Annotated in this window: 56 protein-coding genes, 1 tRNA gene and 3 pseudogenes (2 of these 60 cut by a window edge); 12 read left to right on the plus strand and 48 right to left on the minus strand. The window is 52.4% G+C overall.

Translation table 11 applies throughout. The annotated features are described in order from the left end of the window. From IAG03_RS06700 to IAG03_RS06730, 7 genes are all read right to left on the minus strand, one after another. Positions 1 to 63, minus strand: partial view of a hypothetical protein gene (locus IAG03_RS06700; protein ID WP_249319316.1) — the 5' end (the start) only. The gene continues 483 nt to the left of window position 1, outside the view; 63 of the gene's 546 nt are visible here — the first part of the coding sequence; the start codon lies at positions 61 to 63; its stop codon lies beyond the left edge, outside the window. After that, entirely contained in the window at positions 60 to 395 is a 336-nt protein-coding gene (locus tag IAG03_RS06705; RefSeq protein WP_249319318.1) for a hypothetical protein, read from the minus strand. The genes IAG03_RS06700 and IAG03_RS06705 overlap by 4 nt, the downstream gene beginning before the upstream one ends. 155 nt (positions 396 to 550) lie before the next feature. Next, positions 551 to 4,798, minus strand: a complete 4,248-nt coding sequence (locus IAG03_RS06710) for a SpaA isopeptide-forming pilin-related protein (RefSeq protein WP_249319320.1) — start codon at positions 4,796 to 4,798, stop codon at positions 551 to 553. 67 nt (positions 4,799 to 4,865) lie between these two features. Continuing rightward, positions 4,866 to 5,498, minus strand: coding sequence for a hypothetical protein (locus tag IAG03_RS06715; RefSeq protein WP_213540401.1), 633 nt, complete (start codon positions 5,496 to 5,498; stop codon positions 4,866 to 4,868). A 201-nt stretch (positions 5,499 to 5,699) separates the two neighbouring features. Then, positions 5,700 to 6,641, minus strand: coding sequence for a ParB/RepB/Spo0J family partition protein (locus tag IAG03_RS06720; protein ID WP_430472445.1), 942 nt, complete (start codon positions 6,639 to 6,641; stop codon positions 5,700 to 5,702). Then, entirely contained in the window at positions 6,598 to 7,422 is an 825-nt protein-coding gene (locus tag IAG03_RS06725) for a ParA family protein (protein WP_213540402.1), read from the minus strand. Before IAG03_RS06725 ends, IAG03_RS06720 begins: the two co-directional genes overlap by 44 nt. A 102-nt stretch (positions 7,423 to 7,524) precedes the next feature. Next, positions 7,525 to 7,767 (minus strand): hypothetical protein, encoded by a 243-nt coding sequence (locus IAG03_RS06730; protein ID WP_015523942.1) that lies wholly within the window; start codon positions 7,765 to 7,767, stop codon positions 7,525 to 7,527. 566 nt (positions 7,768 to 8,333) lie between these two features. Between IAG03_RS06730 and IAG03_RS06735 the strand changes: the two are divergent. Beyond that, positions 8,334 to 9,524, plus strand: a pseudogene (locus tag IAG03_RS06735) (IS256 family transposase). Positions 9,525 to 9,733: 209 nt separating this feature from the next. On the opposite strand, the gene IAG03_RS06740 reads toward IAG03_RS06735, so the two are convergent. The 3 genes from IAG03_RS06740 to IAG03_RS06750 are packed head-to-tail and all read right to left on the minus strand — an operon-like array spanning position 9,734 to position 13,452. Next, entirely contained in the window at positions 9,734 to 11,773 is a 2,040-nt protein-coding gene (locus IAG03_RS06740; RefSeq protein ID WP_346726112.1) for a glycoside hydrolase family 31 protein, read from the minus strand. A 60-nt stretch (positions 11,774 to 11,833) separates the two neighbouring features. Continuing rightward, positions 11,834 to 12,796: a 2-dehydro-3-deoxygalactonokinase gene (locus tag IAG03_RS06745; RefSeq protein ID WP_249319322.1), complete on the minus strand. Its 963-nt coding sequence runs from the start codon at positions 12,794 to 12,796 to the stop codon at positions 11,834 to 11,836. Then, positions 12,787 to 13,452 carry a bifunctional 4-hydroxy-2-oxoglutarate aldolase/2-dehydro-3-deoxy-phosphogluconate aldolase gene (locus IAG03_RS06750; RefSeq protein ID WP_249319324.1) on the minus strand — a complete coding sequence of 222 codons (666 nt, stop codon included), beginning with the start codon at positions 13,450 to 13,452 and terminating at the stop codon, positions 12,787 to 12,789. The genes IAG03_RS06745 and IAG03_RS06750 overlap by 10 nt, the downstream gene beginning before the upstream one ends. Positions 13,453 to 13,647: 195 nt before the next feature. Here IAG03_RS06750 and IAG03_RS06755 point away from each other — a divergent pair, with 195 nt between their 5' ends. After that, entirely contained in the window at positions 13,648 to 14,937 is a 1,290-nt protein-coding gene (locus IAG03_RS06755; RefSeq protein ID WP_249319326.1) for a sedoheptulokinase, read from the plus strand. 146 nt (positions 14,938 to 15,083) lie between these two features. Here IAG03_RS06755 and IAG03_RS06760 read toward each other — a convergent pair whose 3' ends face one another. The 3 genes from IAG03_RS06760 to IAG03_RS06770 form a co-directional block, all read right to left on the minus strand. Next, positions 15,084 to 16,145, minus strand: a complete 1,062-nt coding sequence (locus IAG03_RS06760; RefSeq protein WP_249319328.1) for a M23 family metallopeptidase — start codon at positions 16,143 to 16,145, stop codon at positions 15,084 to 15,086. A gap of 69 nt (positions 16,146 to 16,214) precedes the next feature. Then, on the minus strand, positions 16,215 to 16,397 hold the full coding sequence (locus IAG03_RS06765) for a hypothetical protein (protein ID WP_249319330.1): 183 nt from the start codon (positions 16,395 to 16,397) through the stop codon (positions 16,215 to 16,217). A 143-nt stretch (positions 16,398 to 16,540) separates the two neighbouring features. Beyond that, complete coding sequence (locus tag IAG03_RS06770) at positions 16,541 to 17,254, minus strand: tRNA threonylcarbamoyladenosine dehydratase (RefSeq protein WP_249319332.1); 714 nt, start codon at positions 17,252 to 17,254, stop codon at positions 16,541 to 16,543. A gap of 272 nt (positions 17,255 to 17,526) precedes the next feature. Here IAG03_RS06770 and IAG03_RS06775 point away from each other — a divergent pair, with 272 nt between their 5' ends. Both IAG03_RS06775 and IAG03_RS06780 read left to right on the plus strand, forming a co-directional pair. Next, complete coding sequence (locus tag IAG03_RS06775; protein ID WP_249319334.1) at positions 17,527 to 18,480, plus strand: ROK family protein; 954 nt, start codon at positions 17,527 to 17,529, stop codon at positions 18,478 to 18,480. 13 nt (positions 18,481 to 18,493) lie between these two features. Continuing rightward, a complete protein-coding gene (locus IAG03_RS06780; protein ID WP_249319336.1) occupies positions 18,494 to 19,546 on the plus strand; it encodes an aldose epimerase family protein in 1,053 nt (350 codons plus the stop codon). Between the two features lie 27 nt (positions 19,547 to 19,573). Here IAG03_RS06780 and IAG03_RS06785 read toward each other — a convergent pair whose 3' ends face one another. From IAG03_RS06785 to IAG03_RS06820, 8 genes are all read right to left on the minus strand, one after another. Further along, complete coding sequence (locus IAG03_RS06785; RefSeq protein ID WP_249319338.1) at positions 19,574 to 19,777, minus strand: hypothetical protein; 204 nt, start codon at positions 19,775 to 19,777, stop codon at positions 19,574 to 19,576. A gap of 231 nt (positions 19,778 to 20,008) precedes the next feature. Continuing rightward, positions 20,009 to 20,815 (minus strand): SDR family NAD(P)-dependent oxidoreductase, encoded by an 807-nt coding sequence (locus IAG03_RS06790; RefSeq protein WP_249319340.1) that lies wholly within the window; start codon positions 20,813 to 20,815, stop codon positions 20,009 to 20,011. After that, positions 20,812 to 21,672 (minus strand): SDR family NAD(P)-dependent oxidoreductase, encoded by an 861-nt coding sequence (locus IAG03_RS06795; protein ID WP_249319342.1) that lies wholly within the window; start codon positions 21,670 to 21,672, stop codon positions 20,812 to 20,814. The genes IAG03_RS06790 and IAG03_RS06795 overlap by 4 nt, the downstream gene beginning before the upstream one ends. Before the next feature lie 186 nt (positions 21,673 to 21,858). After that, positions 21,859 to 22,575: a DUF1700 domain-containing protein gene (locus IAG03_RS06800; RefSeq protein ID WP_249319343.1), complete on the minus strand. Its 717-nt coding sequence runs from the start codon at positions 22,573 to 22,575 to the stop codon at positions 21,859 to 21,861. Further along, a complete protein-coding gene (locus IAG03_RS06805) occupies positions 22,562 to 22,888 on the minus strand; it encodes a PadR family transcriptional regulator (RefSeq protein ID WP_249319344.1) in 327 nt (108 codons plus the stop codon). The genes IAG03_RS06800 and IAG03_RS06805 overlap by 14 nt, the downstream gene beginning before the upstream one ends. 389 nt (positions 22,889 to 23,277) lie before the next feature. Next, entirely contained in the window at positions 23,278 to 24,528 is a 1,251-nt protein-coding gene (locus IAG03_RS06810) for a hemolysin family protein (RefSeq protein ID WP_249319346.1), read from the minus strand. Positions 24,529 to 24,907: 379 nt separating this feature from the next. Then, positions 24,908 to 25,825, minus strand: a complete 918-nt coding sequence (gene trxB, locus IAG03_RS06815; protein ID WP_249319431.1) for a thioredoxin-disulfide reductase — start codon at positions 25,823 to 25,825, stop codon at positions 24,908 to 24,910. A 52-nt stretch (positions 25,826 to 25,877) separates the two neighbouring features. Continuing rightward, positions 25,878 to 26,669, minus strand: coding sequence for a DeoR/GlpR family DNA-binding transcription regulator (locus IAG03_RS06820; RefSeq protein ID WP_249319348.1), 792 nt, complete (start codon positions 26,667 to 26,669; stop codon positions 25,878 to 25,880). A 166-nt stretch (positions 26,670 to 26,835) separates the two neighbouring features. Here IAG03_RS06820 and IAG03_RS06825 point away from each other — a divergent pair, with 166 nt between their 5' ends. The 3 genes from IAG03_RS06825 (at position 26,836) to IAG03_RS06835 (ending at position 30,271) form a co-directional block, all read left to right on the plus strand. After that, entirely contained in the window at positions 26,836 to 27,858 is a 1,023-nt protein-coding gene (locus IAG03_RS06825) for a Gfo/Idh/MocA family oxidoreductase (protein WP_249319350.1), read from the plus strand. A 26-nt stretch (positions 27,859 to 27,884) separates the two neighbouring features. After that, complete coding sequence (locus tag IAG03_RS06830; RefSeq protein WP_249319351.1) at positions 27,885 to 28,871, plus strand: phosphotriesterase family protein; 987 nt, start codon at positions 27,885 to 27,887, stop codon at positions 28,869 to 28,871. Positions 28,872 to 29,341: 470 nt separating this feature from the next. Next, a complete protein-coding gene (locus IAG03_RS06835; RefSeq protein WP_249319353.1) occupies positions 29,342 to 30,271 on the plus strand; it encodes a phosphoglycerate dehydrogenase in 930 nt (309 codons plus the stop codon). 191 nt (positions 30,272 to 30,462) lie between these two features. Here the strand turns inward: IAG03_RS06835 and tnpA are convergent. From tnpA to IAG03_RS06875, 8 genes and pseudogenes are all read right to left on the minus strand, one after another. Continuing rightward, a pseudogene (tnpA, locus tag IAG03_RS06840) lies at positions 30,463 to 30,938 on the minus strand (IS200/IS605 family transposase). Positions 30,939 to 31,018: 80 nt separating this feature from the next. Beyond that, a complete protein-coding gene (locus IAG03_RS06845; protein ID WP_249319355.1) occupies positions 31,019 to 31,306 on the minus strand; it encodes a hypothetical protein in 288 nt (95 codons plus the stop codon). A 115-nt stretch (positions 31,307 to 31,421) separates the two neighbouring features. Further along, positions 31,422 to 32,843, minus strand: a complete 1,422-nt coding sequence (locus IAG03_RS06850) for a monomeric [FeFe] hydrogenase (protein WP_249319357.1) — start codon at positions 32,841 to 32,843, stop codon at positions 31,422 to 31,424. 18 nt (positions 32,844 to 32,861) lie between these two features. Further along, complete coding sequence (locus IAG03_RS06855; protein WP_249319359.1) at positions 32,862 to 34,034, minus strand: SpoIIE family protein phosphatase; 1,173 nt, start codon at positions 34,032 to 34,034, stop codon at positions 32,862 to 32,864. Beyond that, positions 34,027 to 35,706, minus strand: coding sequence for a [Fe-Fe] hydrogenase large subunit C-terminal domain-containing protein (locus IAG03_RS06860; protein ID WP_249319360.1), 1,680 nt, complete (start codon positions 35,704 to 35,706; stop codon positions 34,027 to 34,029). The genes IAG03_RS06855 and IAG03_RS06860 overlap by 8 nt, the downstream gene beginning before the upstream one ends. A 93-nt stretch (positions 35,707 to 35,799) precedes the next feature. Then, positions 35,800 to 36,042, minus strand: a complete 243-nt coding sequence (locus IAG03_RS06865; protein ID WP_249319361.1) for an NAD(P)H-dependent oxidoreductase subunit E — start codon at positions 36,040 to 36,042, stop codon at positions 35,800 to 35,802. A 668-nt stretch (positions 36,043 to 36,710) separates the two neighbouring features. Then, positions 36,711 to 37,190 (minus strand): 23S rRNA (pseudouridine(1915)-N(3))-methyltransferase RlmH, encoded by a 480-nt coding sequence (gene rlmH, locus IAG03_RS06870; RefSeq protein ID WP_249319362.1) that lies wholly within the window; start codon positions 37,188 to 37,190, stop codon positions 36,711 to 36,713. 14 nt (positions 37,191 to 37,204) lie between these two features. Next, positions 37,205 to 37,999 carry an MBL fold metallo-hydrolase gene (locus tag IAG03_RS06875; protein WP_249319363.1) on the minus strand — a complete coding sequence of 265 codons (795 nt, stop codon included), beginning with the start codon at positions 37,997 to 37,999 and terminating at the stop codon, positions 37,205 to 37,207. Between the two features lie 294 nt (positions 38,000 to 38,293). Between IAG03_RS06875 and IAG03_RS06880 the strand changes: the two genes are divergently transcribed. Beyond that, positions 38,294 to 38,878 carry a TetR/AcrR family transcriptional regulator gene (locus tag IAG03_RS06880; RefSeq protein ID WP_249319364.1) on the plus strand — a complete coding sequence of 195 codons (585 nt, stop codon included), beginning with the start codon at positions 38,294 to 38,296 and terminating at the stop codon, positions 38,876 to 38,878. 179 nt (positions 38,879 to 39,057) lie between these two features. After that, a pseudogene (locus tag IAG03_RS06885) lies at positions 39,058 to 39,919 on the plus strand (class I SAM-dependent methyltransferase). Between the two features lie 303 nt (positions 39,920 to 40,222). On the opposite strand, the gene murA reads toward IAG03_RS06885, so the two are convergent. From murA to ytaF, 19 genes are all read right to left on the minus strand, one after another. Beyond that, positions 40,223 to 41,506: a UDP-N-acetylglucosamine 1-carboxyvinyltransferase gene (murA, locus tag IAG03_RS06890; RefSeq protein WP_249319365.1), complete on the minus strand. Its 1,284-nt coding sequence runs from the start codon at positions 41,504 to 41,506 to the stop codon at positions 40,223 to 40,225. 238 nt (positions 41,507 to 41,744) lie between these two features. Next, positions 41,745 to 43,343 (minus strand): M23 family metallopeptidase, encoded by a 1,599-nt coding sequence (locus IAG03_RS06895; protein ID WP_249319366.1) that lies wholly within the window; start codon positions 43,341 to 43,343, stop codon positions 41,745 to 41,747. An 85-nt stretch (positions 43,344 to 43,428) separates the two neighbouring features. Further along, positions 43,429 to 44,316 carry a polyprenyl synthetase family protein gene (locus IAG03_RS06900; protein WP_249319368.1) on the minus strand — a complete coding sequence of 296 codons (888 nt, stop codon included), beginning with the start codon at positions 44,314 to 44,316 and terminating at the stop codon, positions 43,429 to 43,431. Continuing rightward, positions 44,294 to 44,512: an exodeoxyribonuclease VII small subunit gene (gene xseB / locus IAG03_RS06905; RefSeq protein ID WP_249319370.1), complete on the minus strand. Its 219-nt coding sequence runs from the start codon at positions 44,510 to 44,512 to the stop codon at positions 44,294 to 44,296. The genes IAG03_RS06900 and xseB overlap by 23 nt, the downstream gene beginning before the upstream one ends. Further along, on the minus strand, positions 44,490 to 45,731 hold the full coding sequence (gene xseA, locus IAG03_RS06910) for an exodeoxyribonuclease VII large subunit (RefSeq protein WP_249319372.1): 1,242 nt from the start codon (positions 45,729 to 45,731) through the stop codon (positions 44,490 to 44,492). Before xseA ends, xseB begins: the two co-directional genes overlap by 23 nt. Next, positions 45,704 to 46,663, minus strand: a complete 960-nt coding sequence (locus IAG03_RS06915; RefSeq protein ID WP_249319374.1) for a tRNA (adenosine(37)-N6)-threonylcarbamoyltransferase complex transferase subunit TsaD — start codon at positions 46,661 to 46,663, stop codon at positions 45,704 to 45,706. The genes xseA and IAG03_RS06915 overlap by 28 nt, the downstream gene beginning before the upstream one ends. Continuing rightward, entirely contained in the window at positions 46,656 to 47,063 is a 408-nt protein-coding gene (gene nusB / locus IAG03_RS06920; protein ID WP_249319376.1) for a transcription antitermination factor NusB, read from the minus strand. The genes IAG03_RS06915 and nusB overlap by 8 nt, the downstream gene beginning before the upstream one ends. Positions 47,064 to 47,437: 374 nt before the next feature. Next, positions 47,438 to 48,049 carry a SpoIIIAH-like family protein gene (locus tag IAG03_RS06925; protein ID WP_249319378.1) on the minus strand — a complete coding sequence of 204 codons (612 nt, stop codon included), beginning with the start codon at positions 48,047 to 48,049 and terminating at the stop codon, positions 47,438 to 47,440. 22 nt (positions 48,050 to 48,071) lie between these two features. Beyond that, positions 48,072 to 48,617, minus strand: coding sequence for a stage III sporulation protein AG (locus IAG03_RS06930; protein WP_249319379.1), 546 nt, complete (start codon positions 48,615 to 48,617; stop codon positions 48,072 to 48,074). Next, positions 48,583 to 49,086 (minus strand): stage III sporulation protein AF, encoded by a 504-nt coding sequence (locus IAG03_RS06935; protein WP_249319381.1) that lies wholly within the window; start codon positions 49,084 to 49,086, stop codon positions 48,583 to 48,585. The genes IAG03_RS06930 and IAG03_RS06935 overlap by 35 nt, the downstream gene beginning before the upstream one ends. Next, on the minus strand, positions 49,083 to 50,252 hold the full coding sequence (locus IAG03_RS06940) for a stage III sporulation protein AE (RefSeq protein ID WP_249319382.1): 1,170 nt from the start codon (positions 50,250 to 50,252) through the stop codon (positions 49,083 to 49,085). The genes IAG03_RS06935 and IAG03_RS06940 overlap by 4 nt, the downstream gene beginning before the upstream one ends. Beyond that, on the minus strand, positions 50,249 to 50,638 hold the full coding sequence (locus IAG03_RS06945; RefSeq protein WP_249319384.1) for a stage III sporulation AC/AD family protein: 390 nt from the start codon (positions 50,636 to 50,638) through the stop codon (positions 50,249 to 50,251). Before IAG03_RS06945 ends, IAG03_RS06940 begins: the two co-directional genes overlap by 4 nt. Continuing rightward, entirely contained in the window at positions 50,635 to 50,829 is a 195-nt protein-coding gene (spoIIIAC, locus tag IAG03_RS06950) for a stage III sporulation protein AC (RefSeq protein ID WP_249319386.1), read from the minus strand. The genes IAG03_RS06945 and spoIIIAC overlap by 4 nt, the downstream gene beginning before the upstream one ends. 20 nt (positions 50,830 to 50,849) lie before the next feature. Then, the gene (locus IAG03_RS06955) at positions 50,850 to 51,332 is read right to left on the minus strand and encodes a stage III sporulation protein AB (RefSeq protein WP_249319387.1); all 483 of its coding nucleotides are present in this window, start codon (positions 51,330 to 51,332) and stop codon (positions 50,850 to 50,852) included. After that, positions 51,247 to 52,251, minus strand: coding sequence for a stage III sporulation protein AA (locus tag IAG03_RS06960; protein ID WP_249319388.1), 1,005 nt, complete (start codon positions 52,249 to 52,251; stop codon positions 51,247 to 51,249). Before IAG03_RS06960 ends, IAG03_RS06955 begins: the two co-directional genes overlap by 86 nt. Before the next feature lie 2 nt (positions 52,252 to 52,253). Beyond that, complete coding sequence (locus tag IAG03_RS06965) at positions 52,254 to 52,520, minus strand: hypothetical protein (protein WP_249319389.1); 267 nt, start codon at positions 52,518 to 52,520, stop codon at positions 52,254 to 52,256. Positions 52,521 to 52,834: 314 nt separating this feature from the next. Beyond that, positions 52,835 to 52,911, minus strand: a tRNA-Ile gene (locus IAG03_RS06970). A 57-nt stretch (positions 52,912 to 52,968) separates the two neighbouring features. Beyond that, positions 52,969 to 53,472 carry an HD domain-containing protein gene (locus IAG03_RS06975; RefSeq protein WP_249319390.1) on the minus strand — a complete coding sequence of 168 codons (504 nt, stop codon included), beginning with the start codon at positions 53,470 to 53,472 and terminating at the stop codon, positions 52,969 to 52,971. Positions 53,473 to 53,539: 67 nt separating this feature from the next. Next, entirely contained in the window at positions 53,540 to 54,184 is a 645-nt protein-coding gene (ytaF, locus tag IAG03_RS06980) for a sporulation membrane protein YtaF (RefSeq protein WP_249319391.1), read from the minus strand. Positions 54,185 to 54,441: 257 nt separating this feature from the next. On the opposite strand from ytaF, the gene IAG03_RS06985 reads away from it, so the two are divergent. The 3 genes in view from IAG03_RS06985 to IAG03_RS06995 are tightly spaced (at most 2 nt apart) and all read left to right on the plus strand, a layout consistent with a single transcriptional unit that may run on beyond the window. Next, positions 54,442 to 55,962: an amino acid adenylation domain-containing protein gene (locus tag IAG03_RS06985; protein ID WP_249319392.1), complete on the plus strand. Its 1,521-nt coding sequence runs from the start codon at positions 54,442 to 54,444 to the stop codon at positions 55,960 to 55,962. After that, positions 55,959 to 57,152: a diaminopimelate decarboxylase family protein gene (locus IAG03_RS06990; protein ID WP_249319394.1), complete on the plus strand. Its 1,194-nt coding sequence runs from the start codon at positions 55,959 to 55,961 to the stop codon at positions 57,150 to 57,152. The genes IAG03_RS06985 and IAG03_RS06990 overlap by 4 nt, the downstream gene beginning before the upstream one ends. Before the next feature lie 2 nt (positions 57,153 to 57,154). Next, positions 57,155 to 57,362: the 5' portion of a phosphopantetheine-binding protein gene (locus tag IAG03_RS06995; protein WP_249319396.1), read on the plus strand. Its footprint extends 23 nt past the window's final position; the window shows 208 of its 231 coding nt (coding positions 1-208); its start codon is at positions 57,155 to 57,157; its stop codon lies off the right edge, out of view.

Genomic DNA, 57,362 nt, shown 5'->3' on the forward strand with positions numbered 1-57,362 from the left:
GTCCTCCCGCCAGTCGTCGTAGTCAATGTCGTTGCTCCAAATGATGTGTCTGCCGTCCTTCATTGCGTCCGTCCCTCGCTTTCTGCCATCAGAAATTGTCCGAACTCGGTAAAGGCGTACCAGTTCGTGCGGTCAAAACGGCTCTCGTTGAACCGACCCTTGGTGAGCACCCGCCCCTTGACCAGCCGTTTCAGGGCGTAGCGGATCTCATCATAGGACAGAAACGGGAAAAAGCCGGTCATCATCTGCACCGAACAGCGCACCCAGACCTTGCCCTCGTGAAACTGCGGCGACTCAGTGCTTTTCTGCTCGATACAGTCCCAAAGAAAGCAGGCCAGCACCGCCGCATTGACTCCGTATTTTTTCGCTATGTCCGAATCAAAGAAATGAACCATATTTTTTGCCTCCTTTTTGTTTTTCGGGATATGTAAAAGGGGCAGCGGATTTCGCTGCCCCAAGGCTTACTTTTTCTTGGCTTTGATCTTCAGGAAGATCAAAGCGCCCACAATGAACACAACCAGTCCGATTGCAACAATAGTTTTCAGTTCCATTATTCAGCGTCCTCCTTTTCAGTTTTCTTTTTCTTCCAACCAATCACGCCGAGAGAGGCAACGCCCACCGCAGAAATGCCGAGCAGGGAGAGCCAAAGAACAGGATTGCTGTCGTCGCCTGTTTTCGGGGTGTCCCTTAATTCGTTGTGCATTTCTACTTTGGTAACAGCGCCCTCAAAAACGCTCGCCGTCTTGTCTGCGGGGAGAATATAGGCGGCAGAAGCGCCGTCCGACACCTCGGACACCACATATTCACCGATGCGGAGATCATCAATGATGATCTCGCCGTTTTTGTCCGTGGTGAATACGCCGACATATCCGTTCGGACCGGTGACACGGAACGAGAAGCCCTCGACCTTGCCATCCGAGGAAGTCTTGATGATTTTCAGAGAGCCGATCTGCGGCGCATTGACAAAGCCTTTTCCGGCTTCATTCTCCACGGTCACGGCCTTGCCGTCCTCGGTGATCTCGAAATAGTAGGCGTTGCCGTCCAGATAGAATCCTTCCGGTGCTTTTGTTTCTTTGACAAAATAGCCGCCGTAGAGCAAGTCGGCCATTTCATAAACGCCGATGCCGGTTTCGGTGAGTGTGCCGAGCCGTGCATCGTCGGCATCCAGCTCCTTGTTGCCGTTGCTGTCACGGTAAACGGTGAACTCCGCACCCGTCAGCTTGTTGTCGGGATAGTCCCGGTCGGTCTTGGTGAGCTGTACCGTACCACGGATGCGTGTGTTTTCGATCTCTACCTCGATCACCGCACCGTCTGCATCGACGGTCACGGGGGAGGTTTTCTCCGACAGCACAAAGCCGGTCGGGGCTTCGATCTCCCGCACGATCCAGTTGCCATAAGGCACACGGGCAAAAGAAAAGCTGCCGTCCTCGGCAGAGGTGGCAGTCAGGATGGCGTTTTCGGTCGTAAACTCGGTGCAGTCCGCACGAAACAGTCCGATCAGCGCACCGGCAAGGCCGCTGCCGTCCTCGTCCTTTTTCAGTCCGTGGATCTCACCGTAGAGCAGCTTGTTTTCGATGGGTGCGCCGCCGTTTGCCTTGATTTCCACCAGCGCCGTGTTCTGCCCGGCGTATTCAAATACGATGGGGTACTCTTCGTCGGAGAGGATATAGTGTCCGTCCGTGGAAAGTTCTTTGAGATAGTAGCTGCCAAACGGCAGATCGGTTTTGCAGACAGCGTGACCGTTTTCATCCACCGACACGATCTCCAGCAAACCGTCGGCGGGAATGATGCTGCCGTCAGCGGCGGTCAGCTCCTCGGTAACGAACAGCCCAAAGGTCACAGCGGAAAGCTCACCGCTCGTGCCGATGCCGAAGCGTTCGTCCTGCTCCAAGACCTTATCCAGAGAAACGGCGGCTTTCTGCCGCTTGTTGCAGAAGTCGGCGGCGGTTTCGGTGATCTCGACTTCCTGCCCGGCGTAGACAAGCTCTGCCGTGTGGATTTCGGTGTTCAGCACATAGCCGGTGGGTGCAGAGATCTCCCTGACCTCGTATTTGCCGAGATACAGCGGCTTGCTTTCGGCAAGTCCCGTTTCATCGGCGGTCACGGTATCGACGACCTCTCCGGCCGCATAGCGGAGCGTGCCGTCCGGCGTGATGATGTCCTCGGCGGCAGTGATCTCATAGACTGCGCCAGCAAGCCCCTTGACCGCAAACACCGGCTGATAGGTGCCGTCCGCCTCGGTGACGGAAGAAAATACCTCGCCGCTCTTGCTGATTCGGATCACGCCCTTTTGCGCCATGTTCGGCTTTGTGACCTCGACCACTGTAACGGCGTTTTCCTCCGTGGCGTTGTCGGCGGTCACATCGAAATAGACCGGCTCGCTGTTCAGCGTGTAGCCGTAGGGAGCGGAAACCTCCACCAGCGAATAGCCCGTGCCATATTCCAGCTTTTCAGGCGTAATGAGATAGCCGTCGCTGTTCGTATAAAAGGTGTCGATGGTGGTGACTTCGGGATAGGTGAAGGTCTGCGTAATGAGTGACCCGTCCGGGCGGTAGAGCCGGAAGCCTGCGCCCGCCAGCGGAATGACCTTGCCTGTTTCGGCGTCCACCTTGACGATCTTGATATAGCTCTCAAAATTGCGGTTGTTGGCAAGATAGCGATAGGTCTGCCCGTCCTTGGCGATATACACATCGAAATCGGCAAGCAGCTCACGGCCGTCCCAGCCCTTGGTCTGATGCACCGTATAGATGCCGTAGGGCAGATCTTTTGTGACCGCATAGCCGTTTTCATCGCAGCTCAGATAGTCACGCTCGGATGCCTTAGCGCTGTCATAAGAGCCTGCGGTTTTCAGGAAAACCGCAAACTCCGCTCCGGCCTCCGGCGTTTCAAGCTGGGTTTCGCCGTCGTCGGTGTGCTTGATGATGGCGATTCTGCCCTTGATGATCTGCTCGGTCACATCGTTTGCCGTGGTGTTGTATTCCATGGTGTAGTTCTTTGCCTCTGCGCCGATGGGATAAACGGTACTGTCCAGCAGATAGCCCTCGGAGGGCGTGATCTCACGGATGGTCCAGTCGTCGCCGCAGACATAGTATTTCGTGGTGAACTGCCCGTTGGCATCCGTAGTGTAGGCGTCCACAAGCTGGTCGCCCTTATAGATGCCGTAGACGGCACCGGCAAGGGTGGCATCGCCCTGCGGCAGACCCGTTTCGGCGTCGCTCTTGGTGACGGTCACATTCCACTTTTTCAGAATGTTCGTAAAGCTCTTGTTTGTGACGGTGTTCCATTCCACCGCCGCCGTCTGATTTGCGGGGACGACATAGCGGATCGCCGTATCGACTTCCTCCAGCGTATAGCCCGTGCCGATCAGCACATCGGAAAATACGGCTTTGCCCGTACTGTCGGTCACGGCGTATTCATCTACCGCAAGCCCCGAAAGTGAAGTGCCGTAGAGGTGGAATTTCACGCCCTCGTTCAAGCCGTCCTCGGAGGTCTTGGTCACAATGAGGGTTCCGCGCTTCAAGGTATTATTGAAATTGACCGTTGCCACCTGACCGCTGACGACAGTGACACGGCGCACCTCCTGCGGCTCGTATTTGTCGTAGCTCTGCTCGGTGACGGTGTAAACGCCGGGGGCAAGGTTGTCGATCTGAATGACACCGCCCGCACCCGTCGTAACGGTCTTGTTCACGCCATTGCCGGTGATTGTAAAGGAAATGCCCTCGACCTTGCCGTCCTCACTTGTCTTGATGATCTTGGTGCTGCCGTAGGACACTTTCAGGTTAAGATAGGCTTTGACGGGATCGCTGATCGTGGCGCTGTAAGTGACCACATCCTGCATTGTTCCGTCGGGGCCGTAATGGCCGTCACTCCACACCACAACGCCTTTGCGAATATTGGTTTTGGTAGCCGAGATTATCAAGGGCTTTGTAGGTGCCGCTTCGGCGGTGATCGTCAGTGTATTACCACGGGTCGTAAAATCGATTCCGGTCTGCTCTGAGGAAAAGGTATAATCACTCAGCACACCGTTGGTTTCGGTCAGAGTGGTCGTATAACGGCTACCGTCCCAATTCATCTCAACGGTCTGAGCCTTGCCTGTGCTTCGGGCCATAAAGCTTGGAAGGATGGTGTGTTTTTTCACACTGGCTTCCATACTGTCATAATAAGCAGAAAAACGGCTGTACAGCGGATGGCTTGTCCGATAAACGGATTTCACGGCATCAGCTCTGCCGGGGTCAACATGGTTAAAGTTTGCATCACGCTCACCGACAACGGTTTCCCATACCAAAACCTGTGTTGCCATCATGTGCGCCAACTTGTCGGCATCTGCATTATTCTGTGAACGCCAGCCGAGAGACAGATTGCCCTGATAACCGTACTGCATGATCCGTCCCAGCAGCGTCTTGATCGTATCGGCATCAATGGTACTGTTGCACTCGGATGGGTAGTCCTTCCAATAATCTTCGCCATAGCGGGTGTAAGTTCTTTCCAGCAGACGGGGTACGCCCGGTTCAATGCAATAACAGGCCGGGCCGTTAAAGTCCCCAATAGTGTGCAGTGTTGTCATCCATGTTTTTTCGCCGGATGTCCAGCCGTTCATATAATGAAGTTCATCATGTCCCCATGTGCCGCTGGTATCCAGATTTGCATCTCCGTTTCTGGGAAATGCCACAGAATAGGACTTTGCTGTTTCCGCCGGAACCGATGTGGCAAGGGCAGTCACACTGCTTCCCAGAATAGTAGTGAAGCAGATCAATAGAGCCAAAAGCCCCGAAATGCTCCTGCGATAAAACTTTTTCATTTGTTTACCTCCTTGTTGACATGAAAAAAGCACCGCATTACTGCGATGCTTCCTTCTGTGTGTGAAATTACGCGTACCCGATATAGAGCAGATGGCTGTTGGTGCTGACTGCTTCGCACCATACCCAAATATCCGTGATGGTTTCATCTGCGGCATAGCGATTCAGACGGGAACAAATATCCCGTTCAAGATAGATACAGTCCGCATCTGCATCAATAGGTGTATCCCAGCAATCGACCGCCGTGCTTTCCGGCCGCAGTCCCACGCTTTCGGCATAGGCTTTGGTGTAGTCGATCCAAGTCTGAATATCAAACTTCGGCTCGGCAGGTTCTTCTGCGGCAGGCGGTTCGGTTTCCTGCATCGGCGGATCGGTGGGTGCTGCCGGTGGCGGCTCGGATGCTTTCGGCGGCGCAGGCTCTATGGTGCTGCTCTCTATCGGCAGCGGTGTTCTGTCTGCGGCAGATGTTGAAGCCACCGACGGCATTTCCGCCGTTTCGGGTTCTGCGGTGCTCTCTGCGGAAATTTCTGTACTTTCCGAAACAGAAACGGTTGTGCGCGCCTGCGGCACAATGCTTTGCACAGGCTCGGTCATGACCGTTTTCTCCGAAGATGGCGTCCCCTCGGAATGCTCTGCATTTGCACAGCCCGAAACAGAAAGAGCCAGCATCGCGAAAGCGGCAATCATCCACGTTTTTCTCATGTTCGCAAACCTCCTTTGCCGTTTCATTGTACGGTCTGCCGCCGAAAATGGCAAAGCTGCAAGAACTGCCGCCTCTTGTAATTTCTCTTTTTCGGGAAGTACAGGTAGTTTTTGAGGGGGAGAGGTGTGGAGAGGGGGAACAAGCAAACACCGCCGTACACTCATCGGAAATGGGTATGGCTGTCCCTTGGTAGTGAAATTCTACCTTTCGGCTTCACGATCACGCTGCCGTTTGCGGTATAGCTCCAAAGCCTTAATAATGGTATCTTCGATTTTCTGTGCGGGCGTCCCCGGCGCAAAATATTTGCTGATACGCTCTTTCGACATTTTGAACTGCTCTTTCTGATTCGGCTTTTCCTCCTGCATGATGGAGAGGATGACTTCCTCGGTCAGCTTGCCGTCCTTGCTAAACTCCTTCATTTTGATGGCCTGCGCCAAAGACGGCGTGCAGTCCTCACATTCCATGGTGCTGTACAGGGCTTCCTGCTGCTTTGAAGAAAGGTAGGAAAGCTCCACGGCAGGGCGGAAAGCGATTTTCCCGTCGTCCACCATTTGCAGGATGGAGGGGATCAGCTCGGTCAGACGGATATAGCGTTGGATTTGGGTATTGCTATCCGGCGATTTAGCCGCCAGCAGCTCCCTTGATGTTTTACCATCGAAATTCTGTCCCACTGGGACAGAATTTTCCTTGCTTGGTCTGCCTACTTGCCGTTTCATCGCATCCAGCTTCATTTTATAGGCAAATGCCTTTTCGGACGGCAGGATCGTTTCCCGTTGCAGGTTGCTGTCCACCATGATAATGGTCGCTTCATCATCGGTGAGATCACGGACGATACAGGGAATCTCCGGCAGCTCTGCCAAGGTTGCCGCAAACTTGCGCCTGTGACCTGCCACCATTTCATAGCCGCCGTCCGCTTTCGGGCGGACAAGAGCCGGAACTAACACACCGTATTTTCGGACGCTCTCGACCATCTCTGCCATTGCCTCGTCCTGTTTGACCTTGAACGGGTGATTCGGGAAGTCGGAGATCTCGGCAGGATTCAGCGTCACGACCTTTTCAAGCTGCGATTCCGCACGGCTTTCATCGGTGGAGAACAGGTCATCGAGCGGCGTCATCCCTAAATCTCTCGTTTTTACGCTCAATCTCCAACACCTCCTTTGTCAGCGCACGGTATGCGGCGGCGACCTTGCCGTTCTTGTCGTGGGCAAAGATGCTCTTGCCCCGGCCGCTGGTTTCTGCGGCTCGGACGGAAAAGGGTATTTCCGTTCCAAACACACGGATCTTCTCGCCGTAGTGGGCGCGCAAAGAAGCGATGATCTCCTTTGCCTCGTTGGTACGGCTGTCCACCATCGTAAAAAGGATGCCGTCAATTTTCAGCTTGGGATTGATCTGCCGTTTGACCTTTGCGATGGACTGCATCAGCAGATCCAGCCCCTTTGCCGACAGAAACGACGGCTGCGACGGAATGATCACGCTGTCCGCTGCGGCCAGTGAGTTGATCGGCATCATACCGAGCGAGGGCATACAGTCAATGAGGATATAGTCGTAATGGGGTTTGACCGAATTGATATATGTCCGCAGTACGCTCTCTCGGCTCATAGCGTTGATGAGCCGAATTTCCATGCCCGACAAGTCGATGTTCGCAGGGAGCAGGTCTACGCCTTCGCCATGGTGCAAAATACCGTAGCTGTCCGGCATGGGCGTGTCGTCGATCACATTCTGCATCACATCCGCCAGCGTCACGGGCAGCTCATCCGGCTTCGGGTAGCCGAGGGAAAGCGTCAGGGAGCCTTGCGCATCGGCGTCGATCAGCAAGACCCGCTTGTTCTCCTGTGCCAGTCCGATGCCGAGATTGGCGGTGGTCGTGGTTTTACCCACGCCTCCCTTTTGGTTCGTCACCGCGATCACTTTGCAATTCGCCATATGGGGTTCCTCCTTTGCATAAATTTAGCCGCCTGCGGCGAAGCAGGCGGCTATGTACGGGTATGAAAAAAGCCACCTGCATTTCTGCAAATGGCTTAATGGTTAAACCCTCGCTTTGAGTGTTTTACTGTATTTGGCATAATCTTCGCTCAATACATAATCTATCACACAGGCTTTGGGTATAAGATAGGTACATCTTATGTAAAAGTGTTTGACCTTATTTGCTCGCATGATTTTTCGGGCTGTACTGTCACCGATACCACCCAGCATTGTTTGAAATTCGGGCAGAGTGACAACATCGGGATATGAAGCGAAAAGTTTTTCATAATGTGCGCGTGTTTTCATAGCAGTACCTCTTTTTCGGAAAATGTGTTGTCAATGGCAGAGGAATACGCTATAATATCGTTTGTGATTTATGAATCTATTGCGTGTGTTGTTGTGCTCCGTTTTGGGGTTACATCCCTCCGATGTCCCTCCAAAATCCAAAATTCCCGTCAAAATTGAGAAAAGCGGAAATGGCAGACGAAACGGAGCTTTTTAACACATCAGTTTCAAAATAATTAGTAATTGCGGGCTTTTTGGTGTCCGTTGACGACCTCCATAGGGGTCTGAGTTCGTTTGTATTCCGTATGAAGCAAATAACTCAAAATCCACCGGTAGCGATACCGTGCCGGTTCGAGTCCGGCCACCGGCACCAGACTGAGTCTGAACGCAAATTGCGTTCAGACTCTTTTTTATGGTTATGGAAGATTTCCGCTCGCATTTGCGGCAGAAAAAAGCACCTCCTGTTGTAGAATAGAGATAAGGTAAGATAAGTTTCGCAAATTGAAACGAGCAAAAAAGAAGACATAGTTTGCAGGCTCTGGTAGAATGAAGTCACAACGCAAACATTCGAAAGGAGACAGCAAACGATGTCCGAGAAAATTGTACAGCTAAACGAGGAACCAATCAAGGGGCAGATCAAAGAATTGGTCCGAAGCAGCGCGGAAGAAACCCTGAACGAGCTGCTGGAAAAAGAGGCAGAGTCCCTGACGCAGGCGGCCCGCTGCGAGCGCAGCGAGGCCCGTCAAGGCTATCGCAGCGGCCGCTATGACCGGAACCTCACCACAACCTCCGGCGATGTCACGCTCCATATGCCGCGGCGCAAGGGCGTATCCTTCGAGACGGCCATCATCGAGCGGTATCGCCGCCGGGAAAGCAGCGTGGAGGAGGCCCTCATTGAAATGGACCCGGCAGGCGTTTCCGTGCGCCGTGTGGAGAACATCACCGAGGCTCTGTGGGACAGCAAGGTCTCGCCTGCCACCGTCAGCGAACTGAACAAGAAAGCCTACGTCCACATTGAAGACTGGCGGAACCGTCCTTTGCAGGGCGGACGCTATCCGTATGTCTACGTAGATGGTATTTACCTGCGTCGCAACTGGGGCGGAGAATACGAAAATGTCGCCATTCTGGCGGCAATTGCCGTGAATGAGGACGGGTTTCGTGAGGTTCTGGGCGCTGCCGAGGGGATGAAAGAGGACAAGGCCAGCTGGGTCAGCTTCTTCCAGCGGCTGCGCGGGCGGGGACTGAACGGCGTGAAACTCATCGTCGGCGACAAGTGCATGGGGATGCTGGAGGCCGTGGGCGAAGTATTCCCAGATGCCAAATACCAGCGCTGCATCGTGCATTTCTGCCGCAATGTTTTCTCTGTTGTGCCAAAATCAAAGGTCAAAATTGCAGCGAAAATGCTCAAGGCGATCCGCGCGCAGGAGAGCAAGAAAGCCTCCCGCGAGAAGGCAAGAGCTGTCGTTGCCGAGCTGAGAGCGATGAAGCTGAAGGAAGCTGCCAAGAAGGTCTAGGACGGCATCGAGGAGACGCTGACCTGCTGTGATTTTCCCGGCGAGCACTGGACGCGTATCCGCACCAACAATGTGATCGAACGGCTGAACCGTGAGATCCGCCGCAGGACGCGTGTGGCAGGAACGTTCCCCGATGGGAACTCTGCGCTGATGCTGGTCTGTGCAAGGCTGCGTCATGTGGCGGGAACGCAGCGGGGCAACAAGAAGTACATGAATATGAAGCAACTGGAGGCGGCTTTGAACGACGTCCCTATTGCCGACTGACTTCATTCAGCCGGAGTCTGCAAACCTTTTTGCGCATAAATCTTGACAGTACCATATCCCAAACAACAAAGCCTTTTCGCCAGTCATAGTTTTGGATAATTTCAAACAAAACACCTCTCGTTGTAGGGTTTCTTCTACAACGAGAGGTGTTTTTTCGATTCATTTTTACCGATTTCGTTTAAAAATAGGTATTTTTTTCTTGGAACCGTTCACCACAACGCGGGAAATTCCGCACCGTCGCGCACAAAGAGCGGAATCTGGTCCAGCGGCGCCGCCGCCGCGACAGTCTGGCCGCCGGAAAACACCTCGCCGGTCCAGGCATTCTTCCAGTGTGCGCCCGCAGGCAGATAAACCGCCCGTTCGCGCTGGCCCTCGTACAAAACCGGCGCAACCAGAACATCGGGGCCAAACAGGTACTGATCTTCTACCTTCCAGGCGCTGGCGTCCTCCGGAAAATCATAGAACAGCGGGCGCATCACCGGCGTTCCCTTTTCGTGCGCCGCCTGCATCAGCCTTGTCAGATACGGCCGCATGCGTTCCCGTAAAAACAAATACTTCTTCAAAATCTCATACGCCGTTTCTCCATAGCTCCAAACCTCATTCGGCGCGCCGGAGCGGCAGTTGGCGCCGCCTGTTGTACCGACCTGCGGCTGTTCCGGCATCCGGCATCCGTGCAGACGCATCACCGGACAAAATGCCCCGAATTCAAACCAGCGGATCAGCAATTCCCGAAATGCCGAAGATTCCGGGTCGCCGCCATGGAATCCGCCGATATCGGTTGTCCACCAGGGAATTCCGGCAAGCCCCATATTGAGCCCCGCAGGAAGTTGATTGCGCAAACTCCAGAACGCGGAAGCGATATCCCCGCTCCAAACCAGCGCACCATATTTTTGGCTTCCCGCCCACGCGCAGCGCAGCAGATTCAGAATATTTTCCTGTCCTTCCGCCTTCATGCCGTCAAAAAAGGTTTTGGCATACATCACCGGATACACATTCCCGATTTGAAGATCGGAGCCTAAAAAATAGCGGTAATTATCAAAATGGTAGACATCGTATTCGGGTTCGGCCTCATCGAGCCAAAAAACCCGCACACCCTTGTCATAATAGTTTTTCTTCGCCTTTTCCCAGACATACTTGCGGGCGTCCGGGTTGGTGGCGTCATAATGAATGGTATTCCCCTGATACGTCATGGAGACGCGCACGCCGCGTTCTGTGCGGATCAGGTAGCCTTTTTCCAGCATTTCCGCAAAATTTTCGCTGCGGTAATCCACAGTCGGCCAAATGGAAACCATCAGCTCGATTCCCATCTCCTGCAGCTGTGCAATCATGGCATCCGGATCCGGCCAATAGGTCGGGTCAAATTTCCATTCTCCCTGCAACGGCCAATGGAAAAAGTCAATGACGATTACGGAAATCGGCAATCCTCTCCGTTTGTATTCACGCGCAACCTCAAGGAGCTCTTCCTGCGTCTGATAACGCAGCTTGCACTGCCAGAATCCCATCGCATACGCCGGCATCATGGGCACCGTGCCCGTCACCGCCGCATAATGCTCCTCAATTTCCGCGGGCGTCTCTCCGGCTGTTATCCAGTAATCCAGCTTTTTGGTACTGCGCGCCTGCCAGGTCATTACATTTTCTCCGAACGTCACCCGGCCAATGGCAGGGTTGTTCCACAACAAGCCGTATCCGAGGCTGGAAAGGCAGAACGGCACACTAGCCTGCGAATTCCGGTGTGCAAGTTCGAGTTCCATTCCCTTTAAATTCAGATAAGGCTGCTGATACTGTCCCATTCCATAAATTCGTTCCTCACGGTCGATGGACTCAAAGCGCTGTGTGAGCTCGTAATCTCCGCCGACCAGCGGCAAAAATTCGCGTGCATCAATTTCCAGCGCAGAACAGTAATCTGCCTGGACATCCACACGGTTGCGCAGGTATTCCTTCAGGAGCAGTTTTCCGGAAACATGATACACTTCCAGCTTGCCGGCCGCGTCAACAACTGCGCGGATTTTTCCATTTTCAATGACTGCGTTGTCCTCTAAAATTGCAATCCGGGAATCACAATCTGCCGGCTGCTCCGACAGCGCCCAATCTTCCTGCGGCATTTCGCTGCATTTGGTCGCGCGAACGCGCAAACTGTCTGTTCCCCAGGGCTCGATCCAAAGCTGTTCGCTGTCAAACCGGCGGATAAGTCGCTGTCCGGAAACCGAAAACATCTGATTGCCCAGTGTATTGATTGAAAACAAGCCCATTTTGATTCCTCCTAAAAAATTTTTGCCGCACTGTCGCCGTCTTCTGTGCGGCCCGGTTTTCTATTCATTCCGGCATCGCCAAACGGCAAGCGCACCATACACCGTACAGTGCGCGGCGTCTGTTTCGCGAACCTCAACAATCTGACCGGGGAGAAGCGGCTCCAGCAAAGCAAGAAACATCCTGTGCAGTGGACCGGTTCCGCCGATCAGCACCCGCTTCCCCGTTTCGGCCTTTGCCGAAATGGCGCCGATATCCCCGGCAAGCACGGCGCCCGCCAGAAAGCTGAACGTACGCACCTTGGCTTCTTTTAACAAGACATCCATCAGTCGCACCCGGAAGCACGCCTTATTCAGGCCATGTTCCCGGCTATACGCAAATCCGCTGCACAAAGCATCCGCATCAAAATCGTCGCAGGCCTGTACAGAATCTTTTAAAATCGTATTTTGAGAAAGCGCTGCCAGCATCTCACCGCTGAGCGTGGTCTCGCAGGAAAGAATCTGCCCGCCCGCTCCGATTTCCACCAGCTTCGTATGCGATCCGGGCAATACCGCAAGCAGCGGACCGGTTTCTCCGGACAGCGTGAGCATCCCCAGCGCTTCTGTTTCTTCCCCGCGCATCACGTCCATCTGATCGAGAAATTCGATTGACGCCGGCGTCTGATTCCGGACGCCCGGAATAAAGAAAAACGGAATTTCACAAACCTCCGGAATCCGGACAATCACCGCCTGTTTGGCAAGCTGCCGCAATGAAACCGGCGCCGAAACATGCGGCAATTCATAGAGTCCCAAATTTGACGTAATCATACCGGACGCCAGCACAGCGGAAACTTCCCGTTCCGATACAGCGGCTTCCTTTAAAAGATCCGTGATTGCATCGCGCAGCGCCTGCCGCAAAAAATCTGCATTTCCGGAAATGGCCGTATTGCGAACGCCTGCCGAAACCTTCTTCTGCGCAAGGATCACCTCCCCCTGCAAAAGGTGTACCCGGGTATTGGTCGTCCCGGTATCCACCGTCAGCAGCATGCTTCCACCGCCTGCACAAATTCCTGCGCCAGTGCGCTGATCGCGGCATAATCTTTCTTTGCGACCAGCTCTTTTTTGATGATATTGGAGTTTATCGCGATGCCGCAGGCGCCCGCATGCAGGTATTCCCCCAGGTTTTCCTTGTGAATGCCGCCTACCGCCAACAGCCGAATATGGGAAAGCGGAGACCGAACCGCACGGATATAGTCGGATCCCAAATTTCCAGCCGGAAAGACCTTTACAAAATCCGCGCCGCACCGATGTGCAAGCTGCATCTCACTCGGCGTGAGGGCCCCCGGAATAGAAACCATTCCGGCAGCCGCCGTTGCACGGATAACCTCCGGATTGACGTCCGGAGAAATCACATACTCCGCACCTCCAGCCTTGGCACATTGCACCTGTTCCGGCGTCAGAACCGTTCCGGCGCCAACAAAAAATTCCGCGCCAAAGCGTTCCCGGACCCGGCGGATCATCGAAGCGGTAATGATATCCGGCGTATTTCCGGCCGCATCAAACGCAACTTCCGCGAGACGGATCCCGCCCTGATAGAGGGCCTGCGCAATGCCCAAAATCTCATCCTCCGAAATTCCTCTGATGACGGCAATCAGCTTATATCGCGCAATTGCCTCTATGACTCTTTTTTTCATTGCATCCATGTATCGCTCCCCTTCCTACCGAACCCGTGTGATATCAGTTTTGGAGTCCGGTTTTTTATAAAACAACTTTTGCCAAACGGCAAATTCTTTAGCTTTATTATAACAGATTCCGAGTGGCAATTCAACTACTTTTCTTCTTGACAGCGCCCAAAATCTGTTATATATTTTAAATAGCAAAAAGGAGGCGTGCTGCACATGTATGCGATTGGAATCGATATCGGCACCACAACCATCTGCGGAATCCGGCTCAATCTGGATTCCGGCGCTGTTGAGGAAACCAAAACACGGGACAATTCTTCTTTCCTGTCCGCAACGCACACCTGGGAGCGCTTGCAGGATCCGAACATCATCCTGCACACCGCAAAAGCGCTTCTGTCCGAACTGGTTTGCCCCGGCACTGCCGCCATCGGAATCAGCAGCCAGATGCACGGCATTCTTTATCTCGATAAAAACGGCGATCCAGTCAGTCCCCTTTACACCTGGCAGGACGGACGCGGAGACCTTCCCTATCAGGGCACCACGTATGCCAAAGCACTTCGGTCTGCGACCGGGTTTGGCAATGTCACGGATTTTGTCCTCGCGCAGACCCACGCACTTCCAGAAAACGCCGCTGTATTCTGTTCGATCGGCGACTTTCTCGCAATGCAGCTTACCGGCCGAAAAATGCCGCTGACGCATCTGAGCTTTGCCGCCAGTTTTGGACTTTTTGATTTAAACCGGAGCTGCTTTTTGTACCCAAATTCACGCCAGCCAGCGCTCACAGACGAGCCGGCTGTTTTGGGAACCTGGAATGGAATCCCGGTCTGTGCAGCACTCGGGGACAATCAGGCAAGCTTTCTCGGATCTGTTTCCGATCCGGACGGCGCACTCATCAACATCGGCACCGGCAGTCAGATTTCTTTTTTGTCCGACTCTACCGAATGCCCTGACACCATGGAAGCGCGCCCTTATGCCGGCGGGAAATTTTTATGGGCCGCATCGGCGCTTTGCGGCGGTCGTGCCTACGCCTTGCTGAAGCAGTTTTTTGAACAATGTATCGAAATGGCCGGGCTCAAACCGCCTGCACTATATCCCATCATGGAACGTGCTTTGCAAACATTGCCAATCCGCAGGACGCTCCGGTTTCACAACCAGTTCTGCGGCACCCGACAGGACCCGGCGCTCCGGGGAAAAATTGAAAATCTCTCTCCGGAAACCTTTACCCCCCAGAACTTTCTGATCGGGATTCTCTACGGAATTGCAGATGAACTTTTTGCGCTTTCCGGCGGTCTTCCCGACCGCTGCAGAACACTGGTCGCTTCCGGGAACGGCATCCGGCTGAACCCGGCGCTTCAAAAAATCATGGAGCAAGTTTTTGGGATGTTTCCGATTTTTCCAGTGCACCGGGAAGAAGCCGCCTATGGCGCCGCGCTGTTTGCAAGCGTCGGCAGTGGAGTGTTCCCTAATCTCGCACAGGCGCAGTCTCTGATCGCTTACGAATCATAAGCTTACACAAGCGAAGCGCCGCCTCTGCAGGCAGCGCTTCGCAGAAGGATGGACCTCCGGATAAGCTTCCGGAGGTCCATCTATTTTTTTATATTTCTTTATCAGCTGACAGAAACCAGACAGATTTTATTCCAAATTTTCAACGTCTATTGTGCCGGCTGTGCGTCCGGCCCGCTGCTCTCAGCGGCAAGGTCTTCCGTCTGGTACTGCCGGTAAAATTCCTTTGTTTCTGCAACCCGGTAAACCGCCGATCGATTCTGTGCAAGCAACGTCGTCAGCGCGTAAAGATCGACCCAAATCTCGTTGTCACACTCTTTTTGAGACTCGTCGAAAATCAGCTCCATGCCCAGATGCAAGTGGCTTACCTCAATATTATTGTTGACATTCTCTTTTGTGCTGTAACCGGTGTGGCCGACATAACCGATCACATCTCCGGCCTGTACGGAGTCCCCTTCCTTCAAACCTTCTGCATAGGGCCGGTTCTGCCGCAGGTGTGCATAATAATAGTACCGTTTCCGGTCAGCGCTGCGGATGCCGATCCGCCAACCGCCATACTGATTCCAGCCGAGGCTTTCGACAGCGCCGGACTCAATTGCGATGACCGGCGTGCCGGTCGGTGCAATCAGATCGTGCCCCAAGTGCCGTCTGGCATATCCGTAGGTCCGCTGCGCACCAAAATCATCATAATGTTCGTAGTAAAAATCTTTTGCAATCGGGGAAAAGGCTTTCAGACCGTAACGGGTCTCCCACTGTGTTTCGCCGCCTTCTTTGGGCACCTCCACACGATATTCTCCCAAAAGTCCGCCCAAAACAGCTGCATAAGCCTCGCGATAATAGGCATAATACGAATTCCCCGCTGCAAGTTCCTCTACCGGCGCTCCCGCGGAGACTGCCTCTATGATTTCCTCTAAATCCGCAGCCCGATACCGGGAAAAATCCCCGTAATATCGGGCTGCTAAAAGTGCCAGCATTTCAATCCAGCTGCCCGGCGTTTCTGTATCGTGCAGCGCAATGTCCGCCTCCATCGCCTTTTCCAGCGCTAAATACGGAACGTTAAATTCGACATACGTGATAAAGTCCTTTTGTTCTGCATTCGCCGGTTTTTCTGCGGGCAGATGCACCCATCCGGAAACCGCCACCGACGCTGCCAGAACGAGCAAAAGAAAACTGATCAAAACAGCCTTCCCGGAAACTTGGAGCCGTCTCATATTCACACACCCCTAAAGGAATTCTCATCCCATTCGTATGCGGAATATCAGAAAATCTTGCCTGCCTTTTTAAAGGTCATCGGCATCCTGCTCCGGTTTCTCGCTTGTCTGGGTCATTCCGGTATAGCTCCCCGTAACATCCGAAGGGATAAATCCCTTATTCATATTTTGGAGAGTTGCCGCAATGGAAATGATCCGATACCCTTTTTCATGTTTTCCGCGGTGTTGATTTGGTTTCTGTTTTTTTATCATACCTTGCCAGCATCAGCCGGACGCCATCCGATCGGATCGCCTTCCGCGCTGCTATGCCTGCGCCTCCCTTCGTTTGATCCATGAAGCTGCTACAGGAATAGTATTGCCGTGCAGACAGAAACCATGCAGAGCGTCGCCTTGTTTTACGGATTTTTTATGAGATCCTGCACCACTGCAGCGGCCAGTAAAAGGCCTGCCGTCGCCGTCACATACACGAGACTTCCCGGAACTGGTTTTTCTCCGGGGAGCGGTGATCCGGCCGGACGGACCGGCTCTTCTTTGGAATAAACCACTTTTAAATGAAAGATGCCGCGTTTCTTCAGTTCCCGACGCATCACCCGGCAAAGCGGACAGACGGAAGTTTTGGAAAGATCGGAAATTTCAATCCGGGAAGGATCCCTTTTATTGCCGATGCCCATACAGCTGATCATCGGCACACCGGTTTCCCGCGCTTCTTCGACGAGAGCCAGTTTCCCCGAAACCGTATCAATTGCGTCAATCACATAGTCGCAATTTTCCAGAAGATGATCAGAATTGCCCGGCAAATAGAAACAATCGTGCATATCGATCTCTAAATTCGGCGCAATATCATGCAGACGTTCCCGCATGACATCCACCTTTTTGCGTCCTATTGTGCTGAAAAGTGCCGGAACCTGCCGGTTGATGTTGGATTCCGCAACGGTATCGTGATCAATCAGCACCAGCTTGCCGACGCCGGTGCGCGCAAGCGCTTCTGCGGCATGGCTGCCGACGCCTCCCAGCCCAAACACTGCAACTGTCGCGTGCTGAAGCTTCTGTACTGCCTCTTCACCCAGCAGCAGCGCCGTACGTGAAAACTGTTCCGGACAGACGCCCATGTGATTTCCTCCTTTTAAAATGCCCAACCTGTTTTTTCTAAAAATTTGTATAATCGCTTCTATAAACCGTCCGATCAGTATGCAAAAGAAGATTTCATCGTTTTTTCGCAACGGAAATCGATCTCCATTCCTGGGGCAATGCACCAATTCCGCGGATATTATAACACAAATTACATCAAAGCATCAATAGACGGGTTGTTCCAGAAAATCCCTTTACAATTGAAATGAGAATGCGTATACTATTCTTAATGATAACAGGAAGGAGCCATAAAATGTATTATGTCGGAATCGATGTCGGCGGCACAAATCTTGCGGTCGGCGTCATAAATGAACAATATCAGATTATCAGCCGCAGCAAGGCCAAAACCCCGGAATCCTGCGATGCGAAAAAAATGAGCGCCTTGTTCGGGGATTTGGTTCTGGAAGCCCTTGAAAAAGCAAATCTCACCCTTGAAGACGTCCCTTATGTCGGGGTCGGCGTTCCGGCCGGAATCAACCATGACACCGGCATCATCGCGTTTTGCGCGAATCTGGATCTTCGGGACTGGGCGCTGCAGAAGGACCTCTCGGAGCGTCTCGGCGGCAAGCCCGTCCTGGTTGAAAACGATGCCAATGCGGCGGCGTTCGGCGAATATAAAGCCGGCGTGCTGGCCGGATCCAAAAACGCACTGGCCATTACGCTTGGAACCGGAATCGGAAGCGGCATCATCATCGACGGAAAAATTTATACCGGCAGCAACTTCATGGGCGGAGAAGCCGGCCACATTGTCATCGAATTCGGCGGACGGAAATGCGGATGCGGACGGCATGGATGCTGGGAGCGGTATGCTTCTGCGTCCGGCCTGATCCTGACCACAAAAGAATTCATGCAGTCGGAATGCGGCAAGGAGAGCATCATGTGGAAACTGGTCGACGGCAATCTCGATCAGGTAAACGGGCGGACCGCTTTCGATGCCATGCGGCAGGGAGATGCCTGCGGAAAAGCGGTCGTCGACCGGTTCATCGAGTATCTCGGATGTGGAATTGCCAATATGATCAACATTTTGCAGCCGGATATCATCTGCATCGGCGGCGGCATCAGCCATGAAGGCGAAACGCTGCTTGCGCCGCTGCGGGAATATGTCCGCAAAGAAGAGTATGCACACAACGCCAAAAAAACACAAATCTGCAAGGCAGAGCTGGGAAACGACGCCGGAATCATCGGAGCCGCCCTGCTCGGAATATAAAGGAGGGCCAAACATGAGTATCTCAAAACGCGTTTTTGGCGTCATGCCGGACGGCAAGGAGCTTCCTGTCTATACGCTTTCCAATGCATCCGGAACGGCTGTGGAAGTCATCCCCTATGGATGCCGGATTGTAAAACTGATGACGCCCGACCGGACAGGCAGCGCCGGAAACGTTGTACTCGGGCACGATACATTGGAAGAATATCTGGACAAAATGGATTTCCAGGGCAGCACAGTCGGCCGGTTTGCCAACCGGATCGGCGGCGCAACGTTCACCATGGACGGAAAGGTGTATCCTTTAACCAAAAATGAAGGAAACAACACCCTTCACGGTGGCCCGGGCGGTTTCCATCAAGTTGTCTGGGACGTTGTCTCGACCGATGACGGTGAGCAGCCCTCGATCACCTTCCGCCACACTTCTCCGGACGGTGAGGAAGGCTATCCCGGAACGCTGACCGTGACGATCGTCTATACGCTGGACAGCGAAAACGGATTTCATCTGAACTATACGGCTGTTTCCGATAAAAAGACACCCGTTAATCTGACAAACCACAGCTATTTCAATCTCAGCGGAGATTTCCGCACCAACGTGCTCGATCATGTTCTGATGCTCCACGCTGACGGCTATACTGCTGCCAACGACGAGTTGATTCCGACCGGAGAAATCGTTCCGGTTGACGGAACCCCGTTTGATTTCCGCCAAGCGAAACCGATCGGCCAGGACATTGGCGCAGACGACCGTCTCCTGAAAAAATGCGGCGGTTATGACCACAATTATGCGCTCTGCGGCGCTGGGCTGCGCAAATTCGCGGAAGTGCATGATCCGAAGAGCGGCCGCGTCATGGAAGCATACACCGATTTGCCCGGTGTACAGTTCTATTCCTGCAATAATGTCACGCCCGGCATGAAGTTCACCGGCGGCGTCGATGCCATCCGCCACCAGGCGCTGTGCCTCGAAACCCAGTTCTATCCGGATTCTCCGAACCAGCCTTCTTTCCCCTCCTCGTACCTGGAGCCGGGTGTGCGTTTCCATACCGAAACCGTTTATCGTTTCTCTGTAAAGTAAATTCGCATTTCAAACCCGCCACCGTTGTTAACCACCCAAAACAGCTGGACAATCTTTCAGCAGAAAATAGTTCAAGCCGCCGAAAGGGCTTGCTGTCTGTGAATTGCAGACGGCAAGCCCTTCCATTTTGCCTGAATTCTGAGATTGCCATTGTAATCCAGATATGCAATGAATTCCTGTTTCAGGTGTTTCATGAACTGGAGCTCTAATCTCGTCCAGCGTGGTCGTCACCACGCGCAGCACCGGACAATCCGAGATGGTATTACTGCCCAGATGGCTGCTGCGCAGATCCGGAACTGCCGAGCCGCTCCTGACAGACCTATCGTCTCTACGACCTGCTTTCCTGCATTCGACGTGTACCGGTTTGAATCTCCTTTCACATAGCAAACACCCCATTTGTTAGACCGTACAGCATTCTGTCTAACAAATGGGGTATTAAAGTTGGTGCTTTTTTTTGCCGCCTCATCCAGTTTCTGTTTCATTGAGCCATTTCTGCTGCGTATGCTTCCACCGCCAATAAACAATTTCCGCCGCCAAGGTGCGCGGCAGAACGTTGCCTACCGCAGACAACGCCCGATTAAGCACCCCCGGCACGTAGAGGCCCTTGCCCTTTAAAGCGCGGTCAATCGTCTTTCTCGCAACAATTTCCAGCGGATTGGTGGTCGCCTCTCCCCAGAACCCCTGTGCCCAAATTGCCTCTGCGGTTTCGTCCGTTGTAACCATCCCGGCTGGGCAAAGAGCCAGCACATTGGCGTTCTGCCCTTTCAATTCCTGACGCAATGCGGTCGCAAAATCCAGCAAAAACCGTTTTGATGCCGCATAGGTTGCTTTCAGCGGCATGGGAAACAGCAAAGCAAGGCTCGAAACAAACACCGCAGTAAACGGTCTCCCGACTTTGCGCCGCTCCAAGATTGCGTGTGTGACCCGCAGCGTTCCTGCATCGTTGAGCGTCACGATTTTCACCACGCGCTCTCTGTCGCGTGAAAGGAACCCGCCTTCAAAATCCACACCCGCTACGTTCAAAAGCAGATCAAATCTGATTTTGCAGGCATCGATCGTTTTTAGAAGCACATCCACACTCTCCGAATCCGTCAAATCACAAGCCTTTGCCGTAACGGGAATGCCAAATTGCCGTTCCAGCCCAGTTTGTGCCCGGCGCAGCCCGTCTTCACAAATATCGGTCAAAAACAGCCGGTATCCGCGTTTTCCGCATTCGACCGCCATTGCCCGGCCAAGTCCGCCTGCCGCACCTGTGATGAAAACATTCATATTCTGCACACCTCGTCATAGGAAATTCCGCAGAGCCGCTCACTGAGCGCGAACAGCCGGTCTGCATTTTCGGTTGTGACCTCTCTGCTGTATGCGCGTTCCCGGCATTGCTTGTAGTACAGCCCTTTGGGCGCCTGCACCTGATTACAGAGGAACGCATATGTTTGCGCCGGAATTTCCGGACTGACGCCGCTCAGCTTTCGCAGCGACCACACCGCGCTAACCAGCCCGCCGGCGCCTTTGTTGCCGATCTCGGTCCGCACAAGACCCGGATCGACCGTATACGCATGGACATTCTGCTTTACACAGCGGTCATTCAGCCCTTTGGCAAAAAGGATGTCGCACAGCTTGGATTGTTTATAAGCCGTCAGCGGATTGTAACGTTTTGTGAGCATCACATCGTCCCAGTGTACCCGGATGCCTTTATGCGACTGGCTGCCTGTCATAATCACACGGCCGCCTGCCTTTTGGAGCAAGGGAAAAAGCCGGTATGTCAGTAAAAATCCCGCGAGATAGTTCAGCGCAAACTGCTGTTCATAACTGTCCTCTGTTGTCATATAGTACCCTCTGGCACAGCCCGCATTGTTGAGCAATGCGTACAGCTTTCCGTCGCAGTTTTTACCGATAAACACGGTTAGCGCCGATGCCGCACAATGGACTTCCCGCTGCTGCATGAGGTTCGTCGTAAAAAACGTGATCTCGGCCTGTGGTACGGCGGCCCGAATGATTTGCGCGGCCAATTTGCAGCGCGCGTCGTCTCTTCCGACTCCGAGCACCCGGAAGCCGTCTTTTGCAAGCAGCTTTGCCGTTTCCAGTCCAATGCCGGAGGTTGCGCCTGTCATCACAATGGTTTTCATGTTGTTCCTCCTGAAATCATAGGAGGAGTATGCCGCCATAAAACAGAAAATTTTTGATACTGCTTTTGATTCTGGCAGAAAAAGCCGTGGATCGTCAGCAGTACAAACACCGCGGCCGCAAGGTCGTAAACGGGCAGCGCGACTGCGTTCAAGCCGTACATCAAACACACCTCGGTTCCATCAAGCTTATTCAAACATCCCCCAGGCGTGCCAGAATTCCAGGCTTCCTGCCGACAGGCTGCACACTACATACGAAAGCACAAAACAGGCTGCAAACAGCGCCAGTGAACCAAGCGCCACTGCGCGCAGACGGCGCTTGGTCTTGGCGGAAAATTGCGGGTTTATCGTCAGTGCAGGAAGTGTTGCCGCGCCGGAAGCAAAAGCCAGTGCATTCCGCTGAAACCGTCCAAAGGCACGGATAAGCTGACGCAGGAATGCCGTATAATAGATACAGCCGACAACAAGCAGCACCGCAAGCGCGGCAAAGGCAAGCGCCAGAATTGCGCCGCACCAATACGGCACCGTGGGAATCAATCCGTAAATGTTTAAATTTCCCAAAAGGCAAACCGTAAGCGTGGCAAAAGACAGAGCCGCAACACCCATCACAAGGCCAAATCCGGTCAGCAGTACAAAAAACAGCCCTGCGAACACATCAACGAGGCACAATCCCGCCAGCACAAACGGTTTGCTGCCGTTTTTCTGCTTGGGCGCATCCGCACCATCAAACTGCGCGGCAAGCACAGCCGGATCGCCCAGCTTTGCGGCAATTTCTTCTTCCGAATACCCGTCGGCCTGCTTAAACGCAAAATGCTGCTCATATTCTTCTGCGATATCGGCGGCATCCGCCACGTTTCTCTTTTGCAATTCATTCGAAAGTCGTGTCAAAAATTCATGTTTCGTCATATTCTTCATCCTCCAGTAACACTCTGACAGACCGCGCAAATTGCAAATATTCCGCCCGGTCTTTTTCATAGGTTTCGCGGCCAAGCTCGGTCAGTTTGTAATATTTTCGCGGAGGCCCGCCGCTTTCTTCCTGCAAGTACGTTGTGAGCATCCCGTCTGCCTTCAGCTTTCGCAAAATCGGATAAACAGTTCCGTCTGCAATATGGATATGCCTGGATAGAGATTCTGAAATTTCATATCCATAGCAATCGCGCTTTTTCAGCAGAGACAGCACGCAAAGCTCCAGCACACCTTTTTTATATTGGGCGTTCATCGCACCATCTCCTTGTTTTTGTTTGTTCTTGATTACTACTATATTATATTTACTAGTATTTTATAAGCCAATCCCGATTTAAAAATTTTTTTAAATTTTAATTTGCCTGCATGGGTTCCGATGTTTTGCTTTCCTTGCCAAAGCCGCCGGATTCCCGCATTTTTTCTTCCCGGCTGTATCTCATCGCCAGCATTTTCGAAGCTCCATCTTTCCGCATCTGAGCCGGCACATGCCGCCAAACGAAAGCGTTCGCCAAAAAAATCCCCGATGCAGAAACCGGAAGGCTCCTGCATCGAGAATTTTTATCACAATCGTATTGCAATTTCCAAACTTTCTGCGCGCAAAAACAAATTCTTGCAAGGCACAAAGCACTTTCCCTGCTTCAGGCATTACGTTTCTTCCGCTTCCGGATGCTCCTGCGGAAGAATCCGCACCTTGATCTCGTCTGCGCGATGGTTGTCCACCTTTGTGACCGTAACCTCTAAATTCTCGCAGGTAAACTGGTCTCCCACTTCCGGCACCTTTCCGAACTGCTCTAGAATCCATCCGCTTACTGACACGGATTTCGATTCTGTTTTTAAATGGAAATGCTCCGCAAAATCCTCATAATTCATGGTTGCGTCAATGCAATAGGTATCCGGGGAAAGTCTGCGCATCAGGACTTCCTCTTCGTCGTGCTCATCCCAAATTTCGCCGACCAGTTCCTCCAGAATGTCCTCCATTGTCACGATCCCGCATGTGCCGCCGTACTCATCCACCACGACAGCGACATGCGTCTTGGCTTTTTGCAGCTTTTTCAGCAGCAGGCTGATCGGCTCACTCTCCAGTGTAAAGAGAACCGGAGACAAAATTTCCCGAATCGGCTTTTCGGTTATCCCGCAGCCGACATAAAAGTCCTTCTGAAGCAGCGTTCCCAGAATGTTGTCAATCGTGTCCTGATAGATCAGCAATCTGGAATATTTCGTTGCGGTAAACAGCGCTGCCGCCTCTTCTTTGCTGGCATCTACCGGCAGCGCCGCCAGATCAACCCGATGAATCAGCACATCGCGCGCACGCTGTTCCGAAAACTCAATGGCATTCCGCAAAAGGCCGCCTTCGTCTGCATCGATGCTGCCCTCATGCTGCACTTCATCAACCATCATCAAAAGCTCTTCCTGAGACATCTTCCCGCCGGGCTGCAGGTGAAACATCTTGGAAAGCAGCTTTTTCCACAGAGAAAAAATCGCATTCAGCGGCAGGAAAATCCAGATTAAGAACTGGATGATCGGCGCAGAAAACATCGCAAAGCTTTCTGCACAGTCTTTGGCGATACTTTTCGGAGAAATCTCCCCAAAAATCAAAACCACCACCGTGATGACAACGGTCGATACCGAGGCGCCCACATCTCCGAGCTGCCGCACAAACAACACGGTTCCCAAAGACGCCAGCGCAATATTCACGATATTATTGCCGATCAAAACCGTAGAAATCAGCTTATCATACTGGGCTTCGAGCTTACAGGCCAGCGCCGCTTTCCGATTTCCTTTTTCTGCAAGCGTTTTGAGTCTGGTGCGGTTCATAGAAGAAAATGCTGTTTCTGTTGCTGAAAAATAGGCGGATAAAATCAGACAGATGACCATCAGGATGATGTATGTACTCAAGTTCAAAACTCCTTCAAAAAATACGTTTCAATTTCAAAGTAATTCGTCGAACCATTTTCTCCTATAAGCGCAAAAAAGCACGTCTGCCCAGCCTGACGCAAGGCAGATATGCTCTCCATAATTTCTGCAAATGATAGCCGCAATCATGATCTCTGCCGCTACTGTCCGTATCCATTCTGGCAAATGCCCTTCCCATTTCAAAATTTTCTTTATTATATCGAAAAGGCAGCCCGCTGTCAAGAAAACTATCCGCTTCTGCTTTTTCTGTCCGGCATTCCAGCCGCAAACCTTGTAAAACGAACCCAAATGCGCTACAATGAGTCTGGAGTAAACAAACAGATCTGTTTTTTTATTCCGCCGAATTTACGGACTGCGTATTTTAAGACAAATCGGCTTCCACGGATTTTGACGCAATCGCGCCGTCGGCCACGGCCGTCACAATCTGCCGGAGCGTCTTTTGCCGCACATCTCCGACTGCATAGACGCCGGGTAAATCTGTCCGCATGGTTTCATCCGTCAGAAGATAGCCCGCCTCGTCCATCGCAACCTGGCCGCGAAAGAGCGTAGTGTTGGGTGTTTGCCCAATTGCAACAAACACGCCGTCACAGGCGAGTTCTTGTGTTCTGCCTGTCTTTCGATCCCGAAGCGTGACGCCGGTCACTGTGTTTTCGTGCAAAATCGAGACAACCTGCGCATTCCATACATATCGTAGATTCTCGCACCGGGAAAGCGGATCCAGATACGCCTTGGACGCCCGAAGCGCGTCTCTTCGGTGGACAAGCGTCACCGTGCGGCATAACTTCGAAAGAAAAACGGCATCTGCTGCTGCGGTATCGCCGCCGCCAACAATAACCACCTCTTTGCCGCGGTAAAACATTCCGTCGCAGGTCGCGCAATATGAAACGCCTCGTCCGCGCAGACTTTGTTCCTCCGGAAGCCCCAATTCCCGCGGAGAAGCACCGGTTGCCAGAATAACCGTCCGCGCGCGGACGTCGCCTTCCGCAGTATGCAGCACCTTTTCTTTGGCTGCAAGTTCCGCTGCGCGCACCTCTGTCAGCCGCGTTTCTGCGCCGAATCGCTCTGCACTTTGCTGCATCCGCACGCCCAATTCAAAGCCAGAGATTCCATCCGGAAATCCCGGGTAGTTTTCAATCCGATCCGTCGTACCCATCTGGCCGCCCGGAGAAAGCTTTTCGAGCACGACAGCCGAAAGTCCGGCGCGTGCACAGTAAAGCGCGGCGGCATAACCGCCGGGGCCGCCGCCGATGATCGCAACATCATAAAGCGTCTCCACTATCTTACCTCTTTTCTTATCTTCTTATCAGAAAGTATTCCGGTTTCAGATGTCATTATACCGTATATACGGTCGCCGACTCGTTTGCCTCCCGGATCGCGGCAAGCATTTTCCGGGAAACGCCGTTATCTGTCACGATTCGATCCACATCGCTGACATCTGCAAATTTCAGGAAGGTAATTCTGCCCAGCTTGCTGCTGTCCAGCAGGACAATATTGAGTGAAGAAATAGAGAGCATGACGCGCTTGACTTCCGCCTGTTCAAACGTCGGCGTTGTAAATCCATTTTTCACGGTAAATGCATTCGACGCCAAAAAGGCCTTATCCACATTCAGCGCGGAAAGCTCTTTGACTGCCATCGATCCGGTCGTACAGTGGAATCCGCGCCGCAGCATACCGCCGATCAAAATTACATTCGATGCGGCGTTTGTTTCCAAAAACGCCGCAATCTGGATGTCATTGGTCACGATGGTCAGATTCTTCTTTTCAGGAAGCAGTTTTGCCAGCTCCATCGTGGTCGTTCCGGTATCCAGCGCAATGGTGTCGCCGTCCTCAATCATCGAACAAGCGCAGGCGGCGATTCGCTGTTTTTCTTCAATATGTTCGATTTCCTTCATATTGGAGTCCGGCTCAAACCCGATTTTACTGACGGGAATGGCGCCGCCGTGCGTCCGCCGGAGTTTGCCTTCCGCTTCCAGGTCGCGCAGATCTCCGCGGATCGTCGCTGGAGAAACACCGAACAGTTCACATAGTTCCGGCACCATAATTTTCATGTTTTCGTGGAGCAACCGCAAAATTTGTTCTCTGCGTTCCTCCGCAAACAACGGATGTTCCGAATTCGCTTTCATGACACAACCCTACGCATTCTTTGTTAGTACTTTCAGTATACCCTTTCAGAAAACAAAATGCAACAATAATCAATCGTTCAAATGATTTCATTTTTCATTGACAAAGCCCAATGCATTTGTTAAAATGAAAACAAACAACAACATATGATAATAGAGGTGTGCAAAAATGGGAAAAAATTTGAAAGAAGTTTGCCTGATCGGCGCTGGACGCGCCGGAATGATTCACGCACGCAACTTTAAAAACAAGGTTCCGGGATTTAAAATCACCGCCGTCTGCGATCCGATCGAAGACGCAGTCAAGGCCGCCTGCAAAGAGCTTGAAATCGACCGGTTCTATTTTGACTACAAGGACGCCCTGCAGGATGAAAACATTGACGCCGTGATCATCGTCTCCCCGACCAAATATCACTGCGAAATTGCAGTTGCTGCTGCAAATGCCGGCAAGCATATCCTCTGTGAAAAGCCGATGGCCATGAACGCCGCCGAGTGCCAGATGATGATCGACGCGGCGGAGAAGAATCATGTCGTTCTGCAGATCGGCTTCATGCGCCGGTTTGATAAGAGCTTTATGGCTGCCAAAGAAGCCATTGACGCCGGAAAGATCGGCGAAGTTGTCCTCGTAAAATCGCTGACCCGCGGTCCGAGCACCCCGCGTCCCTGGATGTATGACATTAAAAAGAGCAACGGACCGCTTGCAGAAGTCAACAGCCACGATATCGATACCGTACACTGGTTCTCCGGCAGCGAATTTGAGCATGTCTATGCAATCGCCGGAAATTACCGCTGCCACGATGCAAGAAAAGAATTCCCGGATTTCTATGATAACGTCGTGCTCAACGGCCGCTTCAAGAACGGTGTGCAGGCTTCCATCGACGGCGCACAGGGCGTCGGATACGGATATGATGCCCGTGCGGAAATTCTCGGCACAGACGGCTGCATCTATCTTGGAAATACCGATGAAAACACCATGCTCTGTGTTGACCGCAGCGGCATCAAAGAACAAAAATTCATGAAGAGCTGGACGCATCTTTTTGAGGACGCTTATCTCGGCGAAGATCTCGACTTTGCAATCTGCGTACTCGAAGGCAAACAGCCGAAGGTTACCGGCCGCGACGGCATGAATGCAGTTAAAATTGTAGAGGCCGGCAATACCTCCATTATTGAAAAACGCATCGTATACCTCGACTAATTCACCAGCAAAGGCAGGAACCCGATATGGCTGACTTTATCAGAACTGTAACCGGCGATATTTCCCCTCTGGAGCTTGGCTATTGCCAGTGCCATGAGCATCTTCTGCTCGCAAAGGGAAAATCCTATACGATCGATCCGTCGCTCTGTATGGACGACGAGAAAAAAAGCGCGGATGAGCTGCTTTCCTACTATGCAGCAGGCGGACGCGCGCTCGTCGATGCCCAACCGGTCGGCTGCGGCCGGATGGCGGACGGGCTGCGCCGGATTTCCGAAGCTTCCGGCGTCAAAATCATCGCTTCTACCGGTTTTCACAAGCTGCTCTTTTATCCGGAGGATCATGTGGTCTACCACTCTTCCGCAGAAGAGCTCGCCGAGCTCTTTGCCGGGGAACTGACGCTGGGGATGTTTGTCGATCACGTCAACGGCGAGGCGCCTTTCACAGAGCGCGGCGCTGCCAAAGCGGGCATCATCAAAACCGCTTCCGACGGACGCGACATCACTTCAGGCGAAGATGTTCTTCCGATTTACCGTAAACTCTTTACTGCGGCAGCAATGGCCGCTGTCAAAACCGGCGCTCCGGTGATCACGCACCTTGAAATGGGCGACGGCGCAGACAGCCAGTTCCGTGTCCTGACAGAAAACGGCGTTCCGGCAAACCAGATCATCATGAGCCATCTCGATCGCGTCGTCGACCGCACGGATCCCAATCGGTATTTGCGCGTTGCAGAGAGCGGTGTCTTCCTGCAGTTTGATACCATCGGCCGCTTTAAATACCACAGCGACGAAGATGAGGCCTGGCTGATCGCAATGCTTTGCGAACATGGATTTGCGGACCAGATTCTCATCGGTCTCGATACCACGAACAAGCGTCTCCGATCGTACGGCGGCGCGCTGGGTTTGACCTATATTCTGGATACGTTCCGCAATACATTGGCTGCGCACGGCGTTGGCGACGATTTATTTGCGCGCTTCACGCTTAAAAACCCGCAGCGTGCACTTTGTTTTCACTAATAATCCCCTTTCCTTGCGGCGTGTGGAGGATTGACTTCTTCCGCACGCCGCATCTTTTGTTTTATAAATCCCCCAAAAACCGCCTCTTAGGGCTGATCGGCCGAAGCGGCCGAAACCAGGATCTCCGCCGCGCCTGGCAACCTCTGATCGAAACCACTGCTTCTCGTCAGGCAGTCAGGCATTGCCGGGTTTCTTCCTGTCATCCGCAGTTCTTTATGGCAATTTGCAAACGGAAGATGGTTCAAATTCTAAAACACGAAAGCCAAGCCGGCATTTTGAAAAATTTGATTTTTGTTCTGACTGGCAAACAGCTTTCGGTTTCGATTGATATTTGTATCATAATGTCATGACATCATGATTTTTGCTTGCAAAATTCCAGCGCCCGGTGTACAATAAAAGAAGACATCCGGGATCAAATTTACAGCATCCCGCTTCTTTACCCGAATCATTTTAAAAAGGAATGAATAGTTATGGAAAAAATTCTTGCAACTCCCAGATCCTTCGGAAAAGCCAGCCGTGAGCCCATCGAAATGTTGGAAAAAGCGGGTTATAAAGTCATTCTCAATCCGGTTGGAAAGATTTTGGACGAAGAAGAAATGAAGAAATATATCGCCGACGTCGTCGGAATTGTAATCGGCGTTGACCCGCTCAATGCGGCGGTTTTGGACTGCGCCAAAAACCTCAAGGCTATCTCCAAATATGGCGTCGGCACCGACAATATTGATCTGGAAAAAGCAAAAGAACTCGGCATCCCGGTCTCCATCACTGCCGGCGCAAACTCCAACGCCGTCGCGGACTACGCGTTTGCACTGATGATGGCTTGCGCACGCCGCGTAACAGAAATCAATGCAAAATGCAAACAAAAGGAATGGAAAAAGATCACCACAACCGATGTTTACGGCAAAACCATGGGCATTCTCGGACTCGGCGCCATCGGCAAAGGCGTTGCCAAGCGTGCACAGGGGTTCGGCATGAAGGTTCTGGCTTACGATGTATTCTGGAACGAGGAATACGCCAAAGCGAACGACATCATCTATGCAACGCCGGAAGAAATCTATCAATCCTGCGATTTCATCACGCTGCATCTGCCGCTGACGCCGGAAACAAAGAACATGATCGGCTACGAGCAGTTCTGCATGATGAAGCCCACCGCTGTTTTTGTCAACACCGCGCGCGGCGGCGTTGTCGACGAGGATGCGCTGGTGCGCGCCTTGAAAGAGGGAAAAATTTACGGTGCCGGCGTCGATGCATTCTCTTCGGAACCGCCTGCGAATGAGGAACTTTACACACTCGACAACCTGATCATGGGATCTCACTGCGCAGCTTCTACCACTGGTGCTGTGGAAGCCATGGGCAGAATGGCCGCTCAAAATCTGCTCAAGAGCCTCGGAAAAGCATAACTTCTTCCGGGCGCTTACCGGACAGCCGGAACCGGTTGTCTTCCTGTATTTTCGAAAGTCAAAGCCGCCGGCTAAGCCGGCGGCTTGCATAAGCCCTAGAAGGGCTTGGTACAGACGCAGCCCCTGAAGGGGCGCCGAAGGGGTTTGCCGACCGCATTCCTTCCTCCGGCAGCCCCTAAAGGGGCTTTGTTTTATGCCTTCTTGCTCACGCTACCCGTAAACGGGTCTACGAACTCTTTCAGTTCGACCTGATCCGCTATCTGATCCTCGGTTAGCTGGTTCTTTATGTACTCCTGTATTTGCTTTTTATTTCTTCCTACCGTATCCACATAATATCCCCGCGCCCAGAAATGTCGGTTCCCATACTTGTCTTGAGGTTTGCGTGCCTGTCGAATATCATCAGACTGCTCTTTCCTTTGAGATATCCCATGATTTGCGATACGCTGTACTTCGGCGGAATCCTGATGAGCATATGTACGTGGTCTCTGCACAGCTCCGCTTCGATGATTTCGATTCCTTTTTGCTGGCATAGTTGTCTCCATATCTTCCCAATATCTACCTTGATTTCTCCGTATATCGCCATTCTCCGATATTTCGGCGCGAATACTACGTGGTATTGACATCTCCATGTCGTATGATTTAATCTGTTTATGTCTTTTTCTTTCACGTGAAAGTCCTCCCTGTTTTGATTGTTGTGTGGTCGGCAAACCACTTCTTATCTAACAGGGAGCTTTTTTCTTGTCTACTCTACTCCTCGCTATAAGCTATTTTTTTACCCCCGGCATAGCCGGGGGTTGCCTTTGGTACAACCAAAACAAACCGGGCTGCATCATTTGAAAGATGCAGCCCGGTTCTTTTTTGATTTTGAACGCCACCGAATACGCTGATAGACATGTCCCGTAAAGACGCTTTCGCTCCAATCGCCGCGCGAAACAGACTGCCAATCTGCGATTTGGCAAATGCAGACGCACTCGATGAAAAAAGCGGAGAGCCGGTTTGTGGGCAAAGCGCATTGGATGCAATCGAAAAGCGCATCCGTAACATTCTTAAGATTCCAGCCGGCAAAACACCTTACAAGACATCTCAAATCTCCGGCTTTCCCGGACATTTTTGGCTTTTATTCTGCAAAATTCACTGGCAACTGTCCCGGTCAAAGAACCCGGATAGCATCCTGGATGGTTTTCTCCAGCGCCTCTCTTCCGTATGCGTCAACGGCATTTTTGTCCTTTTCCGTATGCGTCAGACATCCCGCTCCGCCGATACATCCGCCGGAACAGGCCATTCCTTCCACAAAATTTTCCACCAGCAGGTTTCTGCCCGCCTTGAGAAGCGCCGTCCGGCAAGCCTCAATTCCGTCGCAGGCAAGCGGACGGTAATCGAAATCTGACAGACCGTTTTCTTTAAGTCCTTCCCGTACAGCCTCTGAAAGCCCACCGCTTCTGCAGAAAATTCTTCCGTAATAAGAGGCGTTGTCGAGCGCTGTTTCCGGAAGCGTCGTGATGTCGATATCCCGGCTGTCAAAAAGCGCCTGCAATTCTTCAAACGTCAGGACACTGTCGACATATGGCGCAACCTCCGGCCGTTTCATCTCCATCTTTTTTGCTGTACACGGCCCGATAAAGACAATCCGTGCGCCGGGATGCGTTTCCTTGATGTATTTCGAAATGGCTGCCATTGGGGATAAATTGTGAGAAATATGCTCTTTGAGCTGCGGAAATTGTTTCTCAACATAGCTGACAAACCCGGGGCAGCAGGAATTGAAAAGGAATCCCTTCTCATAAAGTTCCTGGCATTCCGCGTTTGCAACCATGTCGGCGCCCAGCGCAGCTTCCACTGTATGGAAAAAGCCCAGTTCCCGAAGGCCGGTAATTACCTGCCCCAGCTTTGCATAGCTGAATTGGCTTGAAATCGACGGTGCAACAATTGCATACAGCGGATACGCCCGGTTTCCATCGCTCTTCTGAATCAGGTCGACGACATCGAGAATCCAAGATTTATCCGTAATTGCCCCAAACGGGCACTGGTACACACACGCGCCGCATGCGATGCATTTTTGGTTATCGATCGATGCCGCCTGCGCCTCGTTTGCCCGAATCGCCTTGACCTTGCAGGCATTTTCACAGGGGCGTTTCCGATTAATAATTGCACTATACGGACACACCTTTGCACAGCGTCCGCATCCGACACATTTCGTCTTGTCAATGTGCGCTTTCAAATGCTCATCATAGGTGATGGCGCCGCGTTTACAGACGTCGTTGCACCGATGCGCGATGCAGCCCCGGCACGCTTCCGAGACTTCATAGCCGCCCATCGGGCACTCGTCGCAGGCAATTTCGATCACTTCGATCACATTGGGATTTTCTCGATCTCCGCCCATTGCCAGCTTGATGCGCTCTGAAACGATTGCGCGTTCCTTATAAATGCAGCAGCGCATCGTCGACTTCGGTCCCGGGGAAATCAGCTTCGGAATATCGGAAATCTTCTCAAGAAGGTTCCCATCAAACGCCGCCCGCGCGACCTCCCGCAGTACTCTATACTTTAAATCCTGTACCTTGGTATCAAATTTTCTCACAAACCTTGCCCTCGCTTTTTAGAAATAACTGACCTTGATGCGCTTGCCCATTTTTTTCAGCGCTTCCGAAAGCTCATCGACCAGCCGCATTTTAATGCTGAAGCCAATCGGCAAATTCGGATTCTGGTGCGCCGGGTTGATCGCGCGTCCGACAAAAAAGTTAATGTCCGTCGCCTCTTCGAAAAGGAGCCGGGAAATGAGCGAAGCGCCGTCATGCTTATAGCTCCATTCTGTGTAACAGGCATTGTTATCCAGATAGCTCTGCGCATATTTGAGAACCCGGCTGATGGTAATCACGCCCTCTGTGACGAGATCCACGCCGTCAATTTTCGCAATCGGCGGAATTTCCGGATCGACATAATCCAGCTGCGGAACCACTTCCTTATGCAGATATTTTCCCGCCAGCGTCGACGTTGTACCGCCGCAGACGATATGTTTTCCGCCCTTTGAGAAAAACAGCGCCATCATTCGGTTGACGTCGTCCGGGTTGGACGGCGGTCCGATCATCAGATTCATCGGGACGCGGTTCCGGATCTTCACGGTACAGACCGTTGTATCATCACCGGGACGTTCGCCGTAAAGCCGGTTGCATTCGTCCAGCAGGATGGTCGACAACGTCTTGGCCGTAAATTCCGGGTCATACATAGTCTCCATAAAATCCACGATATTCTTGCGTTCCCAGCCATAATTGAGCGTCTGCTCCACGCCGGCATGAATCGCACCGTCACTCATCAAAATGAACACATCATTTTCCTGCAGACGGATTTTGGACTGGTAAATGGTCTTGCCGCCGATTTCCTGGACGGTTTTCGGATACTCGACGTTTTTGCCGTCACGCAGCAAAATCACCTGCGGATTGTCATACTGAATCATCTCCGCCTCTTCGTTGTTTACAATCCGCAAAATGGTAAAGGTGGAGTAGGCAACTTCCCGCACCTTACAGACCGGAAGCGTCGAAGCAATCGTAGAGACGCAGTCCTCGATGCTCATCGATTCCGCCATCATCGTCGAAATAATCTTTGACGTCAGTGTGGAAAGGATACTCGCCTTTACCCCGCTACCGAGCCCGTCAGCAAGCACCACAACAATCGAATCTTCCCCCTGCTCCACAACATCAATATGATCGCCGCAGAGCTGTTCGCCGTATTTATTCAGGCTGTGATATCCGATATCTGTACAAAGATTATTCATCACCCAGCGACTCCTTCAGTTTCGTCAAAGCGATTTTCGTCTCTGCGGTCGTCTCGCCGAGCAGAGACGCGATTTCCTGTACGACACGCATCTGCTTTTCTACCACCTTATCGGTGATTTCAATGGTTTTGCGGCTGATTTCTTCTTTCTTTTCCCGTTCCGATTCTTCCGCCGTCACATCGCGCATGACGCACATAATGATCCGGTAGCTCTTATCGTAAATCACGGATTCCTCGATATATTTCTGATATTCCGCAAGATAGACGCGCTTATCCTGCACGCTTCTTCCGCTCTCCATCACATCGAAGAAAATTTTGGGATCGAGGATCCGCACGACCTGTTCGCCGAGCACATCCGATTCGCTGCGGATATTCATAATCCGGCGGGCAGCGGCGTTGATCTGCTGCACCTCGAGCGCCTCGTTCAAAACGATAATTCCATTCGGCGTGTTGTTGATGATGTTATCCGAGAAAGATTCCGCTTTTTCTTTCAGAAACGGCAAACACATGGAAAGATCCGCTTTGCCCTGGTAGATTGCAACCGCCTTTTCCCGACAGGTATTGTACCCGCAGGTGCCGCAGTTGAGCTCGTCTTCCGGCTTTGTTTTGCCCATTTTCCGCAGAATTTCTTTCATTTCCAGCGTACCGGGCATCCGATGGTTCATACCCATATATCCGCGATCCAGCTTAATCTCCGCAAGAGGCGGCTGCTCGACCTGGAAATCTTTTTTGCCGGCGTAATGATCGATTGTCACATAATCCGTCACCGGCAGCCGATGGTCTTTTCCCATTGCCGGTCCGCCGATGCAGCTTCCGCTGCAGGAGGACATCTCCACAAAGCAGTGCGAAAGCTTTCCCGCGATGATGTCCTTCACCGCGCTCATGCAGTTTTCGATCCCGTCCACCGTCAGATAGGTATAATTGTCGGTATCCTCGCGATCCATCGTCCGCAGAATTCCGCCTGCCGTCGGAAACAGGCGTGCCCGGCTCTCCGGATTCTGTTCCGTATCCTGTTCCGGCTCGATGCCTTCCTGACGGAACCATTCTGTCAGCTCTTCAAAGGTCAGCACGCAATCGATGACCTTGTCATACTGATCCGCTTCTGCCTTTTTGGAAATACACGGCCCGACAAAAACAATTTTCGCACCCGGATACCGTTTGCGCAGGCTGACCGCATGGGCCTGCATCGGAGACATCACCCGTGCAAGACATCCGAGCGCTTCTGGATAATACTTCTGAATCATCATATTGACCGTCGGACAGCAGGAAGAAATGATGACATCTTCCTTTCCTTCCCGCACCATTGCTTCATATTCCCGTTTGACAATGGTCGCGCCAACTGCTGTTTCTTCCGCTGCTGTAAAGCCCAGCTTCTGCAGCGCCTTCTCCATCGTTTGAATGGAAGCACCGGTATAATTTGCGGCAAATGCCGGCGCCACACTGACAACGACCTGGTCATTCTCTGTCATCAGAACTTTCGCCTTTTCGACATCGTTCCGGATTTCTTTGGCGTTCTGCGGACATACGACAAAGCATTGTCCGCACAGAATGCACTCGTCTCCGACAATGTGCGCCTGGTTTCCGGAAAATCGAATGGACTTCACCGGACAGTGCCGGATACATTTATAGCAGTTTTTGCAATTCGATTTTTTCAGCTTGAGATACTCCGTCATCGTGTATAACCTCCCAGGATTCTCCGTCAGATTTTTCAGCTGTGCGTGCGCCGCTTTTTGCACCGAACACGTTTAAACGCACGTTTTTAAAATTCAGGAAACTTTCGACAAAATTTCGTCTTTAAAAAAATCATCTACCGTATCCGGACTGACGGAATACAGCACATCGTCCACCGTTACAGAAACGCCATGGACACAGTTCCCCATGCAAAACCGGCCGCCCATCTCCACCTTGGTTTGCAGGCCGTTTTGCTCAACCAATTCCTGCAGGCGTTCAATCACCCGTCTGGAGCCTTTTAAATGGCAGGAGCTTCCAATACAAATTGTAACTTTCATTTACATTTCTCCTTTAAGTATTTCATTATATTTGTTGCATACTGCAATCTTTACCACCACTCGAATTTCATTTTGCACTGTTTTGACAAAACAGATTTTGCGTTCTTTTTGTGGAAAAAAGGTTTTTGCGCCAGCATTGCGGGGCGGCTTTTCCGACCGGGTTCGCGCAGCGGAACTGCGCAAGGTTATTATAGCGAAGCTAAAATGTTCTTGCGCTGGCGATGCGCCAGCATTGCGGGGCGGCTTTGCCGACCAAGGTTCGCGCAGCGGAACTGCGCAAGGTTATTATAGCGAAGCTAAAATGTTCTTGCGCTGGCGATGCGCCAGCATTGCGGGGCGGCTTTGCCGACCAAGGTTCGCGCAGCGGAACTGCGCAAGGTTATTATAGCGAAGCTAAAATGTTCTTGCGCTGGCGATGCGCCAGCATTGCGGGGCGGCTTTGCCGACCAAGGTTCGCGCAGCGGAACTGCGCAAGGTTATTATAGCGAAGCTAAAATGTTCTTAAGGGGCAAAGCAAAAGCTTTGCGAAGACGGCAACGCCGTCCGGCATGCGCAAGCATGGCGCGCTTAAGGTTATTATAACACATCCCCCCTCCAAAAAGCGAGAGCAAACCGTAAAAAGCCGCACAATATACTGCGGTACACTGTGCGGCTTTTTCGTCTTCTGCTCATTTATGGTATTTTCCATTTTCGGAAATTTGGAACGCACGGTAGACCTGTTCGCAGAGCATCACGCGCGCAAGCTGATGCGGAAACGTCATCGGCGACATGGATAACTGCAGACGCGCCGCCTTTTTCACCTGAGGCGAAAGTCCGTAAGAACTGCCGATTACAAAACAAATTTCTGAATTACCATTTATAGCAAAGGTTTGCATCGAGCTTGCCAGCATCTCGGAAGAGTAAAGCTTTCCTTCAATACACAGCGCAACGATGACGCTGTTGCCTGCGCGTTTTAGAAGCTGATGCGCTTCTCCATCCAGCGCGCGGTCAATTTCCGCCAAAGATGGCTGCTCCGGCAACCGGCTCTCTGGAATTTCCTCAATAGAAAACTTGCAAAAAGCCTTTAATCGCTTCGCATATTCTGCACAGGCTTCGCTCCAATACCGTTCTTTCAGCTTTCCGACACAAAGAATCCGAACTGTCAGCATGGTTTTCTGCTCCTTTAAAAAATCCACATCGCGCCTGTAAGATTATCCCGCGGCGCAACTGCAAGCTGATAATCCACATTCTGCCGCATTCCGGCATTGTTGAGCGCCGATAATGCTGTCTGGAACGCAGTCTCCGGTGTATTGTTTTCCGCACTTAAATGTGCCAGCAAAAAGCGCGTCGCACCGCTTTGCACGAGCCGGGGAAGCTCCTGCGCACAGGCGTCATTCGAGAGGTGCCCCAGTTTTGACAAGATTCGCTGCTTTAACACATACGGATAATTTCCATGCCGGAGTATTCCCACGTCGTGGTTAGATTCCAGCACAATCGCATCGCATCCGGAAATTCCCTCCTGAACGGTTGGCGGAAGATAGCCAAGATCCGTCGAAAACACCACTGTGCGTCCATCTGCCGTTACAATCCGGTATCCAAACCCTTCTGCGCAGTCGTGCGGAATTGCAAACGGCCGGATTTGCATTCCTGCACACTCCATACCTGACGTCGGGATCACATCACAGGGATACTTCCCGTTTAGGATTTCCATATCGCACAATGCCTCCATCGTGCCGCGGGACGCATAGACCGGAATTTTATGGCGGGAAGCAAACACCCGCAACCCCGACACATGGTCGGAATGTTCATGCGTTACAAAGACTGCCCGAATTGCAGAGGGGGCGATTCCCGCACCGGAAAGCCGCATTTCAATCTGTTTTGCGCTGCGCCCGGCATCAATCAGCACGCCGGACTCTGCCGATCCGATATAATAGCTGTTCCCGCTGCTTCCGCTGAACAGCGGATAAAGCCTTGCCATTTTGCTGTTTCCTCCTCGACCGTTTCTGCTCTTTATAATACCGCAAATCGCTGCGCTTGTAAAGCAACCGGAACGGCACCGCATACCAATTGCGCTTCCGTACATACTGGCCCGATTTATTTGGAAAGCTGCATCCCTCATTTGGGATCGAAGGCGATTGCCCGCCATGCCGGCTGCATTTATTTTGATGTCGAGCTGTTTTTTCGACATCAAATACACACTTGCATTTTTTAGGATTTCACGTTATACTATGGCCAAATAGACAATTCAAGTCATAAATTTAGGAGGCATCATTTGGCTTTTTCCGATTATGAAAGCAAACAAATTCGCACGGCACTGCTCCGGGAAGCGCGAAAATGCGGCGCGACGATCGGCGTTCGGAAAACCTCCGTGGAGCAGCTAACCGAAGCAGCCGGTATTTCCAAAGGCTCTTTCTATAAGTTTTTCGACTCGAAGGAACTGCTGTTTTTCTCCGTTTTGGAAAACATTCATACGGAGATTTATGAAATCGCAAAACAGGCGCTTGCGCAAAACGCGGACATCCCGCCTCATGCACGTGCTGAAAAGGCGTTAATTGCCGCATGCAAACAGCTCTCCGACACCGGCGCCATGACCTTTATCGAAAATGACGCAGAGTTTCTTTTGCGTCGGTTACCGGAAGCGGTCAAACAGGAGCACTACCATGACGACGAAACGCATATCCGTGAGCTGCTCTCAGAAAGCGGACTTTCTCCTTCCGGCGGAATGGCACTCGCAACAGCGACCATTCGCGGACTGATTTTGACCGTTTCCCATCAGCAGGAAATTGGCGTCTGTTACCCTGAAGTATTGGGACTTCTGATCCGCGGCGCAATGAAAGAATTGTTTCCGCAAACCTGAAACGCTGCCGCAAGGCGGCTTTTCAAAAGCGCAGAAGTTAGCCTGAGTTAACTTCATGAAAAGCCTTCTTCCTGAGAAACGGCTTTCGCAACAAAAGCGCCCGGCAGCACAACTGTTTTCTGCGCAAAAATACGGCAGTATACACACTGCCATTTCTAAAAAGCAGACTGGAGGCCGCTATGAAATATCACATTGAAAAAGATACCGTACAGGAAACACTGGTCATTCCGCTTTACGCGCGGAAAATGTGTTCGGAACGCTTTCCGATCCTATATCGGGACGAGACAGCCATCCGGCTTATGGAACAGATCGATTATGATTTTTCCGCACTGGAAGAAAAATCGAAAAGCAAACTGCAGCAATTTGGATTTTTGGAAGCTGCTATGCGGCAGAATGACCTCGCCTATGAGGTACAGGATTATTTGAAAGCACATCCGCAGGCAGCTGTTGTCAACCTCGGCTGTGGGCTGGATCATACCGGACGGCACTGTGATAATGGTTCGCAAGATCTACAATCTCGATTTTCCGGATGTTATCGCGGCGCGCAACCAGCTACTTCCCGCCGGAGAGCGAGAAGAGAACATCCCCTGTGACCTGAATGATCCCGCGTGGTTTGACAAAATCGACAGCCCCGGCGGTATCGTGCTCTTTGCGGCCGGTGTGTTCTATTATTTTTTGAAAGAACAGGTCCAATCGCTTGTGCAGGCTATGGCGCATGCGTTTGCCGGCGGTGTACTCGTTTTTGATGCTGCAAATCAAAAGGCGGTCAGGCTGATGCTGAAAACCTGGATCAAAAACGCAAAGATCCGGGATGTCAGCGCTTATTTTGCCGTTTCAGATGCCAAACGCGAACTTTCCGCATGGAGCCCGGAGATTTAAGTTTCAAGCCGCGGGTATATGCTCGGGTATCAGGATTTACATGATCCGTCGGTACCTGGGCTCTACCGGCTTTTAGCCAAAATCGGCGATCGCAGGATGAACATGCAGATTGTCCGATTGGATTTCAAAAAGGATTCAAAACATGCGACATCTTCGTTTTGACCTGGATTCAAATGGCCTTTTCCGCATTTTCTAGACTTGTACAGCTGATTGTGCCGTCATGCTACGCGCAATGACAAGTCGGAAGAATCCATGGCGGACCGTGCAGGCGCCGACAGATCCGAAACACAATTCCCAGATGCAGAACCTTTCTCATTCTGTATCTGGGGATTGTGATCTTTTCTATTTTCTGCATCGGCAAAATTCGTTTCTGCCGTTCGCCATTTTATGTCGCAACTTTTATGAATATAAGAAGGGAACGGCAATGCCGTTCCCCATACACATCTGAATGTATTCAAGTATCGTTTATCCAACGCGTGCCGCGCTTGGCTCCGTCACCTGAATGCGACGGATATCGGCACCCAATGCACGCAATTTTTCTTCCAGACGCTCATATCCGCGGTCAATATGATACAAATCCTCAATCTGCGAGGTTCCGCGCGCACACAACGCTGCAATCACCATCGCTGCACCCGCGCGCAAATCCGTCGCGCGGACCGGAGCCGCCGTCAGATGATCGACACCTTCAATGATGGCAATCCGGCCATCCACCGCAATGTTGGCTCCCATACGCTTTAATTCGTCGACATAACGGTACCGGCTGTCCCAGACACTTTCGTTGATGCGGCTTGTCCCCTCCGCGATCGAAAGCAGCACGGCAATCTGCGGCTGCATATCGGTCGGGAAACCCGGATGCGGCATCGTCTTGACATTGCAGCGCGTCAGCGGACCATCGCGCCGAATCCGGACGCAATCGTCACCTTCCTCTACCGTCACGCCCATCTCTTCGAGTTTGGCAGTAATGGATTCCAAGTGTTTCGGAATTACATTCCGAACCAGGACATCTCCGCCGGTTGCAGCGGCTGCAACCATATAAGTTCCGGCTTCAATCTGGTCCGGAATAATCGAGTAGCTCGCACCATTTAGATGCTGCACCCCGCGGATCTTAATGATATCCGTTCCAGCGCCGCGTACATCTGCACCCATAGAATTCAAAAAGTTGGCAAGATCTACAATATGCGGTTCTTTGGCAGCGTTTTCAATCACTGTCAAGCCTTCCGCCTTTACAGCTGCGAGCATGATATTCATGGTTGCGCCAACTGTCACAACGTCAAGGTAAACCTCTGCACCGATCAGGCGATCTGCACGGACATCAACCATTCCGTCCTCGAGTGTATTGGTCGCACCGAGCGCATCAAAACCTTTGAGATGCTGATCAATCGGGCGAACACCGAGGTCGCATCCGCCAGGCATCGCCACAACCGCATGCCGGCACCGCCCGAGCAGTGCACCGAGCAGATAATAAGAACCCCGGATATTCCGCGCCTGTTCATAAGGCGCCGTACAGGTGCGAATCGGACGCGGGTCAATTTCCACCGTAGAACGGTTTACATATCGAACCACAGCACCCATTTCCTTTAAAATATCTACCATTGCGGTAACATCCGTAATTTCCGGTACATTTTCAATCCGACAAACGCCGTCTGCAAGGATTGCCGCCGGAATAATGGCGACGGCAGCATTTTTGGCGCCGCTGATGGTCACTTCGCCGGTCAGGCGTTTTCCTCCGGTGATCTCTAACTTCTCCAATGCGTTACGCTCCAATCCTACTTGGTTTCCTGCCCTTTTTTCGTTCCCGAAATCTATCACTCCGTCTTCATTCTGCTCCGCCGGACACCGTTCTATGCGGACATGCGGGCAAATCACGGAACGTCATAAAATACAAAATTCATCTTGAGCAGCATAAACGTGCACTTATAAATGATAATATAATCCTGTGCAAAAGTCAACACTAACAACCGGCAAGCCAAAAATTTGCGCAAATTTCCTATTCGAGATACAGCCGCGGATCCATCTGTGTGCCGTTGTCAATGATTTCAAAATGCAGATGCGCGCCCTGAGAATCGCCGGTATTGCCGACATAGGCAAGCAACTCGCCTTTCGCCACCTTCTGGCCCTGTGTAACCACAATATCGCTCGCGTGTGCGTAACGCGTGACAAATCCGTTCCCATGGTCGACTTCCACGTGATAGCCGTATCCATAATCGTCAAACGCAACCCAGCTGACAACGCCGGCATCAGAGGCGACAATCGGCTGGCCGGTTGCGCCGCTTCCCGAAATATCCAATCCGCGGTGAACGGTTCCCCAACGCGCACCATATTCCGAAGTCACAGTCCAAAGCGTCGGCGCAGGCCAGGAAAACACGCCGCTTGCAACGCCCGGCTCTTCTCCGGTTGGCCGAATCTGCGTCCCGACCGTCACCTGTTCCGCTACCGGTTTTGTCAGCACCGTCCGCTTGATATTTTCCCGCTCTGTTTCCTTTCCGCATTCGCAGGAGACACGGTCCGTTCGCTCTTCCCGTCCGGGTTCTCCCGCAGACGTTACAATGGTTTCATCGCTATAAAGCGTATCATCTTCTGTTGTGACGGTGTCATATGGGATCTCCTGCTCATAGGTTTCCGAATGCACCACCAAAACATGCAGCAGCTGCTGCCGCTTACAGATATTCAGGACGGTTCCGGCCTTCAGCTTGCCGGAAATCCCGCCGTTGTCCTCAGACAGAAAAAGAACCGGCAGCGCCTGCTTCTGTGCAACCGACTCCACCGTGTCGCCTTTTTTAGCCCGATATTCCGTTTTTTCCTGCACCGATCCGGTCAACAGCTGCTTGATTTCTGCAAATGATTTTACATGATCCGTGGCAAATAAGCCCTCAACCAGCTCAACGGACTCCAAAAAGCAGGCGTCTTCCCCGTTATACGCCGTTTTTTCGGTATCGAGCAATTCCTGAAGATAGGCAGAGAGCGCTGCAGAATCCGTCACCGCGCCCAAAAGACTGCCGTTGAGATAGAGCCCGGACGCCTTGACAATCTTGTCCGAATTTTCCAGCAGCGTATCGCAAACAGCGCCTGCGTCGAGATACGTCCGATGAATCGCAGGCTGTATTTGGAACACCGGTGTTGCCGGTAAAGCCGTCTGAGAAACAGCATCATAAGACACTTTGTGATACAGCAAATCGGAGGCCTCTTCAAAGACGGCCTCATCCTCTAAAACGCCGATATTCTCCCCTTCGCATTCCAGAGACAGCCCATATGCCATTTGATTCCAATACGCAATGGTTCCCAGAAGCACGACAATTGCCAAAACCGGCATGATCATATTGAAAACGGAGCACACCAGCGTCTTTCGGAGCACAGCCGCACGCTGCGCTGCCTGTTTTCCGCGCTGGTTTCGATATTTTCGAAACGCCGCCCGATTTTTCCGGTAGCTTTCGACCCAGTCTCCCAGTGTTTTCCGGTAAAGGAAACCAAACAGGCCGGCAAATTTTTGCAGGATCGGTGCGAGACGTCTTCCAAGTCGGCGCAATCGGCGCAGAACCCGCAGTCCAAATCCAGTTATCCACCGATACCAGCCGTTCCGTCTGTCCATCTGCCGCGCCTCCTTTCCTGCCTTTTCTCATTCTACATCGGGTCATTTTAAAAATTCAGAACTTTTTGCCGAATCCTTTAAAAATTTAAGACTGCCGTTTTGCAAGCGCGAGTGCAAGCGCTTTTAAGGGTTCTGTTCCCTCGTGGAATGCTGCAAGCGCATCCACTGCTTCTTCTGTCATCGATTTCACCAGCTCTTCCGCGCGCGATTTTCCTAAAAGCGAAACATACGTGCATTTTTCATGCGCCGCGTCGCTTCCGGTTGCCTTTCCCATCATCTCCGCATCGCCTTCAAGATCCAGAAGATCGTCGACGATCTGGAAGGCAAGTCCCAGCGCCATTGCATACCGCTTTGCCGCGGCAAGCTGCTCTTCGTTGGCACCCGCAACGACACAGCCCATCCGTACCGCAGCATCAATCAGCGCGCAGGTCTTTTCGCGGTCCATTTCCCGGAGCGTTTCGATGGAAATTTTCTTTCCCTCTGCAAGCAGATCAATCGCCTGACCGCCGCACATTCCGCGGGCGCCTGCGCATTCTGCCAGAATCTGCGCTGCTTTCGCCGCCCGTTCCGCACCGGCGAGCTGCAGAGTTTGCGGACGCAGCATCACGTCAAATGCAAGCGCCTGCAAGGCGTCTCCCGCCACAACGGCAAGGCCTTCTCCGTAAACGCAGTGGTTTGTCGGCCTGCCGCGTCGCATGGCGTCGTCGTCCATACAGGGCAGATCGTCGTGAATAAGTGAATACGTGTGGATCATCTCCACCGCGCACGCAAACGGCAGCGCCGCTTCGGCCTCTCCACCGCACAACCGGCAGAACGCCAGCGTCAAAAGCGGACGCAGACGTTTTCCGCCTGCCATCAGACTGTAGCGCATAGAGGAAAGAATTTCTGTGTGCAGCGGCTCTCCCTGATCTTCCACGTAAGCAGCAAGTTGCGCTTCAATCTTTTGCAAGTCATTTTGATTCCAATCCAGCATGTTCTTCCTCCAGCTTTGTCAGCTCTGTAATTTTCTGCTCCGCCTTTTGCAGTTTCTCATAGCAAAACGCGGAAAGCTTGGTTCCTTCTTCAAACAGTTTCAGAGACTCATCCAGGGACTTCTCTCCATTTTCCAGCGTCCGGACAATTTCCTCCAACTTTTGCATGGCCTCTTCAAATGTCATTGCTTTCGCCATGTTGCGCCTCCTTTTCGACTGATACAACCTTGCATTCAGCTTTTCCACCGGAAAGCAGCACCGCAATCCGGTCGCCCGGAAAGAGCGTTTCGATTTTCCGTACGGCCGCGCCCGATTTTGTCACAACCGCATATCCGCGCCGCAGAACTTTTAACGGACTCATTGCATCCAGTCTGCCCGCAAAATCGGCAAGTTCCGTTTCCGCATTGGACAGGCGTTCTTTTGCCGCGTGCGCAAACCGTGCAGAAAGATGATCCGCCGCCAGCCGGCGCGTCTCAATGAGTTCCGCCGGATCCCGCATTACGCGCGTTCCGGTAAGCTGCGCGAGCCGGTCTTGCCCGGCGCGCACCAGCAATCGAATTCGATCATGCAGACCGGCGTGAAGCGCTGCAAGCTGGAGCGCCTCCTCGCTGATCTCCGGTGTCACCAGCTCTGCCGCAGCCGAAGGCGTCGGAGCACGGAGATCCGCAGCGAAATCGCAGATCGTAAAATCCGTTTCATGTCCGACAGCTGAAACGACCGGGATTTCCGAAGCCGCCACCGCCCGGGCAACTGCTTCCTCGTTAAATGCCCACAAATCCTCCATCGATCCGCCGCCGCGGCCGACGATCAGCACATCTGCTGCATGACAGGCGTTAAACCGCCGAATCGCTTCTGCAATCTGCGGTGCCGCGCCGTCGCCCTGCACGAGAACCGGACAAAACACCACTTCCGCCACCGGCCACCGCCGTGCGAGAATTTGCAGAATGTCCTGTACCGCCGCGCCGGTCGGAGAGGTGATCACGCCGATGCGTTGCGGGTACTGCGGCAAAGGCCGTTTGCGTTCCGCCTGAAAGAGCCCTTCTTTGGCAAGTTTTTCTTTCAGCTGTTCAAATGCGAGATTCAGCGCACCGAGTCCTTCGGGCTGCATTTCCTCCACATAAAATTGGTACTGGCCGCCCTGTTCATAAAGCGCCGCTCTTCCACGGACAATCACCTGCATACCGTCCTTCGGCGCAAAGCGCAGACGGCGCGCGGCGGAAGCAAACATTACCGCCTTTATGGCGCTTTTGCTGTCTTTGAGAGAAAAATACAGGTGTCCGGAACGATAGTGATTGGTAAAGTTGGAAATTTCTCCGCTGAGAAAGACTTCCTGCAAATTTGGATCTCCATCCAAGATGGATTTTACATATCGGTTTAACTGCGATACAGTCAGGATATCGGGTGTTCCGCGATACATGGCGGCATCCTCCTTTCCAGTGCAACCGACGCAAGTGCTGCAATTCCGGCCGCGTTGTCTGCAGAAAAGGCCGGTTCCGCAAACAATGCGCCGAACCGCTCTGAAAGCGCTTTGCGCAAGATGGAATTGGAGGCCACGCCGCCGGCAAATACAACCGGCAAATCGCCGTGCTGCCGGAGCAGCGCTTCGCACATACCGCGCAAGGCAGCCAAAATTGATTCCAGACAATACCGCGCAATGTACTCTTGGGGCGCGTCCTTTTCTCTAAGCTGTCTGCACTGATTTTCAAGGCCCGAAAGAGAACAGTCCGCACCGCGCAGCACCGGCCGAACCCGCACCGGTTCTTCCCAGCGCAAGGCAAGCTGCTCCAGCGCCGGGCCGCATGGAAACGGCAGTCCCAAAAGCAATCCGCAGCGGTCCACAGCTTGTCCCGCTTTTAAATCCAGCGAAGCCGCCGCAAGCGCGGCGGTAAACAACCTGTCTCCGCCCGGTGTCGCCAAAACCGCTTCTGTTGTACCGCCGGAAACATGGAAAGCCAGAAACGGCTTGTTAAGGAGATCCATTCTGCGAGCAGAATACAACGCCGCGGCAATATGACCGGCTTGATGGGAAAACCGGTAAAGCGGCACGCCCATCGACTGCGCAAGCATTCTTGCAGCTCCAACCCCTGTCAAAAAGCAGGGCATATAAGAACCCTCCGCATCCCGCGGACGATCGGAAACACCGACTGTCTCCGGCTTTTCTTGCAGAAAAGGAGAAAGCACGTCAGGCAGCTGCCTGACATGCTGAAATACGGCGTCACTCTGCCGCAAGCCCGCTTCTCCCTCTTTTACGGAAAGCAATTGCTTTTTTTGCAAAATACCGGATTCTGTATAAAAGGCCGCAGAGGTTGTATAGTTACTGGTATCGATTCCCAGAGCCGCCTTAGTCATGATCTGTATGCAGCTCCTTCGCAACCGTAGAAAGGACGCCGTTGACAAACGGCGCATCCTCTGTGTCTCCGTAGAGCTTTGCCAGCTCCACCGCCTCGTTGATCGAAACACTGACCGGAATTTCTGTCTCGTAACACATTTCATAAATGGCCAAACGCAAAATAGAGAGCGTCACTTTGGAAAGGCGATCGATTGTCCATCCACGGATATTCCGGGAAATCTTTTCGTCGATCTCGGCCTCATTTTGTTCCACTCCAGACGCCAGAGAAGCGGAGAACGTCGGAATGACACATTCCCGCACATCCTCCGCGCCGTCGATCACCGCCGCAACTGATTCTCCTGTGACGCTGCGTTCAAATCCGATTGCAAAGGCAATCTCGCGTTCTTCCCGTCTTTTCATAATTCCTCCCTCGCTGCGCCGGATGGTTATCCGCACACAGGCTCTGGCTTTTTTCCCGAACCCGCTTTGCACGCCGGGAAACATCCTTTTATGTATAGTAGCAAATCATGCGATTCTTTTCAGGTGCAATGCAGGATGCACTTTCCGACTCTTCGTTCCGCTTAATGATGCGCAAACATGCCGAAAGCAGCCGCCAAATCCTACACGGCACCGCAAAAAGAGCCATGCGCTCTTTTTTTAATGTTCTGAAGCTTCAAAGCGCCAGCTTTGTCTGGGTAGCGTTCGCTGCCCGCTGCGCACAGGCGCAGTGTGCTTCAAGGTTATTATACCACAAAACCAGCTTTTAACAAGTAGGAGTTTCCCGGATCTTTCCTTCAGTCGACCTCAATAATCTTAATTTTATCATATGCAAGATCGGTCTGCCCGCGGACAATATCCTTAATCACAACAGCATCGTTCGGCTGGGCAGTTTCAATCATCACCATGATATTGCACTCCCCGTTTTCGAGCATTGCCACACAGTCCTCATACCCTTTTGCCTTAATCAGATTTTCAATGTTATCCTCCTGTAAAATTGCATCTGCAATTTCCGCAGCCTTTTCTGCAGCAGCTTTCAGCTCTTCACTGCTGGCATCACCCTCTTTCAGGAAATCCTCCAGCAGTTCCGTTGCGCTGTCCCGGGCCTGTTGACGGGAAAGGCGTGCCTCTGCAAGCGTTGCCGAATGGATTTTTCCGGCCGTACTTGCTGTTTCCGGCTCAGTTCCGCTTTCCGCCGTCGACTCCTCCGGTGCCTGGGAAAGCGCCGATTCTTCCAGTGTTTCCCCGGAAGCGTTCACCAGCTGTGCCTGCCCGTATTCCTTTTCCGATGTCAGAGCATCCGTCGCGACCAGCTTTTGATCTCCGGAAAAGACCCAGTTGAGATACACTGCCGCTCCCAAAGCCAAAACCAAGGAAGCCAAAACCAATTGCCGTTTTCCGATCTTCATACGATATGCCTCCCGTAAATTTTCAATTTGCACACAATACGCACACCCGCGCCGACGAAATATGCAGCACCGTTGTCAGCGCGTCAATAATACTCTGCCGGATTTCTGTTTCATCCCCCCTCGGACACACAACCACAACTCCCTTTACGACCGGCTCGAGTTCCGTAACCGCCAGCGCCGTCTGGGAACCATCCGCCTTTTTCACCAGAATATAGGTGGTCTCCGTATCATCGGACTGCTTTTCCCCGGCAGATTCCGTGCTCTTTTTCTGTTCCGTGGCGTAAACCTGCTCGGTACCGCGCTCCATGGTCAGAATCACCTGTGCGCCGCTCTGTCCGGTAATTACATCGACCATACCACAAAGTTTTTCCTCCAGTTGCTGCGCATAGGTGGTCACAGACGCCGGTTCCGAATTTTCGATTTTTTCCTCTTTTTGGGTTTTCCCAAAAAAGCCGGAAAGGAAAATCAGAACAATTCCCGCTAATCCAAATATCACCACCCATTTCCGCCATTTTTCGGGATCTGAGATCCACTTAAAAAACGTCTTCTCCTGTTTCTCCTGCGCCATCTACCGTTACCTCCGCTCGGATTCCAAGCGCGCTTTCCAGACGCGCCGCTGCGGAAAGGCACATCCCCGCATTTTCCCGCGGCAGGACTACCACAATCCTGTTTATTACTATGCGCCCGTCCTCTCCAATATCCGTCTTTACATCCATTTTTTGATACGCAAGCCCCTGCTGGGCAAGTTCTGCCGCAACAAGACTCTTCAAGTTTACGGAAAGCGCCTCTGTGATCTGCGTATCCACAAGCTCCTCAAACTGTGCCTGCGCCGCCCCGCTTTGAAAGGCTCGCAGCTCCTGCGAAAAATCTGACTGCAGTAGTGCTGACAGCGGTGAGAGAAAGCTCAAAACCGCAAATGCTGCAAGTACCATCCGAAACACACGATCCATGGAACCGCTCGGCGAGAAATACTGCAACAAGGCTGCAACTAGCACCGCGCTGCATACCGCTGCCGCCCAAACTTGAACCGCATTCATCCTCCACCACCTCCTGTAATCACCAAAACAGAAGAAACCGTCAGCACGACAAGGCAGCATAAAATCACAGAAATCAGAATTCCCATTGTTTTTCCTGCGGCCCGCAGTACCGAGGCAAGTTCCGTCAGGGAAAACAGCTCCCCCATTCCTGCACAAATCTGGCAGGTTAAAATCCAAAGCAGACAACGCAGCAGCACCGGCAGAAAAATCACCGCGCCCGCCAGCAGTGCAAACGCACCCACACCGGACTTGAGCAGCTTGACACAGCCCTGTACTGTCGTCACCGCATCCCCCAATGCGCCGCCGACCACCGGCACAAAGCTGCTGACCATAAATTTTGCTGTTTTAACACTTGCAGCGTCTGCGGCAGAGGTCAAAAAGCTCTGCATTCCCAGCACCGCAGAAAATACGGTCGTGGCAAATCCCAAAATCCATTTGACCACCTGGGAAAACCCATCGCAAATGCCTTTCAACCGAATTTGCGGAGAAATTCCTGAAACCAGGGAAAACGCCAAAAAAAGATTGAGCAGCGGGACAATGAGCGTCGAAGCAGCAATCGAAATGCCGTTTCCTGCACCCAGCATCAGAAAGCTGTAGGAGGTCGCGGCTGTCGGCTGTCCACCGGCCGCAAGCAATCCCGCCAGTACCGGCACACAGGCAAGCGTAAAAACCGCTGCTCCGTCAATCACCTTGGCCGCATCGGCAATACATGCGGTCAGCGGAAGGATCAGCGTCGTGCAGACGCAGAGCGTTCCGACCAGCGTCATGGTGCCGCTGAGCGGCCGTCCGGAGAAATCGGCGCCTGAAACCAGCGCACACAGCAAAATCACCCCGATCATTCCGGCTGCCGAGCGCAGCGGCGCAGTTGCCGCATCCGCAGCGGTGGAGCCGATTTCCGCAAGGAGGGTCTCTGCATTCAAATTCTGCAGCTCTGTGAGATCCGCTCCGGAAACCCCCAGCCGATCCATGGACCCCTGCGTATCCTCCGGCAATGCACCGAAGAGTTCTCCGGCACCGCTTTCTTCATATTGCTCCGCATAGATTTCATCCGGCGACAGTCCCGGTTCCGTCTGCGCCGCCAGCACGGAACCGTTCCCGAAAAGCAAGCAGAAAAGCACCGCAAAACAACATCTGCACAGGTGTTTTGAAATTCGTGTTCTCTTCATTTTGAAGCTCCTGTTAACGAAAGCACCGCTTCCGCAATCTCTTCAAACAGCGGCAGTGCCAGCAGCACCACTGCAATCCTGCCCGCAAATTCCACGCGCGACGCCAGCGCCTTTTCTCCGGCATCCAAACAGGCGTCTGCGGAAAACTGGGTCAAAAGGCATACCCCGAGCGCTTTGAACACAATGAGCAGATAGCCGCCGTCTACAGAGGAAAGCAGCGAATAGAGTTCCGACACGGCGGGTGCAACTGAACGCAAAATTTCCACGGTAATCAGGATTCCCGCCGCCACACCGGTCAAAATCGCATATTCTGCATGGTAGCGGCGCAGCATCGCACAGAGTGCCGCCGCCACAACCGCAATTCCTGCTGCTGCCAAAATATTCATAGGCCGAACACGGATTTCACCGTTGAAAACAGGGTGTCAATTTCCTGGATGACCATCATCAGCACGACAATGAGCCCTGCCAATGTCGTCATCATTGCCTGCTCTTCCCTGCCGGAACGGATCAAAAGCTGATTGAGCACCGCAACAATAATGCCGATTGCTGCAATTTTAAAAATCAAATCCACATCCATCGCTTTTCCGTCCCTTCTTTTTACATCACCAGCAGCCCCAGCACCGCGCCAGCGCTGATTCCGAGCGTCACATACAGCTTCGACTTCTGCGTCTGTTCTGTCCGTGCCTGCCGCAGCAGGAATTCCAGTTTTTCGGCATAAAGCGTACAATGCGCAATTTGTCCCTCCACGTCACTGACGCCGAGGCCTTCGCCAAATTCTCGGAGCAGCATGCGGTCCTGTTTGGGAACCGGCGCCGTTTGGGAAGCCCGCTGCCATGCCTGCGGAAACGGAGTTCCCTGTTCCAGAAGTGCTGCACAGGCTTGCAGCCACTTCGATTCTTCGGCATGCTGCCGGATTAAAGACGCCAAAGGTGCAGCCGAAAAGCGGATTTCCGTACAGAGCATCTGTAAAAACGCCCGGAAGCGTTCCAACTCCTCAACCCGCTGCGCGAGCCGAAGCGCCCTGCTCCAGCCGATGCACGCACACGCCGCGATCACCATCAGAATCCCTACGGTTTTCAAGCAAATCCCCCGCTTTCATCCACCGGATGATTTTTCCCGGTGCAGCACGGCCATCCATCAGCGCCACGGTCTGAAACGCACCGGTTTGCAGAAGCGCTGCTGCCTGCGGACGGCAGAGCAATTCCTGTACCGATCCCGCGTGCAGGCTGGCAATAACAGAAACGCCGGCGTACAGCGACTCCAAAACGGCTTCAACCTCTCCGGCACCGCCAAGTTCGTCGCAAATCAGGAATTCCGGAGAAAGCACCCGTATCGCCTGCAGCATGCCTTCCTGTTTGGGATATCCATCCAACACATCACAGCAAGGCCCGAGATCGTTTTGCGGCTCGCCTTCCCAGACGCCCGCAAATTCTCCCCGTTCGTCGATTACCGCAACCTTTTTCCGTGCTTCGGAAAGCTGGCGCGCCAGATCCCGCAAGACTGTCGTCTTGCCGCAGCACGGCGGCCCGGCAAGCAGCAGGCCGCCCAAAAGCGCTTCTCCCTTGACGACCAGCGCATCCGCCGCGCCCCGAATTTCGCGTGCAATTCGCAGATTAATAGAGGAAATGTTGCGAATTCCGGAAATTTTCCCCTGGCTGAGGACCGCCGTTCCACAGATTCCCGCGCGGTGTCCGCCCCGAAGCGCGATATAGCCGTTTTGAATTTCACTTTGATGGCTATATACAGAAAATGAGCAAAGCTGCCGAAACAACGTTTCCAAAATCGGCCTGTCCGTAAAAAAGCAACCCGGCGTCACCGTATGAACCAGTTCCCCACGGCCCGTTAAAAAAAGAATTTTTCCGGGCAAGCTCAGCGCGATGGGTTTGCCCGCCCGAAATCGGATTTCCTGCACATCCCGCTTCACACTCTGCGGAACAGCAAGCAGCATCGGTGCAAGCGGGCCACAGGCTGCCGCTGCCGAATCAAATCGCAGTTCCATTTTCACATCTTCCTTTTCCTTATTCTCAGTTGTCCCGGTTTTTCATCAGCAGCAACTGCTGTTTGGGTCTTGGGCGCAGCGTTCTGGGTTCGCGTTGCCGCAACCATCCGGTACAACCCTAGTTTCATGTGTATGGACAAGGCCGCCGCTTTATGCCTAAAAAAGCGGCATGCAATTTGAGTTCCGCGGAATTGCTGCCGCAACTCAAATTCCATTTCTTGAAAAAATGCGCTAAAAGCAGCAAAAAGCCCGCTATGGAATCGTTCCACAGCGGGCTTTTCACCTATTCTAAAGGGCATCCGAGTCCGGATCCTTTTCGGCATCGAAAGCTTTTTATTTTTAAGGCCAAGTCCCGGCATTCTATAAAAGTGTGTCTTACACGGAACATCCGGCGAAAAAGAAAAATTCCGCCGAAAGGCCGGCGGTGCGCGTCACGCAGCAGCGGCACGCGTTTTAAGGGCATCGGGGCATCGCCGCAGCAGGCGTGATTTTTGCGAAAGAGGAGGGAGCGTGGAATAACACTGTTTTTTATACAATCATTTTATGCAATAAAAAATCGGAACGAGCATAACTCGTTCCGACGTGGTGGGCCATCAGGGACTCGAACCCCGGACCGACCGGTTATGAGCCGGGAGCTCTAACCAACTGAGCTAATGGCCCGCATAATACTGCTCCGAAAATTATAATATGTTTTTTCCGATTTTGCAAGCCTTTTTTTCAATGTCCGGAATCGAGAAGTCCAAACTGTACTCTGCAAAGCCGTTTGCCGCTTTTTGTCCGGAAAATTTTCCGGTAGGCCGACTCTATTGCCTGCAGGCTGGCCTGTCCCTCATAAAGGTTCACAAGAAAATCCGCCTCAACCAGGATCTGATGATCCCGCTCCGTAATCGCGTTATAGGTATGATGATGGGCAATCAGCCAGCAAATCCGGTCGCATTCCGCGTCCGAGTATCCAGCTTTGCGCAGCAGCGGCATCGCCTCTGCCGGGCCTTCCTGTTCCTGGTGCTTTCCGTCTGAGTCTCCATACTTTTCGAGACTTCTCCGGATTCCAATATCGTGGACAATGGCAGCTGCTTCCAAAATCTGCTGTTCCTGTGCAGGAAGCTGCTCCAGCATACCAAGTTCTTTCGAAAATGCATAAACTTTTAAAAAATGCTGAATTCGCTGCGGACACCCCGCATCATAGTCCACCATTTCGCTGATTAACGCCGTATTCCGCACGAATTTCGCCTCCTAAATCGCAATGGAACTGTATTCATTATACACCTGAATCCGCGCGCTGTAAACCCTATAGAAATTTTAGAAACGCCAGTGCAATCAGCAAAATTCCGCTCAGCCAGGAAAGATTCACCGAGCTTTTTCGCGAAAGACGGTTGCCTAAAATACTTCCGCCCATAACCGCCGCTGCGCCGATCGCCAGAGACAGTACGAGCACCTGGATGCCGTTTATCGCATGCATTGCGGCGCCTAAGCCCACCGCCAGCCCGTCCAGAGAAAGCGCCACTGCAAGAGAGGCCGCTTCTGCCGGACTCAGCGTTTTAGAAGCATCGACATCTGCTTTTTTGGGGTCCGCATAAACCCGAAGAATGAAATTAAGATTTAAAAAGGAAAAGGAAACTTTTTTCTGTACCTGCCGGCCGCTGCGGATATAGGCTTTTATCGCACTGTCGCATAGTTTTTCTGTTCCAAGAATCAAAAGAATCGCAAAGCACAACGCGCCTGTCAGTCTGACCGGAAGGACATTCTTCAGCAGAGAGCCCAAAAACAGGGAAATTGCCAAAATGCCGGTACTGATTCCGTTTATGACGAGCATAGAGGAAACCGGGATTTGAATCCGGTCGGTTCCGTAAGCAAAGCTTGCAGCAAAGGCATCCAGAGAAAGCGCAAAGACCAAAAGCGCCGCTTCCGGCAAGCCCTGTAAGACTCCGTCCATTGCACCGCCGCCTTTCCCAAAATGCCTTCTATCGCATTCTATGCCGCTCCGGCTATTTGGTGCCAAAAAGTGCGGAATTTTAAAAAACAATCCAAAAAGTTCCGCCTGAACGAGACAAGATCGTAAAGCCGTTTTGAAATCTTAATTATCTATTAAAATTGAAAAAAAATCCTTTCCCTTTGCAACATTTGCGGTATAATAGGGGTGTTTCTGTTATAATGATATTTTTGCTTTGCTGACGAAAGGGGAAATCGCAAATGACCCGCAATGTACTCGAATATCTGGAGTCCCGGGCAGCAAAAGCGCCGGACAAGCCCGCAGTGACGGACGGGCAGATAGAGCTTTCCTACGGAGAATTGCTCTTGCGCAGCCAGAAAATTGGCAGCGCTCTTGCGGAAAAGAATTGCCAGAACCGGCCGGTTGCCGTCTTTTTGGAAAAGGGCGTCCCCGCGCTGTGTACCTTTTTCGGCGCAGTTTATGCAGGCGCATTCTATTCTTCGCTCAATCCGGAATTGCCGGACGTTCGTCTGACGCAAGTGCAGTCTGTTCTGGATGCTGCGGTCATTGTGACCGATCGCGACCTTCTCCCCCGGGCGCAGGCGCTGTTTCCGGACGCACAGATTCTCCTGGAAGAAACGCTCTCTACCGCTCCGGTCGCACATGCCTGCTTGCAAAAAATCCGAGCACAGGCACTTGACACGGATCCGCTTTATGTGAACTTCACCTCCGGATCCACCGGAACCCCAAAGGGCATTGTCGTCGGTCACCGCTCTGTAATCGACTTCATGGAGTGCTTCACCGATTTGTTCTCTATCACCGAAACAGACGTCATTGCCAATCAGGCGCCGTTTGATTTTGATGTTTCCGTCAAAGACATCTATTCTGCAATCAAAACCGGCGCCATGCTCGTCATCGTACCGAGACGCCTGTTCTCTGCGCCGGTTGAACTGCTGGATTTTCTGTGTGAACATCGCGTCACCACCATGATCTGGGCAGTCTCCGCGCTGTGCCTGATCAGCACTTTCCACGGTCTGGATTACAAGACGCCGCAAACGGTAAACAAGGTTCTGTTCAGCGGCGAGGTCATGCCGCTGCGGCATCTGCGCTCCTGGATGGAGCATCTGCCAAAGGCGCGCTTTGTCAATCTATACGGTCCGACTGAAATCACCTGTAACTGTACCTATCACGAAATTGACCGCACACGGGACTACGCTTCGGGGATTCCTATCGGCAGCGCCTTCCCCAACGAAGATGTTTTTCTGCTCGACGCGGAAGAGCATCGCATTACTTCCCCGGACACGCCCGGAGAGCTTTGCGTGCGCGGATCCTGTCTTGCGCTGGGGTATTACCGCGCGCCAAAGCAAAACGAGACGGTTTTTGTCCAAAATCCGCTGAACCCCTGTTACCCGGAGCGCATTTACCGTACCGGAGACCTGGGAAAATATAACGCCGACGGAGAACTTCTTTTCTGCGGCCGGAAGGATTTCCAAATCAAATATATGGGACACCGCATTGAACTTGAAGAAATTGAGCGGGCAATGTCCGCGATTCCGGGAATTGAGCGCTGCTGCTGTATTTTTGAAGAAGAAAAAAGCCGGCTCAAGGGCTTTTACATCGGAACCATTGAAAAGAAAGACCTGCACAATGCGCTCAAGGAAAAACTGCCCGTCTTTATGATTCCCGGCATTCTGCGGCAGGTGGAAGAAATGCCGCTGACGAAAAACGGAAAAATTGACCGCAAAGCGCTCGATGCGATGACAAGAGGTGGGAAACGTTGAATCACACGATTATACAAACCTTGCTGAAAACCGAAAAAGGGTCTTTTTATGCGTTTGATATCGGGATTTTAAAAAACCGGGTCCGATGGATTGCCGGTCACTTGCCAAAACAGGTCGATTTATGCTACGCTGTAAAAGCCAATCTCTTTTTGGCGAAAGAGCTCGAAAATCAGGTTGCTCGCTTTGAAGTATGCTCTCCCGGCGAGGCTGCTGTTTGCCGGACACTCGGAATTCCTTCTGAAAAGATCGTCGTTTCCGGCGTTTACAAGACGCCGTCCGTCATGGCGGAGATGCTTGCCGACCCCGCATTTTGCCCGGTCTATACCATCGAATCGTTGGAGCAGTATGCGCTGCTTTCCCGTCTTGCCAAAGAGAACGGACGCCAAATTTCGGTTCTGCTCCGGCTGACAAACGGCAGCCAGTTCGGCATGAACGAAGAAGACATCTTTGCGCTTGTCCGCCAGACAGAAAACGATTCGCCGCTGCGGATTCTGGGCCTGCAGTTTTTCTCCGGTACACAAAAGCAGTCGGTGAAAAAACTCCGGCGCGAACTGGCAGCGCTCGACGCCTTATTGCTCCGGCTCAAGACGGAACTCCAGTTCACCGCCGAAGAGCTTGAATTCGGAACCGGTTCGCCGGTTGTCTACTTTGAAGGCGAAACATTTGACGAAGAAGCTTACTTTGCCGCGCTCTCGGAGACGCTTTGCGAAATGCAGTTTGCAGGAAAAATCACGCTGGAGCTCGGACGGAGTATTGCCGCTTCCTGCGGATTTTACTTTACCCCGGTTGTGGACTGCAAAACGAATCACGGGCAAAACTATGCGCTCGTAGACGGCGGCATGCATCATATCGCCTATTTCGGGCAGTACATGGCCATGAAACGCCCGTTTCTGTCCGTCTGCGGCAAAGAGGGTCTCCCGCCCGATGCAGAATGGACCATCTGCGGTTCGCTCTGCTCGATGAACGATCTGCTTGCAAAGCAAGTCCTGCTGCCTGCCCTGCAGGTTGGGGACGTTCTCCGCTTTGAAAACACGGGTGCTTACTGTGTAACGGAAGGAATCTCTCTCTTTTTAACAAGGGAACTTCCCGCCGTTTATCTCATTTTGGAAAACGGCGAAATTTTGAAAGTACGCAGTACGATACAAACTGCGGCATGGAACACGCCGCAATACGGAAAGAAAGGATTTTGAACATGGAACGACTGATTGAAATTTTGGAAGACATCCACCCCGACATTGATTACGCCACCTGCACGGATCTGATCGATGGGCATCGCCTGGATTCCTTATCGATTATTTCGCTCGTGGCAGAGCTTGAAGATGAATATGACATCACGATCCCGGCCGTCGAAATCATTCCGGCAAACTTCAACTCTGCTGCAGCAATTCTCAAAATGGTAG

It is taken from the genome of Yeguia hominis, from assembly GCF_014384705.1.
GTDB lineage: Bacteria > Bacillota > Clostridia > Oscillospirales > Acutalibacteraceae > Yeguia > Yeguia hominis.

Bases quoted from the DNA above. Each gene is read 5' to 3' on its own strand.
- IAG03_RS06705 (WP_249319318.1), bottom strand. From the start codon at position 395: ATGGTTCATTTCTTTGATTCGGACATAGCGAAAAAATACGGAGTCAAT.
- IAG03_RS06710 (WP_249319320.1), bottom strand. From the start codon at position 4,798: ATGAAAAAGTTTTATCGCAGGAGCATTTCGGGGCTTTTGGCTCTATTG.
- IAG03_RS06715 (WP_213540401.1), bottom strand. From the start codon at position 5,498: ATGAGAAAAACGTGGATGATTGCCGCTTTCGCGATGCTGGCTCTTTCT.
- IAG03_RS06725 (WP_213540402.1), bottom strand. From the start codon at position 7,422: ATGGCGAATTGCAAAGTGATCGCGGTGACGAACCAAAAGGGAGGCGTG.
- IAG03_RS06730 (WP_015523942.1), bottom strand. From the start codon at position 7,767: ATGAAAACACGCGCACATTATGAAAAACTTTTCGCTTCATATCCCGAT.
- IAG03_RS06740 (WP_346726112.1), bottom strand. From the start codon at position 11,773: ATGGGCTTGTTTTCAATCAATACACTGGGCAATCAGATGTTTTCGGTT.
- IAG03_RS06745 (WP_249319322.1), bottom strand. From the start codon at position 12,796: ATGCTGCTGACGGTGGATACCGGGACGACCAATACCCGGGTACACCTT.
- IAG03_RS06750 (WP_249319324.1), bottom strand. From the start codon at position 13,452: ATGGATGCAATGAAAAAAAGAGTCATAGAGGCAATTGCGCGATATAAG.
- IAG03_RS06755 (WP_249319326.1), top strand. From the start codon at position 13,648: ATGTATGCGATTGGAATCGATATCGGCACCACAACCATCTGCGGAATC.
- IAG03_RS06760 (WP_249319328.1), bottom strand. From the start codon at position 16,145: ATGAGACGGCTCCAAGTTTCCGGGAAGGCTGTTTTGATCAGTTTTCTT.
- IAG03_RS06765 (WP_249319330.1), bottom strand. From the start codon at position 16,397: ATGATAAAAAAACAGAAACCAAATCAACACCGCGGAAAACATGAAAAA.
- IAG03_RS06770 (WP_249319332.1), bottom strand. From the start codon at position 17,254: ATGGGCGTCTGTCCGGAACAGTTTTCACGTACGGCGCTGCTGCTGGGT.
- IAG03_RS06775 (WP_249319334.1), top strand. From the start codon at position 17,527: ATGTATTATGTCGGAATCGATGTCGGCGGCACAAATCTTGCGGTCGGC.
- IAG03_RS06780 (WP_249319336.1), top strand. From the start codon at position 18,494: ATGAGTATCTCAAAACGCGTTTTTGGCGTCATGCCGGACGGCAAGGAG.
- IAG03_RS06790 (WP_249319340.1), bottom strand. From the start codon at position 20,815: ATGAATGTTTTCATCACAGGTGCGGCAGGCGGACTTGGCCGGGCAATG.
- IAG03_RS06795 (WP_249319342.1), bottom strand. From the start codon at position 21,672: ATGAAAACCATTGTGATGACAGGCGCAACCTCCGGCATTGGACTGGAA.
- IAG03_RS06800 (WP_249319343.1), bottom strand. From the start codon at position 22,575: ATGACGAAACATGAATTTTTGACACGACTTTCGAATGAATTGCAAAAG.
- IAG03_RS06805 (WP_249319344.1), bottom strand. From the start codon at position 22,888: ATGAACGCCCAATATAAAAAAGGTGTGCTGGAGCTTTGCGTGCTGTCT.
- IAG03_RS06820 (WP_249319348.1), bottom strand. From the start codon at position 26,669: ATGAAAGCGAATTCGGAACATCCGTTGTTTGCGGAGGAACGCAGAGAA.
- IAG03_RS06825 (WP_249319350.1), top strand. From the start codon at position 26,836: ATGGGAAAAAATTTGAAAGAAGTTTGCCTGATCGGCGCTGGACGCGCC.
- IAG03_RS06830 (WP_249319351.1), top strand. From the start codon at position 27,885: ATGGCTGACTTTATCAGAACTGTAACCGGCGATATTTCCCCTCTGGAG.
- IAG03_RS06835 (WP_249319353.1), top strand. From the start codon at position 29,342: ATGGAAAAAATTCTTGCAACTCCCAGATCCTTCGGAAAAGCCAGCCGT.
- IAG03_RS06845 (WP_249319355.1), bottom strand. From the start codon at position 31,306: ATGCGCTTTTCGATTGCATCCAATGCGCTTTGCCCACAAACCGGCTCT.
- IAG03_RS06855 (WP_249319359.1), bottom strand. From the start codon at position 34,034: ATGAATAATCTTTGTACAGATATCGGATATCACAGCCTGAATAAATAC.
- IAG03_RS06860 (WP_249319360.1), bottom strand. From the start codon at position 35,706: ATGACGGAGTATCTCAAGCTGAAAAAATCGAATTGCAAAAACTGCTAT.
- IAG03_RS06865 (WP_249319361.1), bottom strand. From the start codon at position 36,042: ATGAAAGTTACAATTTGTATTGGAAGCTCCTGCCATTTAAAAGGCTCC.
- rlmH (WP_249319362.1), bottom strand. From the start codon at position 37,190: ATGCTGACAGTTCGGATTCTTTGTGTCGGAAAGCTGAAAGAACGGTAT.
- IAG03_RS06875 (WP_249319363.1), bottom strand. From the start codon at position 37,999: ATGGCAAGGCTTTATCCGCTGTTCAGCGGAAGCAGCGGGAACAGCTAT.
- IAG03_RS06895 (WP_249319366.1), bottom strand. From the start codon at position 43,343: ATGGACAGACGGAACGGCTGGTATCGGTGGATAACTGGATTTGGACTG.
- IAG03_RS06900 (WP_249319368.1), bottom strand. From the start codon at position 44,316: ATGCTGGATTGGAATCAAAATGACTTGCAAAAGATTGAAGCGCAACTT.
- xseB (WP_249319370.1), bottom strand. From the start codon at position 44,512: ATGGCGAAAGCAATGACATTTGAAGAGGCCATGCAAAAGTTGGAGGAA.
- xseA (WP_249319372.1), bottom strand. From the start codon at position 45,731: ATGTATCGCGGAACACCCGATATCCTGACTGTATCGCAGTTAAACCGA.
- IAG03_RS06915 (WP_249319374.1), bottom strand. From the start codon at position 46,663: ATGACTAAGGCGGCTCTGGGAATCGATACCAGTAACTATACAACCTCT.
- nusB (WP_249319376.1), bottom strand. From the start codon at position 47,063: ATGAAAAGACGGGAAGAACGCGAGATTGCCTTTGCAATCGGATTTGAA.
- IAG03_RS06925 (WP_249319378.1), bottom strand. From the start codon at position 48,049: ATGAAGATCGGAAAACGGCAATTGGTTTTGGCTTCCTTGGTTTTGGCT.
- IAG03_RS06930 (WP_249319379.1), bottom strand. From the start codon at position 48,617: ATGGCGCAGGAGAAACAGGAGAAGACGTTTTTTAAGTGGATCTCAGAT.
- IAG03_RS06935 (WP_249319381.1), bottom strand. From the start codon at position 49,086: ATGAATGCGGTTCAAGTTTGGGCGGCAGCGGTATGCAGCGCGGTGCTA.
- IAG03_RS06940 (WP_249319382.1), bottom strand. From the start codon at position 50,252: ATGAAGAGAACACGAATTTCAAAACACCTGTGCAGATGTTGTTTTGCG.
- IAG03_RS06945 (WP_249319384.1), bottom strand. From the start codon at position 50,638: ATGAATATTTTGGCAGCAGCAGGAATTGCGGTTGTGGCGGCGGCACTC.
- spoIIIAC (WP_249319386.1), bottom strand. From the start codon at position 50,829: ATGGATGTGGATTTGATTTTTAAAATTGCAGCAATCGGCATTATTGTT.
- IAG03_RS06960 (WP_249319388.1), bottom strand. From the start codon at position 52,251: ATGGAACTGCGATTTGATTCGGCAGCGGCAGCCTGTGGCCCGCTTGCA.
- ytaF (WP_249319391.1), bottom strand. From the start codon at position 54,184: ATGGACGGAGTCTTACAGGGCTTGCCGGAAGCGGCGCTTTTGGTCTTT.
- IAG03_RS06985 (WP_249319392.1), top strand. From the start codon at position 54,442: ATGACCCGCAATGTACTCGAATATCTGGAGTCCCGGGCAGCAAAAGCG.